Source organism: Paracoccus sp. SSK6 (genome assembly GCF_039770665.1).
Taxonomy (GTDB): Bacteria; Pseudomonadota; Alphaproteobacteria; order Rhodobacterales; family Rhodobacteraceae; genus Paracoccus.
In genome coordinates this window covers 56043-110307 of sequence record NZ_JBDPNJ010000009.1, presented here as the reverse complement: position 1 = coordinate 110307, position 54265 = coordinate 56043, and the positions used below count along the sequence as shown (strand labels likewise).

Annotated in this window: 59 protein-coding genes and 1 tRNA gene (2 of these 60 only partly in view); 42 read left to right on the top strand and 18 right to left on the bottom strand. The window is 66.9% G+C overall.

The window, feature by feature from the left end; translation table 11 throughout:
* The 3 genes in view from AAIL68_RS08735 to AAIL68_RS08725 are tightly spaced (each overlapping or abutting the next) and all read right to left on the bottom strand, a layout consistent with a single transcriptional unit that may run on beyond the window.
* On the bottom strand, window positions 1–734 hold the 5' portion of the coding sequence (locus AAIL68_RS08735) for a pseudouridine-5'-phosphate glycosidase (RefSeq protein WP_347139391.1). Its footprint begins 187 nt before the window's first position; the window shows 734 of its 921 coding nt (coding positions 1–734); its start codon is at window positions 732–734; its stop codon lies beyond the left edge, outside the window.
* The gene (locus tag AAIL68_RS08730; protein WP_347139390.1) at window positions 731–1627 is read right to left on the bottom strand and encodes a PfkB family carbohydrate kinase; all 897 of its coding nucleotides are present in this window, start codon (window positions 1625–1627) and stop codon (window positions 731–733) included. The genes AAIL68_RS08735 and AAIL68_RS08730 overlap by 4 nt, the downstream gene beginning before the upstream one ends.
* Window positions 1624–1971: a metalloregulator ArsR/SmtB family transcription factor gene (locus tag AAIL68_RS08725; protein WP_347139389.1), complete on the bottom strand. Its 348-nt coding sequence runs from the start codon at window positions 1969–1971 to the stop codon at window positions 1624–1626. Before AAIL68_RS08725 ends, AAIL68_RS08730 begins: the two co-directional genes overlap by 4 nt.
* Before the next feature lie 206 nt (window positions 1972–2177).
* Here AAIL68_RS08725 and AAIL68_RS08720 point away from each other — a divergent pair, with 206 nt between their 5' ends.
* The 5 genes from AAIL68_RS08720 to AAIL68_RS08700 all read left to right on the top strand — a co-directional run bounded on the left by AAIL68_RS08720 (window position 2178) and on the right by AAIL68_RS08700 (window position 4848).
* Window positions 2178–2522, top strand: coding sequence for an AtpZ/AtpI family protein (locus tag AAIL68_RS08720; protein ID WP_347139388.1), 345 nt, complete (start codon window positions 2178–2180; stop codon window positions 2520–2522).
* Between the two features lie 2 nt (window positions 2523–2524).
* Window positions 2525–3304, top strand: a complete 780-nt coding sequence (locus tag AAIL68_RS08715; protein ID WP_347139387.1) for a F0F1 ATP synthase subunit A — start codon at window positions 2525–2527, stop codon at window positions 3302–3304.
* 85 nt (window positions 3305–3389) lie between these two features.
* A complete protein-coding gene (locus AAIL68_RS08710; RefSeq protein WP_089343169.1) occupies window positions 3390–3626 on the top strand; it encodes a F0F1 ATP synthase subunit C in 237 nt (78 codons plus the stop codon).
* Between the two features lie 74 nt (window positions 3627–3700).
* Window positions 3701–4291, top strand: coding sequence for a F0F1 ATP synthase subunit B' (locus AAIL68_RS08705; RefSeq protein WP_347139386.1), 591 nt, complete (start codon window positions 3701–3703; stop codon window positions 4289–4291).
* Window positions 4288–4848: a F0F1 ATP synthase subunit B gene (locus tag AAIL68_RS08700; RefSeq protein ID WP_347139385.1), complete on the top strand. Its 561-nt coding sequence runs from the start codon at window positions 4288–4290 to the stop codon at window positions 4846–4848. The genes AAIL68_RS08705 and AAIL68_RS08700 overlap by 4 nt, the downstream gene beginning before the upstream one ends.
* Window positions 4849–4920: 72 nt before the next feature.
* On the opposite strand, the gene AAIL68_RS08695 is transcribed toward AAIL68_RS08700, so the two are convergent.
* Window positions 4921–5598 carry an OmpA family protein gene (locus tag AAIL68_RS08695; protein WP_347139384.1) on the bottom strand — a complete coding sequence of 226 codons (678 nt, stop codon included), beginning with the start codon at window positions 5596–5598 and terminating at the stop codon, window positions 4921–4923.
* A 195-nt stretch (window positions 5599–5793) separates the two neighbouring features.
* Between AAIL68_RS08695 and nth the strand changes: the two genes are divergently transcribed.
* The 13 genes from nth to cysE all read left to right on the top strand — a co-directional run bounded on the left by nth (window position 5794) and on the right by cysE (window position 20439).
* Window positions 5794–6456 carry an endonuclease III gene (gene nth / locus AAIL68_RS08690; protein ID WP_347139383.1) on the top strand — a complete coding sequence of 221 codons (663 nt, stop codon included), beginning with the start codon at window positions 5794–5796 and terminating at the stop codon, window positions 6454–6456.
* Window positions 6453–7466, top strand: a complete 1014-nt coding sequence (locus tag AAIL68_RS08685) for an adenosine kinase (protein WP_347139382.1) — start codon at window positions 6453–6455, stop codon at window positions 7464–7466. Before nth ends, AAIL68_RS08685 begins: the two co-directional genes overlap by 4 nt.
* Before the next feature lie 96 nt (window positions 7467–7562).
* Complete coding sequence (gene fabF, locus AAIL68_RS08680; RefSeq protein ID WP_347139381.1) at window positions 7563–8825, top strand: beta-ketoacyl-ACP synthase II; 1263 nt, start codon at window positions 7563–7565, stop codon at window positions 8823–8825.
* Window positions 8822–10006 (top strand): endolytic transglycosylase MltG, encoded by a 1185-nt coding sequence (gene mltG / locus AAIL68_RS08675; protein WP_347139380.1) that lies wholly within the window; start codon window positions 8822–8824, stop codon window positions 10004–10006. The genes fabF and mltG overlap by 4 nt, the downstream gene beginning before the upstream one ends.
* 124 nt (window positions 10007–10130) lie before the next feature.
* Window positions 10131–10583 carry a hypothetical protein gene (locus tag AAIL68_RS08670; protein WP_347139379.1) on the top strand — a complete coding sequence of 151 codons (453 nt, stop codon included), beginning with the start codon at window positions 10131–10133 and terminating at the stop codon, window positions 10581–10583.
* Between the two features lie 268 nt (window positions 10584–10851).
* Window positions 10852–11271: a permease gene (locus AAIL68_RS08665; protein WP_347139378.1), complete on the top strand. Its 420-nt coding sequence runs from the start codon at window positions 10852–10854 to the stop codon at window positions 11269–11271.
* Window positions 11222–12562: a terminase family protein gene (locus AAIL68_RS08660; RefSeq protein WP_347139377.1), complete on the top strand. Its 1341-nt coding sequence runs from the start codon at window positions 11222–11224 to the stop codon at window positions 12560–12562. The genes AAIL68_RS08665 and AAIL68_RS08660 overlap by 50 nt, the downstream gene beginning before the upstream one ends.
* Window positions 12563–12666: 104 nt before the next feature.
* Complete coding sequence (locus AAIL68_RS08655; RefSeq protein ID WP_347139376.1) at window positions 12667–13848, top strand: phage portal protein; 1182 nt, start codon at window positions 12667–12669, stop codon at window positions 13846–13848.
* Window positions 13849–13851: 3 nt separating this feature from the next.
* On the top strand, window positions 13852–14085 hold the full coding sequence (locus tag AAIL68_RS08650) for a hypothetical protein (protein ID WP_347139375.1): 234 nt from the start codon (window positions 13852–13854) through the stop codon (window positions 14083–14085).
* A 3-nt stretch (window positions 14086–14088) separates the two neighbouring features.
* The gene (locus AAIL68_RS08645) at window positions 14089–14616 is read left to right on the top strand and encodes an HK97 family phage prohead protease (protein WP_347139374.1); all 528 of its coding nucleotides are present in this window, start codon (window positions 14089–14091) and stop codon (window positions 14614–14616) included.
* A 105-nt stretch (window positions 14617–14721) separates the two neighbouring features.
* Window positions 14722–18849: a phage major capsid protein gene (locus tag AAIL68_RS08640; RefSeq protein WP_347139373.1), complete on the top strand. Its 4128-nt coding sequence runs from the start codon at window positions 14722–14724 to the stop codon at window positions 18847–18849.
* Window positions 18839–19549, top strand: a complete 711-nt coding sequence (locus tag AAIL68_RS08635) for a DUF2793 domain-containing protein (RefSeq protein ID WP_347139372.1) — start codon at window positions 18839–18841, stop codon at window positions 19547–19549. The genes AAIL68_RS08640 and AAIL68_RS08635 overlap by 11 nt, the downstream gene beginning before the upstream one ends.
* 71 nt (window positions 19550–19620) lie before the next feature.
* Window positions 19621–20439: a serine O-acetyltransferase gene (cysE, locus tag AAIL68_RS08630; RefSeq protein ID WP_347139414.1), complete on the top strand. Its 819-nt coding sequence runs from the start codon at window positions 19621–19623 to the stop codon at window positions 20437–20439.
* On the opposite strand, the gene AAIL68_RS08625 is transcribed toward cysE, so the two are convergent.
* Both AAIL68_RS08625 and AAIL68_RS08620 read right to left on the bottom strand, forming a co-directional pair.
* Window positions 20430–21494: a quinone-dependent dihydroorotate dehydrogenase gene (locus tag AAIL68_RS08625; protein ID WP_347139371.1), complete on the bottom strand. Its 1065-nt coding sequence runs from the start codon at window positions 21492–21494 to the stop codon at window positions 20430–20432. The two genes, cysE and AAIL68_RS08625, sit on opposite strands and share 10 nt — an antisense overlap.
* Window positions 21491–21826, bottom strand: coding sequence for a DUF952 domain-containing protein (locus tag AAIL68_RS08620; protein WP_347139370.1), 336 nt, complete (start codon window positions 21824–21826; stop codon window positions 21491–21493). Before AAIL68_RS08620 ends, AAIL68_RS08625 begins: the two co-directional genes overlap by 4 nt.
* A 129-nt stretch (window positions 21827–21955) precedes the next feature.
* On the opposite strand from AAIL68_RS08620, the gene AAIL68_RS08615 reads away from it, so the two are divergent.
* Complete coding sequence (locus tag AAIL68_RS08615) at window positions 21956–23557, top strand: bifunctional metallophosphatase/5'-nucleotidase (RefSeq protein ID WP_347139369.1); 1602 nt, start codon at window positions 21956–21958, stop codon at window positions 23555–23557.
* A gap of 117 nt (window positions 23558–23674) precedes the next feature.
* On the opposite strand, the gene hisH is transcribed toward AAIL68_RS08615, so the two are convergent.
* On the bottom strand, window positions 23675–24304 hold the full coding sequence (gene hisH / locus AAIL68_RS08610) for an imidazole glycerol phosphate synthase subunit HisH (protein WP_347139368.1): 630 nt from the start codon (window positions 24302–24304) through the stop codon (window positions 23675–23677).
* A complete protein-coding gene (gene hisB, locus AAIL68_RS08605) occupies window positions 24304–24891 on the bottom strand; it encodes an imidazoleglycerol-phosphate dehydratase HisB (RefSeq protein WP_347139367.1) in 588 nt (195 codons plus the stop codon). Before hisB ends, hisH begins: the two co-directional genes overlap by 1 nt.
* A gap of 117 nt (window positions 24892–25008) precedes the next feature.
* Here hisB and AAIL68_RS08600 point away from each other — a divergent pair, with 117 nt between their 5' ends.
* From AAIL68_RS08600 to AAIL68_RS08590, 3 genes are read left to right on the top strand one after another with little or no spacing between them, the layout of a single operon-like run.
* Window positions 25009–25515, top strand: coding sequence for a hypothetical protein (locus AAIL68_RS08600; protein WP_347139366.1), 507 nt, complete (start codon window positions 25009–25011; stop codon window positions 25513–25515).
* Window positions 25516–25878, top strand: coding sequence for a cell division protein ZapA (locus tag AAIL68_RS08595; protein WP_347139365.1), 363 nt, complete (start codon window positions 25516–25518; stop codon window positions 25876–25878). It begins immediately after the preceding gene.
* Between the two features lie 35 nt (window positions 25879–25913).
* On the top strand, window positions 25914–26240 hold the full coding sequence (locus AAIL68_RS08590; protein ID WP_347139364.1) for a hypothetical protein: 327 nt from the start codon (window positions 25914–25916) through the stop codon (window positions 26238–26240).
* Here AAIL68_RS08590 and AAIL68_RS08585 read toward each other — a convergent pair.
* Window positions 26218–26991, bottom strand: coding sequence for an alpha/beta fold hydrolase (locus AAIL68_RS08585; RefSeq protein ID WP_347139363.1), 774 nt, complete (start codon window positions 26989–26991; stop codon window positions 26218–26220). The two genes, AAIL68_RS08590 and AAIL68_RS08585, sit on opposite strands and share 23 nt — an antisense overlap.
* A gap of 56 nt (window positions 26992–27047) precedes the next feature.
* Here AAIL68_RS08585 and AAIL68_RS08580 point away from each other — a divergent pair, with 56 nt between their 5' ends.
* Together AAIL68_RS08580 and AAIL68_RS08575 are read left to right on the top strand one after the other, a co-directional pair.
* Window positions 27048–27446 (top strand): hypothetical protein, encoded by a 399-nt coding sequence (locus tag AAIL68_RS08580; protein ID WP_347139362.1) that lies wholly within the window; start codon window positions 27048–27050, stop codon window positions 27444–27446.
* Between the two features lie 99 nt (window positions 27447–27545).
* Window positions 27546–28730 carry an MFS transporter gene (locus AAIL68_RS08575; protein ID WP_347139361.1) on the top strand — a complete coding sequence of 395 codons (1185 nt, stop codon included), beginning with the start codon at window positions 27546–27548 and terminating at the stop codon, window positions 28728–28730.
* Here the strand turns inward: AAIL68_RS08575 and AAIL68_RS08570 are convergent.
* The gene (locus tag AAIL68_RS08570) at window positions 28651–29412 is read right to left on the bottom strand and encodes a DUF599 domain-containing protein (RefSeq protein WP_347139360.1); all 762 of its coding nucleotides are present in this window, start codon (window positions 29410–29412) and stop codon (window positions 28651–28653) included. The genes AAIL68_RS08575 and AAIL68_RS08570 overlap by 80 nt on opposite strands.
* A 169-nt stretch (window positions 29413–29581) precedes the next feature.
* Here AAIL68_RS08570 and AAIL68_RS08565 point away from each other — a divergent pair, with 169 nt between their 5' ends.
* Window positions 29582–30034, top strand: coding sequence for an Hsp20 family protein (locus tag AAIL68_RS08565; protein ID WP_347139359.1), 453 nt, complete (start codon window positions 29582–29584; stop codon window positions 30032–30034).
* Between the two features lie 72 nt (window positions 30035–30106).
* Here the strand turns inward: AAIL68_RS08565 and AAIL68_RS08560 are convergent.
* Window positions 30107–30182, bottom strand: a tRNA-Ile gene (locus tag AAIL68_RS08560).
* Between the two features lie 111 nt (window positions 30183–30293).
* On the opposite strand from AAIL68_RS08560, the gene purM reads away from it, so the two are divergent.
* Window positions 30294–31334 carry a phosphoribosylformylglycinamidine cyclo-ligase gene (purM, locus tag AAIL68_RS08555; protein WP_347139358.1) on the top strand — a complete coding sequence of 347 codons (1041 nt, stop codon included), beginning with the start codon at window positions 30294–30296 and terminating at the stop codon, window positions 31332–31334.
* The gene (gene purN / locus AAIL68_RS08550; protein ID WP_347139357.1) at window positions 31331–31921 is read left to right on the top strand and encodes a phosphoribosylglycinamide formyltransferase; all 591 of its coding nucleotides are present in this window, start codon (window positions 31331–31333) and stop codon (window positions 31919–31921) included. The genes purM and purN overlap by 4 nt, the downstream gene beginning before the upstream one ends.
* On the opposite strand, the gene AAIL68_RS08545 is transcribed toward purN, so the two are convergent.
* The gene (locus AAIL68_RS08545; protein WP_347139356.1) at window positions 31918–32529 is read right to left on the bottom strand and encodes a thiamine phosphate synthase; all 612 of its coding nucleotides are present in this window, start codon (window positions 32527–32529) and stop codon (window positions 31918–31920) included. The two genes, purN and AAIL68_RS08545, sit on opposite strands and share 4 nt — an antisense overlap.
* 70 nt (window positions 32530–32599) lie before the next feature.
* On the opposite strand from AAIL68_RS08545, the gene AAIL68_RS08540 reads away from it, so the two are divergent.
* From AAIL68_RS08540 to AAIL68_RS08530, 3 genes are read left to right on the top strand one after another with little or no spacing between them, the layout of a single operon-like run.
* On the top strand, window positions 32600–33328 hold the full coding sequence (locus AAIL68_RS08540) for an RNA methyltransferase (protein ID WP_347139355.1): 729 nt from the start codon (window positions 32600–32602) through the stop codon (window positions 33326–33328).
* A gap of 33 nt (window positions 33329–33361) precedes the next feature.
* The gene (gene ctaA, locus AAIL68_RS08535; RefSeq protein ID WP_347139354.1) at window positions 33362–34510 is read left to right on the top strand and encodes a heme A synthase; all 1149 of its coding nucleotides are present in this window, start codon (window positions 33362–33364) and stop codon (window positions 34508–34510) included.
* Entirely contained in the window at window positions 34507–35979 is a 1473-nt protein-coding gene (locus tag AAIL68_RS08530) for a carboxypeptidase M32 (RefSeq protein ID WP_347139353.1), read from the top strand. Before ctaA ends, AAIL68_RS08530 begins: the two co-directional genes overlap by 4 nt.
* A gap of 34 nt (window positions 35980–36013) precedes the next feature.
* On the opposite strand, the gene AAIL68_RS08525 is transcribed toward AAIL68_RS08530, so the two are convergent.
* Together AAIL68_RS08525 and puuE are read right to left on the bottom strand one after the other, a co-directional pair.
* The gene (locus AAIL68_RS08525; RefSeq protein WP_347139351.1) at window positions 36014–36919 is read right to left on the bottom strand and encodes a bifunctional allantoicase/(S)-ureidoglycine aminohydrolase; all 906 of its coding nucleotides are present in this window, start codon (window positions 36917–36919) and stop codon (window positions 36014–36016) included.
* Window positions 36916–38322: an allantoinase PuuE gene (gene puuE / locus AAIL68_RS08520; RefSeq protein WP_347139349.1), complete on the bottom strand. Its 1407-nt coding sequence runs from the start codon at window positions 38320–38322 to the stop codon at window positions 36916–36918. Before puuE ends, AAIL68_RS08525 begins: the two co-directional genes overlap by 4 nt.
* Before the next feature lie 217 nt (window positions 38323–38539).
* Here puuE and AAIL68_RS08515 point away from each other — a divergent pair, with 217 nt between their 5' ends.
* The gene (locus AAIL68_RS08515) at window positions 38540–39841 is read left to right on the top strand and encodes an NCS2 family permease (RefSeq protein ID WP_347139347.1); all 1302 of its coding nucleotides are present in this window, start codon (window positions 38540–38542) and stop codon (window positions 39839–39841) included.
* Window positions 39842–39896: 55 nt separating this feature from the next.
* Entirely contained in the window at window positions 39897–40145 is a 249-nt protein-coding gene (locus AAIL68_RS08510) for a type II toxin-antitoxin system ParD family antitoxin (RefSeq protein ID WP_347139345.1), read from the top strand.
* On the opposite strand, the gene AAIL68_RS08505 is transcribed toward AAIL68_RS08510, so the two are convergent.
* From AAIL68_RS08505 to AAIL68_RS08495, 3 genes are read right to left on the bottom strand one after another with little or no spacing between them, the layout of a single operon-like run.
* Window positions 40100–40432 carry a hypothetical protein gene (locus tag AAIL68_RS08505; RefSeq protein WP_347139344.1) on the bottom strand — a complete coding sequence of 111 codons (333 nt, stop codon included), beginning with the start codon at window positions 40430–40432 and terminating at the stop codon, window positions 40100–40102. The genes AAIL68_RS08510 and AAIL68_RS08505 overlap by 46 nt on opposite strands.
* Before the next feature lie 9 nt (window positions 40433–40441).
* A complete protein-coding gene (gene bhcR, locus AAIL68_RS08500; protein ID WP_347139342.1) occupies window positions 40442–41242 on the bottom strand; it encodes an HTH-type transcriptional regulator BhcR in 801 nt (266 codons plus the stop codon).
* A complete protein-coding gene (locus AAIL68_RS08495) occupies window positions 41235–41453 on the bottom strand; it encodes a hypothetical protein (protein ID WP_347139341.1) in 219 nt (72 codons plus the stop codon). Before AAIL68_RS08495 ends, bhcR begins: the two co-directional genes overlap by 8 nt.
* On the opposite strand from AAIL68_RS08495, the gene bhcA reads away from it, so the two are divergent.
* From bhcA to AAIL68_RS08455, 8 genes are all read left to right on the top strand, one after another.
* On the top strand, window positions 41428–42615 hold the full coding sequence (gene bhcA / locus AAIL68_RS08490) for an L-aspartate--glyoxylate aminotransferase BhcA (protein ID WP_347139339.1): 1188 nt from the start codon (window positions 41428–41430) through the stop codon (window positions 42613–42615). The two genes, AAIL68_RS08495 and bhcA, sit on opposite strands and share 26 nt — an antisense overlap.
* A complete protein-coding gene (gene bhcB / locus AAIL68_RS08485) occupies window positions 42615–43574 on the top strand; it encodes a beta-hydroxyaspartate dehydratase BhcB (RefSeq protein WP_347139338.1) in 960 nt (319 codons plus the stop codon). Before bhcA ends, bhcB begins: the two co-directional genes overlap by 1 nt.
* Window positions 43575–43588: 14 nt before the next feature.
* The gene (gene bhcC, locus AAIL68_RS08480) at window positions 43589–44755 is read left to right on the top strand and encodes a 3-hydroxy-D-aspartate aldolase BhcC (RefSeq protein WP_347139337.1); all 1167 of its coding nucleotides are present in this window, start codon (window positions 43589–43591) and stop codon (window positions 44753–44755) included.
* Window positions 44755–45717, top strand: a complete 963-nt coding sequence (gene bhcD / locus AAIL68_RS08475; RefSeq protein WP_347139335.1) for an iminosuccinate reductase BhcD — start codon at window positions 44755–44757, stop codon at window positions 45715–45717. The genes bhcC and bhcD overlap by 1 nt, the downstream gene beginning before the upstream one ends.
* 35 nt (window positions 45718–45752) lie before the next feature.
* Window positions 45753–47231, top strand: a complete 1479-nt coding sequence (locus AAIL68_RS08470) for a nucleobase:cation symporter-2 family protein (RefSeq protein ID WP_347139334.1) — start codon at window positions 45753–45755, stop codon at window positions 47229–47231.
* Window positions 47215–48564 carry an 8-oxoguanine deaminase gene (locus tag AAIL68_RS08465; protein ID WP_347139332.1) on the top strand — a complete coding sequence of 450 codons (1350 nt, stop codon included), beginning with the start codon at window positions 47215–47217 and terminating at the stop codon, window positions 48562–48564. The genes AAIL68_RS08470 and AAIL68_RS08465 overlap by 17 nt, the downstream gene beginning before the upstream one ends.
* 176 nt (window positions 48565–48740) lie before the next feature.
* Window positions 48741–49094: a hydroxyisourate hydrolase gene (uraH, locus tag AAIL68_RS08460; RefSeq protein WP_347139413.1), complete on the top strand. Its 354-nt coding sequence runs from the start codon at window positions 48741–48743 to the stop codon at window positions 49092–49094.
* Between the two features lie 15 nt (window positions 49095–49109).
* Window positions 49110–50360, top strand: a complete 1251-nt coding sequence (locus AAIL68_RS08455) for a urate hydroxylase PuuD (protein ID WP_347139412.1) — start codon at window positions 49110–49112, stop codon at window positions 50358–50360.
* 22 nt (window positions 50361–50382) lie between these two features.
* On the opposite strand, the gene AAIL68_RS08450 is transcribed toward AAIL68_RS08455, so the two are convergent.
* Entirely contained in the window at window positions 50383–51276 is an 894-nt protein-coding gene (locus tag AAIL68_RS08450) for a LysR family transcriptional regulator (protein ID WP_347139331.1), read from the bottom strand.
* 113 nt (window positions 51277–51389) lie between these two features.
* Between AAIL68_RS08450 and xdhA the strand changes: the two genes are divergently transcribed.
* Both xdhA and xdhB read left to right on the top strand, forming a co-directional pair.
* Window positions 51390–52841 (top strand): xanthine dehydrogenase small subunit, encoded by a 1452-nt coding sequence (gene xdhA, locus AAIL68_RS08445; RefSeq protein WP_347139329.1) that lies wholly within the window; start codon window positions 51390–51392, stop codon window positions 52839–52841.
* Between the two features lie 3 nt (window positions 52842–52844).
* Window positions 52845–54265, top strand: the 5' portion of a protein-coding gene (gene xdhB / locus AAIL68_RS08440; RefSeq protein ID WP_347139327.1) for a xanthine dehydrogenase molybdopterin binding subunit. It continues 904 nt past the right edge of the window; only the first 1421 of its 2325 coding nucleotides appear in the window; the start codon lies at window positions 52845–52847; the stop codon falls past the right edge of the window.

The window sequence follows — 54265 nt, the reverse complement described above, 5'->3', positions numbered from 1 at the left end:
GGCATGATGGCGTCGCGGGCGATCTCGGCGTCCTGCGGGATCGGGTTGGCGACCAACTGCCCGCCCTTCAGGCCAAGGCGCGCGCGCATGGCGGCGGCTGCGGCGATGTCGTCGGCGCTGTCCATGCGCAGGGGGGCCTTGATGCCGCTGGTCCGCGACCAGAAGGCGGGCAACTCGTCCTGGCCATAGGCGATGACGGGAACACCCAGGGTTTCCAGCACCTCCCAGGTCTTGGGCAGGTCCAGGATCGCCTTGGCGCCCGCCGCTACCACCGTCACCGGGGTTTGCGCCAGTTCCTGCAGGTCGGCCGAGATGTCGAAGCTCGACTCCGCCCCGCGATGCACGCCGCCGATGCCGCCGGTCGCAAAGACGCGGATGCCCGCCAGATGCGCGCAGATCATGGTGGCGGCAACGGTGGTCGCCCCCGTGCGGCCATTGGCAAGGCAGACCGCCAGATCGGCGCGGGACAGCTTCATCGCCTGATCCGAAGGGGTCTGTGCCAGGGCTTCCAGCGCGTCGTCCGTCAGACCCACATGGATCCGCCCGCCCATCACGGCGATGGTCGCGGGAACCGCGCCGTTGTCGCGGATCGCCTGTTCGACCTGGCGCGCCATCTCCAGGTTCTGCGGATAGGGCATCCCGTGGGTGATGATCGTCGATTCAAGCGCGACGACCGGCTTGCCCGCCGAAAGCGCGTCGGAAACTTCGGGGGAAAAGGTCAGGGGGGCGGTCATGGAACGTCCTTTCCAGAAACATGGGCGGCCGAGGCTTCGACGGCCTGGCGCAAGGCCGCGTCGCGCGGCTGGCGGTTCAGTTCGGCGGCCAGATGCGCCGCAAGGAAGCAGTCGCCCGCGCCGGTCACGCGGGCCACGGTGACAGGGGGCGGGGCGAAGGTCAGGGTCGGGCCGCCCGCCATCGCCTCGGCCACGGGGCGGGGGCCGTCGGTGACCAGCACGCGGGCCGCGCCGCGCGCCACCACGGCCTGCGCGGCGGTGGCGGCATCCGGGCAGGCGCGACCGGCGAGGATCTCGGCCTCCAGCCGGTTGAGATAGAAGCAGCCGCGGCGGGCGGCGATCAGGGGTTCCAGCCTTTCCGCCTTGCCGGGGCTGGCGGGAACGACGCGCAGGTCGGCGTGGGTCAGGCGCGGGTCGCGGGCGATGGCATCAAGCAGGTCCACCGTCAGGTTGCCGTCCAGGACCACGGGCGCGGTCCAGCCGGTCAGCGCGCCATCCAGCGGCGCAAGGATCGCGTCGCCCGCATCCTCCAGCCCGCGGACATCGGCGATGGCGGCGATCAGCCCCTCGCTGTCCTCGATCCCCATATAGGTGTCGGTGGGCAACCCGGTGTCGCGGGCCAGATGCGCGGTGATGACGCCCAGCCGTTCCGCCTCGGCCACAAGCGCCTCTCCTTCCGGGTCGCGGCCCACGGCCGACAGCACGGCGGGGCGCAGGCCCCAGCGGGCAAGCGCCACCGCCACGTTCAGCGCCACGCCGCCGGGGATGTGGCGGATGCGGCCCGGTACATCGGCGCCCGGCGCCATGCGGCGCGGCGCGCGGCCGATCACGTCCCACAGCATCGCGCCGATGCAAAGAATGTCGGGGCACAGGATGTCGGGGCGCTCTGTCATTCCTCGGTCCAGCTTTGCATCTCGGCTTCCAGAAAACGCTCGAAATCGTCCAGGTCCACCGGGTCGAACTGCCCGAAGCCCCCCATCCAGACCGAGGCCGCGCGCATCCCGTCCGGGTCCAGCTTGCACCAGGTGATCCGGCCCCGGCGTTCCTGTCGGATCAGCCCCGCCGCCGCAAGGACGGCAAGGTGCTTGGAAATGGCCGCAAGGCTCATGGCGAAGGGGGCCGCCACGTCGCTGACGGCCATGTCGTCCTCCAGCAGCATGGACAGCACGCGCCGCCGCGTGGGATCGGCCAGGGCGGCGAAGATCAGGTCCAGCCGGTCGGGCGAGGGGGTGTTCATCAATGCTTCATGGCGCGGAATGACCGGAATGGTCAACTTTGCGGTTGAATAATGTCGGGCCGGTGCCGGGATTGCAAGCGAAAGGCCCGAACGAAGCATTTAATAATATCGTTATATATCACTGGCTTATTAACAAAACCCACTTGCTTGACTCGGGCCGCGTTCCACCCTAGACACCCCGGCAACTGATTACGGGGGCGTGACAGATGGCCGAAGGGCCCCGGAACGACGACAGGGATGCGGATGCAGCCCGGTTGCGCGAACTGGAGGATCGGCTGTCCAGGCTTGCCGAAAAGCCGGAGGCAAACATGCCGATGGCGGGCTATGACAAGGCGCATGTCGCCTGGCGCATGGTCACCGAGATCGTCGCCGGCATCATGCTGGGCGCCGGGGTCGGATACGGGTTGGATTGGGTGTTCGGCACTTTGCCGGTCATGCTGATCCTGTTCATACTTCTCGGCTTCGTGGCCGGCATCAAGGTGATGATGCGCACGGCAGCCGAACTTGGCAGCACGCCCGGCAAGGCGCCGGGCACCGACAAGAGGGATTGATCGTGGCGACAGAAGCGCATGGCGAGGCAACCGGCCTGTCTTTCCACCCGATGGACCAGTTCATCGTGCGCCCGCTGTTCAGCGACGGCCCGGTCCACTGGTACACGCCCAGCAACGTGACGCTGTGGCTGTTTGCCATCGTCCTGGCGACGCTGGCCCTGCTGGTGCTGGGCACGCGCGGCCGCGCCATCGTCCCGAACCGCAGCCAGTCCATGGCCGAGATGGCCTATGGCATGATCCACAAGATGGTGGGCGACATCGCGGGCAAGGACGGGCTGAAATACTTTCCCTATATCATGACGCTGTTCATGTTCGTCGTCTTCGCGAACTTCCTGGGCCTTCTGCCCATGGCCTTCACCGTGACCTCGCATATCGCGGTGACGGGCGTGCTGGCGCTGGCGGTGTTCCTGACGGTGACGGCCATCGGCTTCATCAAGAACGGCGCGCATTTCCTGGACCTGTTCTGGGTCCGCTCGGCCCCGCTGGCAATCCGGCCGGTGCTGGCCGTGATCGAGGTGATCAGCTATTTCGTGCGGCCCCTCAGCCTCTCGATCCGACTTGCCGGCAACATGATCGCCGGTCACGCCGTGATCAAGGTGTTCGCGGGTTTTGCAGCCCTTGTGCTGATCAATCCCGGCCTGGGCGCGCTTGTGACCCCTGTTTCGATCCTCGCGGTCGTGGGCATGTATGCCTTTGAAATCCTTGTGGCTTTCATCCAGGCCTATGTGTTCACCATTCTGACCTGCGTTTACCTCAAGGACGCGCTGCACCCGTCGCACTAAGACGGCGCGCAGCATCCCCGGCGGTGCGCGATCCGCGCCGCCCTTCACCCTGAATTCGCCACTTCCAACCGCAAGGAGTATCATCATGGAAGGCAATATCGGAGAACTGGGCCAGTACATCGGCGTCGGCCTGACCGCCATCGGCATGGGCGGGGCTGCCATCGGTGTGGGCAACGTCGCCGGCAACTTCCTGTCGGGCGCGCTCCGCAACCCGTCGGCCGCAGCCGGCCAGACCGCCACGCTGTTCATCGGCATGGCCTTCGCGGAAGCCCTGGGGATCTTCTCGTTCCTGGTCGCGCTTCTGCTGATGTTCGCGGTCTGATCCCAAGCCATCCTTGCGGCGGGGTGGGGTTTTCAGCCCCGCCCCTTCGTGACTTTCAAGGCCAGGGGTAAGACATGATCAGCCTGTTGCAAGAAGCCGCCCATGTCGCGGCCGAACATACCGAAAGCGTGGCGAGTTCCGTCGCGCATGGCGAGACCGAGACGGCCACGGGCCTGCCGCAGCTGGATCTGACCTCCTTCGGGAACCAGATCTTCTGGCTGGTCGTCGCCATGGTCGTTCTCTACTGGATCGTCGCCAAGGTCGCGCTGCCGCGCATCGGGGCCGTCCTGTCGGACCGCCAGGGCGCCATCACCGGCGACCTGATGGCTGCCGAGGAATTCAAGCTGAAGGCGAAAGAGGCCGAGGCCGCCTATGACAAGGCGCTTGCCGACGCACGCGCCGAGGCCGGCAAGATCGTCGCGGCGAACCGCGCCGAGATCCAGAAGGAACTGGACGCCGCCATCGCCCATGCCGATGCCGAGATCGCCGCGCGCACCGCGGAATCGGAAAAGCGCATCCGCGAGATCCGCGATTCCGCCGACAACGACGCCCGCGAGGTTGCCCGCGACGTGACCGCCGAACTGGTCCGCGCCTTTGGCGGCACGGTCGATCAGGCCGCGGTCGATCGGGCGGTGGACAGCCGCATGGGGGGAGCCCTGCAATGAAAAAGCTTGCCGTTGCCATCGCAGCGGGCGTGACCGCCAGCCCGGCCTTTGCCGCGTCGGGTCCGTTCTTCTCGCTGCGCAACACGAACTTCATCGTCCTGATCGCCTTCCTGGTCTTCGTGGGCTTACTGCTGTACTTCAAGGTTCCCTCGAAGATCGGCGCGCTTCTGGACCAGCGGGCCGCCGGCATCCGCCGCGACCTGGACGAGGCCAAGCGCCTGCGCGAGGATGCGCAGGAGATCTATGCGAGCTTCGAGCGCCGTCAGCGCGACGTTGCGGGCCAGGCCGAACAGATCGTGGCCAATGCCCGGCGCGAGGCCGAGGCCCAGGCCACCAAGGCCAAGGCTGACCTCAAGACCTCGATCGAGCGTCGCCTGAAAGCGGCCGAGGACCAGATCGCCAGCGCCGAAAGCGATGCCGTCCGCGCGGTGCGCGACCGCGCCGTGCAGGCGGCGGTGGCCGCGGCCTCGACGCTGCTGGCGCAGCAGGTGTCCGCCGGGCAGCGTTCGGCGGGGATCGACGACGCCATCGAAGACGTGGCGCGCCGGTTGAACTGATACCAGACGGACAGTGATCAAGAAAAAACCCCCGGTTGCAGGACCGGGGGTTTTGCTTTTTGCAAGGGGGGATCAGCGGGTCGGCCAGATCAGGATCTCGACCCGGCGGTTCTGCGCCCGGCCGGCGGCCGTGTCGTTCGAGGCAACCGGCTGGTTGAACCCCTGGCCGGTCGCCGAAAGGCGCGCGGGCGCCACGCCGGCGGCGCTGAGGATGCTTGCGACCGACTGGGCGCGGCGCTGCGACAGGTCCATGTTATGCGCCGCCGATCCGGTGTTGTCGGTATGGCCCACCACCTGCACGCGGCTGTTGGGATACTGGTTCAGGTTGCGCGCCACGGCGTAAAGGTCGTTCTGCGCCTGCCCGGTGACGGCGGCCGAGTCGGTGGCGAACAGGATGCCCTCGGGCAGGATCACCTGCAGGTGGTCGCCGCGGTTGACGACCTGCACGTTGCTGCTGACCGACTGTTGCAGGGACTGCGCCTGGCGGTCCAGGATATTGCCCGCGATGGCGCCTGCCGCCGCGCCCAGGATCGCGCCGCGCGCGGCATCCCGGCCCTGGTTGTTCTTGTCGCTGTCGCGCGTGCCCGCAAGCACGGCGCCCACGGCGGCCCCGGCCAGGGCGCCCTGCTGGGTGCGGCTCATCCCGGTGCCCCCCATGCCGGAGTTCATGCCGGTGCCGTCGGTGGGCGCGCAGGCGCCGAGCGCCACAAGGCCCGTGGCGGCAAGGATGGTGGTGACGCGAAGCTTCATGGGATTTCCCTTTCCTGGTCTTGCGGCTTTGAATATGCGACAAATTTGCGGTTGCCGCTCAACGTGCCGAAGCTGGCCCAGTTCCGAGGGAAAGGAAAGTCACGGCTGCGTGGAAGGTGCTGGATTGGCGGAAAAATCGTCCGCAGGGGCGCCGGGGTTGCATTGCCGGGCGGGGCCGGTCAAAAGCGTGGCGTCATGGTCCAGATCCGCCGCCTGCCGCAGCCCTTGCCCTTTGCCCAGCAAGTCGCGATCTTCTCGCGCCTGGCCGAGGCCAATCCGAAACCCGTGACCGAGCTGGAGTGGAGCAATCCCTTCACGCTGGTGGTTGCGGTCGCGCTGTCGGCGCAGGCCACCGATGTCAGCGTCAACAAGGCCACCAAGGGGCTGTTCGCGGTGGCGGATACGCCGCAGAAGATGCTGGCCCTGGGGGTGGAAGGCGTAACCGAGTATGTCAAGACCATCGGGTTGTTTCGCCAGAAGGCGAAGAACGTCATCGCCCTGTCGCGCATCCTGGTGGATGACTTCGGCGGCGAGGTTCCCGACAGCCGCGCGGCGCTGATGACGCTGCCGGGCGTCGGACGCAAGACGGCGAATGTGGTGCTGAACACGGCCTTCGGGCATCCGGCGCAGGCGGTCGATACGCATATCTTCCGCGTCGGCAACCGCACCCGCATCGCGCCGGGCCGCGACGTGGACGAGGTCGAGCGCGCCATCGAGGACAACGTGCCCGCCCGGTTCCAGGACAACGCCCATCACTGGCTGATCCTGCATGGCCGATACATCTGCCAGGCCCGGCGTCCGCGCTGCGCGGTCTGCCCCATCTACGATTTGTGCCCCTACGAGGAGAAGACCGCATGACCACCCCCTATGTGATCGGCATCGGCAATGCGGTCATGGACGTGATCTCGCCCACCGATGAGGCGCGGCTGGCGGCGCTTGGGGTGCAGAAGGGCATCATGCAACTGATCGAGCGGGAACGGTCGGAATACCTGATGGCCGCGCAGGCGGATGACCACGGGCCGGGCCGCGCGCAGTCGAAACTGGTGCCGGGGGGATCGGTCGCGAACACGCTGGCGGGGATCGGGATGCTGGGGCTGCGCACGGCCTTCATCGGGCGGGTGGCGGATGATGCGCTGGGCTTGTCCTATGCCGAACAGACCGAGGCGGCGGGGACGGTCTTCGTGAACCCTCCGGTCGCGGGCGACCAGTTGCCGACCTCGCGCAGCATCATCCTGGTGACGCCGGATGGCGAGCGGTCGATGAACACCTATCTGGGGATTTCCGCCGAGCTGGGGCCGGATGACGTGAATCCTGCAGTTTTCCAAGGGGCTGGCTGGCTGTTCCTCGAAGGATACCTGTTCGACAAGCCGAAGGGGAAGGACGCGTTCCTGAAGGCCGCGAAGTCCTGCCACGAGGCGGGCGGGCAGGCGGGGATCGCGCTGTCCGATCCCTTCTGCGTGGACCGCCACCGTGCGGATTTCCGGCGGCTGGTTGCCGGGCCGATGGATTACGTAATCGGCAATGTCCATGAATGGCAGTCGCTCTATCAGGTCGAGGATCTGGAGGAAGCCTTGCTGCTGGCAAGCGCCGATTGCGGAACGGTGATCTGCACGCGGTCAGGCGATGACGCGATCCTGATCCGGGAGGGCGAGCGGGTGACGGCGCCGGTGCATCGTATCGTGCCGATGGACGCGACCGGGGCGGGCGACCAGTTCGCGGCGGGGCTGATCTATGGGCTGGCGACGGGTGCGCCGCTGGCCGTTGCGGGCCGGATGGGCTGCATCGCGGCGGCCGAGGTGATCGGGCATGTGGGGCCCCGGCCTGAGCGCGACCTGCGCGCGGATTTCCGCGCCGAGGGGTTGATCTAGGTTAGTGTCACACCCCCGTGCATCCAGCGGCGTTGCGTGCTGAAACCCCTGCGTGTATCAGGGCCGAACGAATTTGCAGCTTGAAGGACATCGCGGATGCGCAGGGTTGTTGTCACCGGGTTGGGCATGGTCACGCCGCTGGCCTGCGGCGTCGAGGCGACATGGGAACGGCTGCTGGCCGGGCAGTCGGGCGCCGGGCCGATCACCCGCTTCGATCCCAAGGACGTGGTGACGAAATACGCCTGCGAGATCCCCCTGGGCGATGGCAGCGACGGCAGCTTCAACCCCGACGACTGGATGGAGCCGAAGGACCGCCGCAAGGTCGATGACTTCATCCTGTACGGCATGGCGGCGGCCGAGCAGGCGGTGAAGGATTCCGGATGGGAGCCGCAGACCGATGAGGACCGCGAGCGGACCGGCGTGATGATCGGTTCGGGCATCGGCGGGCTGACCTCGATCGCGGAAACGGCGGTGCTCATCAAGGAACGCGGGCCGAAGCGTGTGTCGCCCTTCTTCATTCCGGGGGCGCTGATCAACCTGGTCTCGGGGCAGGTGTCGATCCGCTTCGGCTTCAAGGGGCCGAACCATGCGGTTGTCACGGCCTGTTCCACCGGGGCGCACGCCATCGGCGATGCGGCGCGGCTGATCATGCTGGGCGACGCCGACGTGATGGTCGCGGGCGGTGCGGAAAGCCCGATCAGCGAGATCGGCATTGCGGGCTTCAACGCCTGCAAGGCGCTGTCCACCAAGCGCGACAACGATCCGCAATCGGCCAGCCGCCCCTATGACGTGGACCGCGACGGCTTCGTGATGGGCGAAGGCGCGGGCTGCGTGGTATTGGAGGAATACGAACACGCCAAGGCGCGGGGCGCGAAGATTTATGCCGAGGTGCTCGGTTATGGGTTGTCAGGCGACGCCTATCACATCACCGCGCCGTCCGAGGATGGCGATGGCGGGTTCCGCGCCATGCAGAACGCGCTGCGCCATGCCAAGCTGGAGCCTTCGGCGATTGACTACATCAACGCGCATGGCACCAGCACCATGGCCGACACCATCGAACTGGGCGCGGTCGAACGCCTGCTGGGCGATCACGCGCCGAATGTGGTGATGTCATCCACCAAGTCGAGCATCGGGCACCTGCTGGGTGCTGCGGGCGCGGTCGAGGCGATCTTCTGCGTGCTGGCGATCCGCGACGGGATCTGCCCGCCGACAATCAACCTGGACAACCCGGCGGTCGAGCCGAAGCTGGATCTGGCGGCCAACGCGGCGGTCCGGCGCAAGGTGGATGTGGCGCTGTCCAACAGCTTCGGCTTTGGCGGCACCAATGCGTCGCTGGTCTTGGGCGCGGTCCGCGAATGATCTGGCGCAACATCGCGTCGAATTTCCTGACGCTGCTGATTGTGCTGCTGATCGTGGCTGCGGCGGCGGTGGCCTGGGGGCGGCACCAGTTCACAGGGCCGGGGCCGAGCGCGGTCGCGCAATGCGTGCAGGTCACGCCGGGCGCGAGCCTGAACGCAGTCAGCCAGCAGCTTGCCGAGCAGGGGGCGATCAGCAATTCCTATGTCTTTCGGGCGGGGACGGACTACCTGGACAAGGCGCGGGATCTGAAGTTCGGCAGCTATCTGGTGCCGCCCCATGCCAGCATGGAGCAGATCGTTGGCGTCATCACGGCGGGCGGGCCGTCCACCTGCGGGACCGAGGTTCTGGTGCGCGTGGGCGTGCGCGAAAACACCGTGCTGTTGCGCGACATGAACCCCGAAACCGGCGCCTTCGAGGAGATGGCGCGTTTCAATCCCGCAACCGAGACCGCCCCCGAGGCGATCACGGCTGCGGTGGACAAGCCCGGCGCGCGGCTGCGCATCGCCATGGCTGAAGGGGTCACAAGCTGGCAGGTGGTCGAGGCGTTGAAGGCCGCGCCCTTCCTGACCGGCGAGGTCGAGAAGATCCCGGCCGAAGGCAGCCTTGCCCCCGATACCTATGAGGTCGAGAAGGGCAGCAGCCGCAGCGCGTTGCTGTCCGAGATGGGTCAGCGGCAGGCGGCGATCCTGGCCGCCGAATGGGAGGCGCGGCCCTTTGGCCTGCCCTACGAGACGCCCGAGGAGGCGCTGGTCATGGCCTCGATCGTGGAGAAGGAGACGGGGGTGCCCGAGGAACGGCCGCAGGTCGCCAGCGTCTTCGTCAACCGGCTGGAGCAGGGGATGCGGCTGGAGACCGACCCGACGGTGATCTATGGCATCACCAACGGGCAGGGGGTTCTGGACCGCGGCTTGCGCCGGTCGGAACTGGCGGCGCGCACGCCCTATAACACCTATCGGATCGAAGGCTTGCCGCCGACGCCCATTGCCAATCCGGGGCGTGCGGCGATCCGGGCGGCGTTGAACCCGGACCAGACGGATTACCTGTTCTTCGTGGCGGACGGGACCGGCGGGCACGCCTTTTCCCGCACGTTGCAGGAGCACAACGCCGCCGTGGCCCGCTGGCGCGAGATCGAGCGCCAGCAGGGCGGCGATCCGACAAGCCCCGTGCAGGGCGACGGCTGACGCGGTCCAAGCCGTTCAAAGGATTTGACAAGGCCCGTCCCGTTGCGCAGCATCGTTGCAAGGGGCGGGCTTTTTCAATGGCGTGAACCCGCGCCGGGCCGTCGCCTTTGCAGGAGGATGCGCCATGAAACTGTCCGACATGTTTTCGACCCTGGCCGACAACGCCCGCCTTTACGAGCAGCGGGTGACCGAATGGCAGGACCAGATGACCGCCCGCAACGACGAGATGATGGCAAGCGCGCGCAAATGGCAGGAAACCGCCATGCAGCGCCAGGACGAGATGAACCGCCAGATTCGCGGCTATTTCGACCAGGCCGGGGAAAACGTCCGCAGCCAGTGGCAAACCATGCAGACCGTCTGGGAAGACCAGTTCCAGAAGATGCGCGAAAAGGGCGAGGAAATGCGCTCGCAAGCCATGAAGTCGGGGCATTTCCCCGAATGGGCCGAAGCCTATGCCGCGCAGATGGTAGGATTTGCCCAGAAGATGCAGGACGAAGCCGCCAATGCCATTGCCGCCGCGACCGAGGCGCGGGGGAAGGGGAAAAGCGGCAAGGGCGCCGGCGCGAAGGACGTGTGAGCGGCGAATCCTGTTGCGTTCTGCCGGTGTCCTGAAGGCGGCCAAGGAAAGGGTGTTGCGCAGGGTGTTGCACGGGTTAACTTGCTGTTTGTAGCCGATAATAATCCGTAGACCGTGCGCGCCCTGGTTTAGCAATTGACTTGGCGAACGCCCTGGGGTAGAACATTCACATGCTGGGAAAAGTGGGCAAGCGGCCGGGGGGCGACCCCTAGGGCCGCTTTTTCAGTTTTCGGCTCGTGCGGACAGGACTCGAGGCGGGACAGTTTGCATGAACGATATGGAATGGCGCGGGATCGACGATCCCGAAGGACCGTTCGTGGCCGGGGACAACCCGGCGCGGGCGGGCGTGAAGCCGGTTGCGAGTGCGGAGGCGGCGATGGACCCCAGCGAGGCCATCGCGGTCGCCGAAGGGTTGTTCTGGTCCTATGTCAAGGATTTGAAGCGCCACGAGGCCGCGTTGGAGGCCCGGCAGAGCGGGGCCGTCGATCCCGCCGAACTGAAGGAAGCCATGCAAACCGCGAAGGTCGTCCGCGAGGCGGTGGGCCTTCTGATGGCGGAAAGGAACAGGGTTGACAAGTTACGCAAGGACATCGCCGGAGTGGTCGGGGGCGGAAGCCTCGACCTTGACGCGGCACGAGATGAAATCGGGCGCCGCCTGGCTTGCCTCCGCCGAGCCGGAGGACGTTGACGCGTTCCTGGGCGGTTTGTCCGAAAACGCGCTGATGGCGCTGCCCTGGCTGTTCGAGTTCTGGGCCCTGCCGCACCAGTTGCCGCCCGAGGGCTGTTGGAAGACCTGGGTGATCATGGGCGGGCGCGGCGCGGGCAAGACCCGCGCCGGGTCCGAATGGGTGCGGCGGATGGTCGAGGGGCCGACTGCCGCCGCACCGGGGAAATGCCATCGCGTGGCGCTGGTCGGGGAGACCTTCGACCAGGTGCGCGAGGTGATGGTGTTCGGCGAAAGCGGGATCCTTGCCTGCTCGCCCCCCGACCGGCGCCCTGTCTGGGAGGCCGGGCGGCGGCGGCTGGTCTGGGCCAATGGCGCGACCGCCACGGTCTATTCCGCGCATGAGCCCGAGGCCTTGCGCGGGCCGCAGTTCGACGCGGCCTGGGCGGACGAGTTGGCCAAGTGGAAGAAGTCCGAGGATGTCTGGGACATGCTGCAATTCGCGCTTCGCCTGGGCGAGCATCCGCAGCAGGTGGTCACGACCACGCCGCGCAATGTGGGCGTGCTGAAGCGGATCCTGGGCAATGCCTCGACGGTGACGACCCATGCGCCGACGGATGCGAACCGGGCCTATCTGGCAGAAAGCTTCCTGGCCGAGGTGGCGTCGCGTTACGGCGGCACGCGGCTGGGGCGGCAGGAACTGGATGGCGTGCTGCTGGACGATGTCGAGGGCGCGCTGTGGACGACCGCCATGCTGGAGGGCTGCCGCGTGGAGCGGGCGCCGAGGCTGTCGCGGGTTGTCGTTGCCGTCGATCCGGCGGTGACGGCAGGCAAGGCCAGCGACGAATGCGGGATCGTGGTGGCGGGTGTCGTTGCCGAGGGTGAGCCGGGAAGCTGGACGGCCTATGTGCTGGAGGATGCGACCGTGAAGGGCGGGCCGCTGGACTGGGCGCGGGCCGCGATTGCCGCGATGGACCGGCATGGGGCCGAGCGGCTGGTGGCCGAGGTGAACCAGGGCGGCGATCTGGTCGAAACGGTGGTGCGGCAGGTGGATTCGCTGGTTCCGTTCCGGGCGCTCCGCGCCGGGCGCGGCAAGGGGCTGCGGGCCGAGCCGGTGGCAGCGCTTTACGAGCAGGGGCGGGTCAGGCACCTGCGCGGGCTTGGCGCGCTGGAGGACCAGATGTGCCAGATGACGGTGCGCGGGTTCGAGGGGCGCGGATCGCCCGACCGGCTGGATGCGCTGGTCTGGGCGATCCACGAGCTGGTGATCGAGCCGGGGGCAAGCTGGCGGCGGCCGCAGATGCGGCGTTTGTAAGGGAAGGCTGGGGGCTTCGCGCCCCCAGACCCCCGCGGGATATTTGGACCAAGATGAAAGGGCTGCCGTTTGGCGGCCCTTTTTCGTTGGCATGGAGGCGAGAGATGGCGTTTTGGTTGTTTTCACGGGAGGAGAAGCAGGCTCCTCCGCCTGAGAGAAAGGCCAGTGCGACCGGCCGGGTCGTGGCCCTTGCCAGCGGCGGCAGGGCGGTCTGGTCGTCGCGGGACACGGCCAGCCTGACGCGGGGCGGCTTTGTCGGCAACCCGGTGGGCTTCCGCTGCGTCAAGCTGATTGCCGAGGCCGCGGCGGCGGTGCCGCTGGTCTGCGAGGACCGCGACCGGCGCTATGACATCCATCCGGTGCTGGATCTGCTACGGCGGCCCAATCCGGGGCAGGGCCGGGCGGAACTGTTCGAGGCGCTGTTCGGGCAGATGCTGCTGTCCGGGAACGGCTATGTCGAGGCAGCGGGTCTTGGCGCGCAGGGCTTGCCCGAGGAACTGCATGTGCTGCGGTCTGACCGGATGAGCATCGTGCCGGGGGCGGATGGCTGGCCCGTCGCCTATGATTACTCGGTCGGGGGGCGCAAGCATCGGTTCGATATGACGGGCAGTCCCGATCCGATCTGCCATATCAAGTCCTTCCATCCGCAGGACGACCATTACGGGCTGTCGCCCATGCAGGCGGCGGCGGTGGCGCTGGACGTGCACAACAGCGCCTCGGGCTGGTCGAAGGCGCTGCTGGACAATGCGGCGCGGCCCAGTGGCGCCATCGTTTACAAGGGCGTGGACGGGCAGGGGGTCTTGTCGCCCGAGCAATACGACCGGCTGGTGGGCGAGATCGAGATGAACCACCAGGGCGCGCGCAATGCGGGGCGCCCGATGCTGCTGGAGGGCGGGCTGGATTGGAAGCCTATGGGGTTCTCGCCATCGGACATGGAGTTCCATGAGACGAAGCTGTCGGCGGCGCGGGAGATCGCGCTGGCCTTCGGGGTGCCGCCGATGCTGCTGGGGATCCCCGGCGACGCGACCTATGCGAACTATGCCGAGGCGCATCGAGCCTTTTATCGCCTGACGGTGCTGCCCCTGGCGACGCGGGTCGCGGCGTCGGTCGCCTGGTGGCTGTCCGAGCATCTGGGCGCCGAGGTCGAGCTGCGTCCCGATCCCGACCGCATCCCTGCGCTGGCCGAGGAGCGGGACCAGCAATGGAGGCGCGTGGGCGAGGCGCTGTTCCTGACGGATGCGGAAAAGCGGGCGCTGCTGGGGCTGCCGCTTTTGGCCGGGGCGTGACCCATGGAGGGGTCGCGCTTTGTCAAGGACGGCTTCGGCTGGCACGAGCAGCGGTTCGAGGCCCAGGAACGGATCATGGCGCTGCAATTCGGCACCATGGAAAAGCGGCTGGAGCGGATCGAGACGCTGATCGAGGGGCTGGAGCGGCGGCTGTGGATGACCGTCTATGGCGTCGTCGCGGTGATCCTGACGCAGGCGGTGCAGGGCATTTTGGAATTCGCGCCGAAAGGAGGCTGACGGATGGTTCCGGGACTTGAGGTGAAATTCGCGGGCGGCGCGCCCGTCCTGAGCGATGGGCAGGTGATCGAGGGCTATGCCAGCCTGTTCGGCCTGACCGACCAGGGCGGCGACGCGGTGGCGCCGGGGGCCTTTGCGGCGTCGCTCGCGCGGATGGCGGCCAAGGGGGACAAGGTGCGGATGCTGTGGCAGCACGATCCGCAGAAGCCCATCGGCGTCTGGGACGAGATCCGCGAGGACGAAAAGGGCTTGTGGGTCAAGGGCCGCCTGCTGCCCGAGGTGGCGCAGGCGCGCGAGGCTGCGGCCCTGATTCAGGCGGGGGCCATCGACGGGCTGTCGATCGGCTATCGCACGATCCGCGCGGAACGGGACAGGCAGGGCCACCGCGTGCTGGCCGAGGTCGAGTTGTGGGAGGTGTCTCTGGTCACCTTCCCGATGCTGCCCGAGGCCAAGGTGGGCCGCAAGGAGGCGGACGACCTGCGCGAGGTGGCGGCGCTGTTTTCGGCGGCTGCGGAGGCTTTGCGGGTTTGAGGTTAAGCGGTGCGTGCAAGCACGCACCCTACGGGTTTGGGCCGTTACGGCGGTCCGAAAAACAGGGGCGGGTCGGCCCCGATCATCGCGATGAGGAGAAAGACCATGACCGAGGTGAAAGCCGCGGAGGGTGGCGGCACGGCCGCCGACCTGAAGGGGGCCATGTTGGGGTTCGTCAGCGAACTCAAGGGCTTTCGGGACGACATTCAGAAGAAACTCAATGCACAGGACGAACGCATGACCATACTTGACCGCAAGACCGCCCTTCGTGGCCGCACCCCGCTGTCCGCCACCGCCGAGGTCGAGGTGCCCCACCAGAAGGCGTTCAACGGCTATCTGCGCAGCGGCGACGATGACGGGCTGCGCGGCCTGGTCATCGAGGAAAAGGGCCTGACGGTCGCCAGCGACGGCGGCTTCCTGGCCGCGCCGCAGGTGGCGGAAACCGTGCAGAACGTGCTGCGCGCGGGCGCGTCCCTGCGCAAGCTGGCCAATGTCGTGACCATCGAATCCGCCAGCTATGAAGTGCTGGTCGAGAAGGGCGAGACCGCTGCGGGCTGGGCCATCCCGCGCATCTGGGGGCAGATGCGCCTGCCGGGCCATGTCATCTGGGCCTCGCCCCTGGAGGAGGTCGCGCGGTCCGAGGAGGCGGGCGGCGGCAAGGGTGCGCCCAAGTCCAAGGTGACGCAGATCAGCTATCGCCTGTCGGTCGCGCTGGCGCTGTGCGAAGGGCGCATCCTGGGCGTGGGCCGCGTCTGGGCGGATGGCGAGGAAATCTCGGCCGATGACCTGAACATGCGGGTCTATAACGGCGACGAGGTTCAGCAGCCCGACCCCGCCATTGCCGCGCATGAGGGCGATGGGGCGCCGGCCTATCGCGGGTTGGCCTATGTGGTGCTGGAGGATCTGAACCTGGAGCCCTGGGGCAACCGGATGCCGCAGTTGAGCTTCGAGGTGACATCGCCCGCGCAGGACGGCAGCGGCTTGTGCCGCGACGTGCAGGCGGTGGCGCTGATTCCCGGAACGGGCGAATATTCGCTGGCGACGACGCCGGTCAATCAGGATCTGGGCCTGGGCGAGTTGCGGTCAACCAACGTGAACACGCCGATGGGCGGGACGGACTTCACGGCCTCGATGAATATCCTGGGGCGCGAGTTGCCGAAGGTGGGTTCGGTGTCGATGGTCGTGTCCTGGTTCGGCAGCGACCTGCGCATCAACCGCTGCACCGTGCAGCCCAAGGTCGAGCAGAAGGAGATCGACGGGGACGAGATGCCCTGGACGGTGGCGGGCATCGACCGCGCGAAGGCGGCCCAGGTTTCGCGCGTCAACGACCGCCCGATCTATGGCGGAACGCCTGCGGATCAGGCGGTTGTCGAGGGGCTGCGGGCCATCGCGGCATCGGGGCGGAAGGCGATCTTCTATCCCTTCATCCTGATGGAGCAACTGGCGGGCAACAGGCTGCCCGACCCCTATGGCGCCGAGGAACAGCCGGTCATGCCGTGGCGCGGGCGGATCACGACCTCGGTCGCGCCGGGGCGGGCGGGGTCGGTCGATGGCACGGTGGCGGCTGCGGCCGAAGTCGAGGCGTTCTTTGGCGCCGCCGCCGTGGGTGACTTCGTGCGGGATGGCGGCAGGGTGCGCTACAACGGGCCGGACGAATGGTCCTATCGCCGGTTCATCCTGCATTACGCGCATCTCTGCGCGGCGGCGGGCGGGATCGACGCCTTCCTGATCGGCTCCGAGATGGTCGGGATGACGCAGATCCGCGGCGCCGGGAACAGCTATCCCGCCGTGCAGCAGTTGTGCCGCCTGGCCGCCGATGTCCGCACGATCCTGGGGCCGTCGGTCAAGATCGGCTATGCTGCGGACTGGTCGGAATATTTCGGCCATCATCCGGGCGGGGGCGAGCTGTTCTTCCACCTCGACCCGCTTTGGGCGCATCCTGACATCGACTTCATCGGGATCGACAACTACATGCCGCTGTCCGACTGGCGGGATAGAGAGGAGCATCTGGACGCCCATTGGGGCCGCATCGGAAACCCGGATTACCTGGAGGCCAATGTCTGCGGGGGCGAGGGGTTCGACTGGTATTATGCCAGCGACGCCGACCGCGATGCCCAGCGGCGCACGCCGATCACGGACGGCGCCTATGACGAGGCCTGGGTCTGGAAATACAAGGATCTGAAAAGCTGGTGGCAGAACCTGCATTACGACCGCCCGCAGGGCGTGCGGTCGCGGCAGGCGACGGGTTGGGTGCCGGGATCGAAGCCGATCTGGTTCACGGAATACGGCTGCGCCGCGCTGGACAAGGCGACGAACCAGCCCAACAAGTTTCTGGATGCCATGAGTTCGGAAAGCACGCTGCCCCATTATTCCAACGGGCAGCGCGACGACGCGATCCAGGCGGGTTATATTCAGGCGGTCATGTCCTATTGGTCGAAGCCCGCCAACAATCCGGCCATGGCCGATGGCCGGCGGATGCTGGATCTGGACCGCGCGCATGTCTGGTGCTGGGACGCGCGGCCCTATCCCGCCTTTCCGGGGCGGCCGGATCTGTGGTCGGACGGCCCGGCCTGGCAGCGCGGCCATTGGCTGAACGGCCGGGCGGGGTCTGTGATGCTGGCGTCGGTCATTGCCGATATCTGCCGCGAGGCGGGCGTCAGCAGTTTCGATACCAGCGAAGTCACCGGCGTTGTCCGCGGCTTTCAGGTCGGCGGCGGAGAAACCTCGCGCGCGGGTTTGCAGCCGCTTCTGCTGGCGCATGGCATCGACGCGGTCGAGCGTGACGGTTGCCTGCGGTTCCTGCCGCGCGACGGGCGGGTCAAGCGCAGCCTGGGGCGCGAGCATCTGGCCATCGGCGAGGAGGTCAGTGACTTTGAAACCGTCCGGCAGGCCCAGGCGGAACTGTCGGGACGCTTGCGGCTGACCCATGTCGAGGCGGGCGGGGATTATGCCACCGCCACGGCCGAGGCCAGCCTGGCCGATGTGGATGGCAACACGGTCAGCGACAGCGAATTCGCGATGTCGCTGACGCGCGCCGAAGGCCGCGCCATTGCCGAGCGTTGGCTGGCGGAAGCGGTCGTCTCGCGCGATACGGCGCGCTTTGCCCTGCCGCCTTCGGTTTCCGATCTGGGGCCGGGGGACGTGATCCGCATGGATGACGGCCGGGCCGAGCCGAAGCAGTGGCGGATCGACCGGGTAGAGCGCGCGGGCGCCATCACCGTCGATGCGGTGCGGGTCGAGCCTGGCGTCTACCAGCAGGCTGTCACGAACGAGGATGACGGGATCATCAACCGTTATACCCCGACCTTGCCGGTCTGGGCGCTGTTCATGGACCTGCCGCTGCTGAAAGGGGATGAACAGCCGCACGCGCCCTATCTGGCGGCGACGGCGAAACCCTGGCCGGGGTCGGTGGTCGCCTATTCCTCGATCGAGAGCGATGGCGGGTTCGATCTGAACACGGTGCTGACCAGGCGGGCGTTCATCGGGCGCACCGAGGCGCCGCTGCTGCGCGCGCGTCCGGGCGTCATTGACCGGGGGGCGCCGCTGCGCATCCGTCTGAAGGACGCTTCGCTGCGGTCGGTCGGGATGAAAGCCTTGCTGGCGGGGTCGAACACCCTGGCGATCGGCGACGGATCCATGGAGAACTGGGAGGTGATCCAGTTTTCCAGGGCGGTCCCGGTCGGCAAGGATTTGTGGGAGATCGGCCAAAGGCTGCGCGGGCAGGCGGGCACCGACGGCATCATGCCGGACGCCTGGCCAAAGGGCAGCGTCGTCGTGCTGCTGGACGGTGCGCCGCAGCAGGTCAGCCTGCCGCCCTCGGCCCGCGGGCAGGAACGCTTCTGGCGCATCGGTCCCGCGCGGCGGGCCTTTGACGATCCCAGCTATCGCGCGCAGGTGACCGAGGCACGGGGGATCGGGCTGCGGCTCTATGCGCCCTGCCATCTGCGCGCCAGGGGACGCACGCTGTCCTGGATCCGCCGCAGCCGTGTCGATGGCGATGGATGGGACGGCGCGGACATCCCGCTGGGCGAGGTTCGCGAACGCTATCGCCTGCGCCTTTTGCAGGGCGGCGTCGTGCTGCACGAGGCCGATACCGGCGCGACGGAATACACCGTTCCCGAAGACATCTGGAGCGCCGCCCATCGTGGCGGCGCCTTTACCGTGGCTGTTGCGCAACTGTCCGACCAGTTCGGTGCGGGCCCTTACGCCAGGAGAATCATCAATGTCGAATGAAACCATGCGCCTGCAACTGCCATTGCTGCAATCCGCGCAGGCCCAGAAGCACGTCACCGTCAACGAGGCGCTGATGCGGCTGGACGGCCTGACCAACCCCGTGCTGGAAAGCGTGACGGTTGTCGCCCCTCCCGCAGCGGTGATCGACGGGCAATGCTGGGGGGTTCCGCAAGGCGCGGCAGAGGCATGGTCAGGACACGCGGGCAGCATTGCCGTAGGGGCGAACGGCGGGTGGGTCTTCGTCTGCCCGTCGCGCGGGATGCGGGCCTTTGTCGCCGATCGTGGCACCGAGGCGTTCTTCGACGGGCAGGCCTGGTTCATCGGTGCCGCCACGTTCGGCACCATGGGGGCGGGCCTGGCCTTCGGGATGACCGAAAGCGAGGTGACGGTCCGGGCGGGTGCTGTCTTCGACACCGGCATCGCCATTCCGGCAAGCGTCATGGTGATCGGCGCGGTTGCGCGGGTCACGCAGGCGCTGACCGGAACGCTTCAAACCTGGCGATTGGGGACGGCGGATTCCAACAACCGCTTTGGCCAGGGCCTGGGCAAGGACACGGGTTCCTGGGCGCGCGGGATGCTGGGCACGCCCATGACCTATTACAGCAGCGCGAACCTGCTGATGACGGGCGAAGGGGGCGCGTTCACCGGAGGCAAGGTGAAGCTGGCCGTCCACTGGCTGGAACTGCGGCTGCCCGATTGACGGCTGTCCTTTTCTCTGCCGCTGCTTCGCGTTAAGAAGGCGCAAGACTGGCGCGGAGCCCTGACATGACGATGCAAGGCAGCAAGACCCTGGGGCTTGATCGCGATGCGATCTGGTCGCAATTGCGCGATGAGGGGCGGGCAGCGGTTCGGGACGAACCGTTGCTGGGATCCTTGATTCATGCGGGGCTGCTGCACCATTCCAGCCTGGAAGCGGCGCTGGCCTATCGCTTTTCCCTGAAGCTGGCCAGCGGCGAGATGAGCGAACAGATCCTGCGCGAGATCGCGGACCAGGCTTATCGCACCTCGCCCGAACTGGGGGATGCGGCGCGCGCCGACCTGATGGCGGTCTATGACCGCGATCCGGCGACGCACCGGCTGTTGCAGCCGATCCTGTTCTTCAAGGGTTTCCAGGCGCTGCAGGCCTATCGCATGGCGCATTGGCTGTGGCAGCAGGAACGGCGCGACATGGCCTATTTCGTGCAGATGCGGTGTTCGGAATGCTTTGGCGTGGACATCCATCCGGCGGCGGTCATCGGCACCGGGGTGATGATCGACCACGCCCATTCCATCGTCATCGGCGAAACGGCGACCGTCGGCAACGATGTGTCGATGCTGCATTCCGTCACACTTGGCGGCACCGGCAAGGAGGATGGCGACCGTCATCCCAAGATCGGCGACGGGGTGATGATCGGGGCAGGGGCCAAGGTGCTGGGCAATATCCATGTCGGCCACCATTCGCGCATCGCCGCCGGTTCGGTGGTCCTGCAGGATGTGCCTTCATGCAAGACGGTGGCTGGCGTGCCCGCGCGGATCGTGGGCGACGCCGGCTGTTCCGAGCCGTCGCACAGCATGAACCAGTTGCTGGGCCTGGGCGAAGACTATCTTTGAGACCAGTCGGCGGCGCCGCTGCCGCGAAGCTCGGCCAATGTCGTGCCTTCGATCCGCAGGCGCTTGTCCAGGCCCTTCGCGATCTGCGTGACCAGCGAAAAGCCCTGATAGATCAGCGCCGAATAGATCTGCACCGCGCTTGCGCCGGCCCGGATCTTCTCCCACGCGTCATCGGCCGAGGCGATGCCGCCCACGCCGATCAGGGGGATGGCGCCGCTTGTCGCCTGATAAAGCTTCGCCAGAACAATGGTCGAGCGATGAAAGAGCGGTTTGCCCGACAGCCCGCCCACCTGCGCGGCTTGGGGAGCGGACAGGTTGTTCCGCGACAGGGTGGTGTTGGTCGCGATGATGCCATCGACGCGGCATTCAGAGGCGACGGCTGCGATATCGGCAATCTCGCCGTCGCTCAGGTCGGGGGCGATCTTCAGGAAGACCGGGCGCCGCTGCGCCAGCCGATCCCGCGCCTGAAGCACGCCGCGCAGAAGCGCCGCCAAGGCGTCCGCACCCTGCAGGTCGCGCAGGCGTTCGGTATTGGGCGAGGACACGTTGACGGTCAGGAAATCCGCCGATGCACCCGCAATGTCCACGACGGCTGCAAAGTCCGCGGCCCGGTCGCTGCTGTCCTTGTTCGCGCCGATGTTCAGCCCGACGGGAATCCCTGCTGGCCGTCTGGCCATCCGGGATGCGATGACCTGCGCGCCCTCGTTGTTGAAGCCGAAGCGGTTGATGATCGCGCGGTCTTTGGTCAGGCGGAACAGGCGGGGCTGCGGGTTGCCGGGCTGCGGGCGCGGGGTGGCGGCGCCCAGTTCGATGAAGCCGAAGCCCGCGCGCATCAGGGGAGCCACGGCCCTTGCGTTCTTGTCGTAACCGGCGGCAAGCCCCACCGGGTTCGGCAGGTCAAGCCCCGCAAGGCTGGTGCGAAGCCTGTCGGACGTGACCGGCGTCCCCGGCAATGGCACCAAGCCCGACGACAGCGCGCGGATCGACAGGTCATGCGCGCGTTCCGGGTCCAGCCTGTGCAAGGCGGCCAGACCGGCTTTTTCCACAAGGTTCATTCCAGCGGTCCTGTTTCGTGGCCGTTCTGACCGGACAGGATGTCGCGCGACCAGGCAATGTCGTCCAGCCTCAGCGGGCGGTAGAGATGCGGGAACAGATCCCCGCCGCGCGAGGGTTCCCACCGGAGATCACCGCCAAGGCGGGACGTATCGCAGGCCAGCAGCGTCAGGTTTTCCTCGGCCGAAAAGTGCCTGGACAGCGTGACCGGCAGTTGCGCGGCGGTCGAGAAATGCACGAAGCCGTCGGCCAGATCGACCGGCGCACCTTCTGTCATCCCCTGGGCCTGAAGCCGCGCCCATTCCCCGGCGCGAAGAATCTTGTAGATCATCATGGCGGCATTTGCGCCGGGGCGAACGGTTGGGTCAAGTGAGCCGCTGCCAAGATTCCGTCATTTGACCCCCCGGCAGCCCTGCGCCAATCTTCCTTTCGATCAGTCCCCTGGGCAAGAAAGGAATCACCGATGGCATTCCGCCTTTTGACCGCCGTATCCGCCGCGGCGCTTTTTGCAGGATCGGCGCAGGCCGAAACGGTGCTGCACATCCTCCACACCAATGACCTGCACAGCCGCATCGAGGCGATCAACGCATATGACAGCACCTGCGACCAGGAAGCGAAGGATGCGGGCGAATGCTTTGGCGGCGTGGCGCGCGTGGCGTCCAAGGTCAAGGAGTTGCGCGACAGGATCCGGGCCGAGGGCGGCAATGTCATCGTGCTGGATGCGGGCGACCAGTACCAGGGATCGCTGTTCTACACGACCTACAAGGGCAAGGACGTGGTCGAGTTCATGACCGCCATCGGCTATGACGCCATGGCGGTCGGCAACCACGAATTTGACAACGGCCCCGAGGGGCTGGCGATCCTGGCAGACGGGGTGCGCTTCCCGGTCGTGTCCGGCAACCTGGATCTGTCGCAGTCGAACGTGCTGAAGGACAAGGTCGATAATGTCATCACCCTGGAGGTCGGCGGCGAAAAGATCGGCATCGTCTCGGCCCTGGCGATGGACACGCCGGAAACCTCTTCGCCCGGCGCGTCGGTGATCTTCCAAGACGACATCGAGAGCCTCAAGGCCGATGTGCAGGAACTGACCGACCAGGGCGTCAACAAGATCATCGCGCTGACCCATGTGGGCTATCTGCGCGACCAGGACTTCGCGAAAGAGGTTCCGGGACTAGACGCGATCATCGGCGGACATTCGCACACGCTGCTGGGCGACATGGAGAAGGCCGAGGGGCCCTATCCCACCATGGTCGCCGGGCCGGACGGGACCGAGGTTCCGGTCGCCACCGCCTATGCCTATTCCAAATACCTGGGCCACCTGACGCTGACCTTCGACGACAAGGGCAAGCTGACCAAGGTCGAGGGCGAGCCGATCCTGCTGGACAATTCCGTCTCCGAGGACGAGGCCATCGCCGCGCGCGTCAAGGAAATGGCCGCCCCGATCGAAGAGCTTCGCCAGAAGATCGTCGCGGAAACCGCAGGCCCCATCGACGGCGACCGCACCAGTTGCCGCGCCAGGGAATGCGAGATGGGCAACCTTGTGGCCGATGCGATGCTGGACCGGGTCAAGGACCAGGGCGTGACCATCGCCATCGCCAATGGCGGGGGCCTGCGCGCATCCATCGACCAGGGGCCGGTCTCGATGGGCGAGGTCTATACCGTCCTGCCGTTCCAGAACACGCTTGCCACGTTCCAGATGAAGGGCTCGGACGTGGTTGCCGCGCTGGAAAACGGCGCCAGCCAGTACGAGGAAGGCGCGGGCCGTTTCGCGCAGGTCGCGGGGCTGAAGTACACCGTCGATCCCGCAGCCGAGGCGGGCAAGCGCATCAGCGACGTGATGGTCATGGCGGATGGCGAGTGGAAGCCCATCGATCCCAACGCGACCTATGGGGTCGCGTCGAACAACTACATGCGGTCGGGTGGCGACGGCTATGATGTCTTTGAAACCAAGGCGCAGAACGCCTATGACTTCGGTCCCGACCTGGCCGAGGTCGTCGCGGCCTATCTTGGCGCGCATGACGGCGCTTATCAGCCAGTCCTGGATGGCCGCATAACCGTCAAGTGACAGCGCGATGTCCCCGGCCCGGCCGGGGGCATCCGGTCGCAGCGGTTGATCGGGTCCGCTGGCCGGATCAGCCGCTGCTCGTGCCGCTAGGTCAGGTCATGGGGCGACGGCCCTGTCTCAGGGCTTCCAGCGAAGGAAGTTGGCGATGAGGCGCAGGCCGACCGCCTGGGATTTTTCCGGGTGGAACTGCATGCCGACGATGTTGTCGCGCCCCACCACCGCCGTCACGGGACCGCCGTAATCAACATGCGCCAGCAGATGCGCCGGGTCCGAAACCTGGAACTGCCAGCTGTGGACGAAATAGGCGTGATCGCCCGTCCCGATCCCCTCCAGCACCGGATGGGGGCGGTCTATCACCAGATCGTTCCAGCCCATGTGCGGCACCTTGAGCCCCGGCGCGGCGATGGCCGCAACCTCTCCTCCGATCCAGTCCAGACCGGCGGTTTCACGGTATTCGTGCCCCGTCGTCGCCAGCATCTGCATCCCCACGCAAATGCCCATGAAGGGCACGCCGCGTCCCAGCACCGCCTCGCGCAGCGCCTCGGCCATGCCGTCCACCTCGCCCAGGGCACGGCGGCAGGCGGGGAAGGCGCCGTCGCCCGGCAGCACGATGCGGTCGGCCTTGGCAGCCACCTGCGGGTCCGAGGTCACGACGATCTCGGCCCCGGCATCGCGGCCCATCAACTGGAACGCCTTTTCCGCCGAGTGCAGGTTGCCGCTGTCATAGTCGATCAGCGCGACCCGCATCACAGTGCCCCCTTGGTGGAGGGCAGCACACCTGCCATGCGCGGATCGGGCTCGACCGCCTCGCGCAGCGCGCGGGCCACGGCCTTGAAGGCGGCCTCGGCGATGTGGTGGCTGTTGATGCCGTGGAGGCGGTCCACATGCAGCGTGATGCCTCCATGGGTGGACAGGGCCTGGAAGAATTCCCGGACAAGCTGGGTGTCGAATGTCCCGATCTTCTCGGTCGGGAGATCGACGTTCCACACCAGGAAGGGCCGGGCCGACAGATCCAGCGCCGCGCGGACGAGCGAATCGTCCATCCCCAGCAGGAAGCTGCCGTAACGGCGGATGCCCTTCTTGTCGCCAAGCGCGCGGGTCAGGGCCTGGCCGATGGCGATGCCCGTATCCTCGACCGTGTGGTGGTCGTCCACATGCAGGTCGCCCTTGGCGCGGATCGTCAGGTCGATCAGCGAATGGCGCGACAGCTGGTCCAGCATGTGGTCGAAGAAGCCAACCCCCGTCTGGTTGTCATAAACGCCGGTGCCGTCAAGGTTCAGCGTGACCTCGATCTGCGTTTCGGCGGTGGTGCGGGTGATGGTGGCTTCGCGCATGGCAATATCCTTTCGTCGGCTGCCTTATAGGGCGCGGCAGGCGTCGCGCCAAGCGGCAGGCTTGTCACGGGGCGGGCGCAATGCCACAACCAAGGGGACGCTTTGAAAGGACCGCCGATGAGCGATATCTCTGTCAGCGAACGCCGCCTCAGTGCCGCCCTGGACCGCATCGACCAGTTCCTGGATCGGGGCGGTGTTGCAGCAGGGTCGCCGGATACGGATCTGCGGGCGGAACTGGACCAGGCCCATGCGCAGATCGCCGCGCTGACCGATCAGTTGTCGCGGCACACAAGCGGGGCAGGCGGGCAGGATCTGGCGGAACAGGCCGCGCGGCTGGCTGCGGCCAATGACGATCTGGCGGCGGCCAACCGCGCGCTGATCCAGGCGGCCTCGGGCGATGGCGACAGGATCGAGGCCGTCAGCGTCGCCCTGGAAGCCGAGATCGAGGCACTGCGCGCCGCCCGCGCCGCCGAAACCGCGCAACTGGGCGCCCTGATGGCCGAGGTCGAGCGCCTGCTTGCGGAAAACGAAGCATCCGCCGCCACGCCGGAAATCGCCGGGGAAATCGCGGGCGATGCGGGGGGTGTTCCCGAAGACACGGACAGGGCGCAGGGGGAGAGGTAAATGGCCGAAGTCGATTTCATCATCGGGCACAAGGAATACCGCGTCGCCGCCCAGGACGGAGAGGAACGCCTGCTGCAGCGCGCCGCCGCCGTTCTGGATGCCGAGGCGCAGCAGATCCTGGCCCAGGCAGGCCGCACGCCGGAACCGCGCCTGCTGCTGCTGGCCGGGCTGATGCTGGCCGACCGCGTGGCGACCTTGGAGGAACGCGCCGAAAAGGCCGAACGCCACCTGAACCGCCTGCAGGCCAATCCCCCGCGGGTCGAGGTTCCGGTGATCCCCTCCGACCTGAAGGAAGCCATGGCCGAACTGGCCGCGCGGGCCGAATCCCTGGCCGACCGGCTGGAGGAACAGGGCGGCCGTTAACCCGCCCTTAACGCCCGGTGTGGCAGACAGGGTCCATGCGTGTTCTTGTTCTTCTGCTGCTCCTTGCCGCCTGCGCGACGCCATCGCCCCGGATGATGGAAGCGGTGCGCCATGACATCCGCCTGCAGGGCATCGACTTCGCGGTCTTTCACAAGGACGACCGGGCGCAGGTGGTGCGGCTGAACTTCGTCGCCCGCCCCCAGGTCACGGTGATCCGCCCGTTGATGGAACAGGCGGCGGCGCAGGCGACGGGCTGCGCGGTCATCCCCTTCAGCGACAGCGCCAGGGTGCCGCGCGATACCGGGGTCGTGACCTTCGACCTGGATTGCTGGGGCGCGCTTATCCCTCGCCCAGATAGCTGACAAGAATCTGAGCCACGGCCTCGGGCGCGTCGGCGTGCAGCCAATGCCCAGCGCCTTTGACGCGGACGACGCGCGCCTGCGGGAAATAGCCGCGCAGCGCCGCCTGGCCTTCGGCGGTCACATAGTCGGACCGTTCCCCCGTGACCTCCAGCACCGGGCCGTCGAAGCTGGCCTTGGGCAAGTCGTCGGGCCAGCCGACCAGCCGGTCCATCTGGTCGCGCAGGGCGGGCAGGTTCAACCGCCACGCCTTTGGCTCAGCCTTCAGGTCCAGAGATTGCAGCAGGAAGGCCCGGATCCCCGGATCCTCTATCCGTTCCGCCAAGGCCGCATCGGCGGTGCTGCGCTGGTCGATGGCGGACAGGTCCAGCGACTCCATCGCGTCGATCAGCGCGTTCTGCGAATGGCCGTAGGCCACCGGCGCGATGTCCATGACCGCCAGCTTGCGCACCATCGCGGGCCGGGTCAGCGCCAGCACCATTGACGCCTTGCCGCCCATCGAATGCCCGACCAGATCGACCTGGCCTCCCAGATCCGCGATCGCATCGGCCAGATCGCCCGCCATCGCCGGATAGCCATGGTCGGGATCGTGGAAGCTGCCGCCGTGGTTGCGCATGTCCACCGTGACGACGCGGCGCCCTTCCGCCAGCCTGCGTGCCAGCGCGCCAAGGTTGCGGCCCTGCCCGAACAGGCCGTGGACCAGCAGGACCGGCAAGCCTTCGCCGCTGCCGAAGATCGCGTGATTCAGTTTCATGCCGCCGATCCTAGAGCGTCTGGCGCGGCCCCGCCAGTATCGCTAGACTGCGCGCCATGACACGCCACGCAACCAGTCCCGACGATATCCGCGACATGGCCGACGAGGTGTCGCGCCTGATCGCTGCCCGCTTTGGCGGCGCCCGCCGGGGCGAACGCCCGCCGCTGCACATCATGCTGCGCCGCCGGGGCGGGGCCCTGCCGCGGGGCTTGCGCAAGCAGGCCGCAGCCTTGGCGCAGGCGGACCAGCTGTCCGCCCAGCCGAAGATCGCCCGGCAACTGGATCTGGCCCGACTGTCACGCGCCCATCAGGCGCTGACCGCGCATCTGCAGCCGCTGGGGGAACTGTCCCGCTGGCAGGGCAGGGCGCTTGGCTTCGCGGCCTCGGTCACGCTGGGCCTGCTGGTTCTGGCGGCATTCGTGGTCTGGATCATGCTGCGGCGCGGGTATCTGTAACGGTTGCATTTCCCGCAATGCAGGTCTACTGACGCTCGCCTTGCCTTTGCTGCGTTGCAGAAAGATGGTGGGGCATTCACCCACAGGAACGCGCGCGCCATGACAGACAACCGTAACCTTCGCCATGCCATCCTGGCGCTGGCCCTTGGCGCATTCGCCATCGGCACGTCGGAATTCGCGGCCATGGGCCTGTTGCCCTATTTCGCGGGCGATCTGGGCATCACGGAACCGCAGGCGGGCCATGTCATCAGCGCCTATGCCCTGGGCGTGGTGATTGGCGCGCCGTTGACCTCGATCATGGGCGCGCGGCTGCCGCGTCGGCGGTATCTTGCGGCGTTAATGGCATTCTATGGCGTGATGAACATTGCCGCCGCGATCCTGCCGGGACTGGCCGCGCTGACCGGGATGCGGTTTCTGGCCGGTCTGCCGCATGGCGGGTTTCTGGGCGTCGCGATGCTGTACGCCGCCGATGCCCTGCCGCGCGAACACCGGGCGCGGGGCGCCGCGCAGGTCATCATCGGCCTGACCGTCGCCAATATCGTCGGCGTGCCGCTGGCGGGCTGGCTGGGCCAGAGCATCGGCTGGCGCTGGGGCTTCGCACTGCCGGGCTTCATCGCGCTGCTGTCGGCCTGGCTGATCCTGAAGGTCGCGCCCCGCGTCGGCGGCAACCCGAACGCCCGGCCCTGGGATGAACTGCAGGCCCTGCGCAACCCGCGCGTGCTATGGCTGCTGGCCGTGGGCGCCATCGGCTTTGGCGGCTTCTTCGCCGTCTATGCCTTCCTGACCGCCGCGATGATCGCCACGACCGATGGCCCCGCCTATGCGATCCCGCTTGCCTTGTGCGTCTTTGGCGTCGGCGGCACGCTGGGCACCTGGGCCGCGGGACGGCTGACGGAACGCGTGGGCCAGATCCGCGCCGCCTATGTCAGCCTGGCCGCCATGGCCGCGACGCAGGGCTTTGCGTCCTTCGCAGTCGGCAACTGGCAGATGATGGTGCTGTCGTCCTTCCTGCTGGCGGCGGGGGCGGGGCTGGTAATCCCGCTGCAGACCCGGCTGATGGATGTCGCGGGGCGCGCGCAGAACATGGCCGCCGCGATGAACCACGCGGCCTTCAACGCCGCCAACGCGCTTGGGCCCTTCCTGGCCGGGCTGGCGCTGTCGGCGGGCTGGGGCTGGGCCTCCAGCGGCTATGTCGGCATCGCGCTCACGGCTGCGGGGGCCTTGGTGCTGACGCTGGCAGTCTGGCATGATCGGGCAAGCGGGGCGGTGGCAGACTGCGCATGATCACCTGGCGCGAGGTCGAGGCGAACTCGCGCCGCCAGGTCACGTACAGCACGACGGCGGTGCCAACGATCAGCGCCCAGGGCCCCGCCAGCCACCCCAGCGAACCAAGCGCGAAATAGACGCTGCGCAGCCCCGCGTTGAAGCTGCGCGCGGCGGTGATGTTCAGATCCGCCGCCTGCATGGCACGGTCCTGCGCCATCGGATCGTCGGGGTCGTTCGGCACGGCGGCCATCATGATCGCGCAATATCCGAATAGCCGGTGCGCCCAGACGAATTTCAAGAAGGCGTTGACGACGAAGAACATCGTCACCAGCAGCTTCAATTCCCACAGGATCCCGCCCGGCCGTTCCAGGGCCAGTTCCGCCGCCAGTCCGCGCAACTGGTCGGTATTGCCGATCAGCGCCAGGATCCCCCCCGTGGCGATCATGCAGGCCGATGCGAAGAAGGCCGTGCCTTCGCGCAGGCTGGACAGGATGTTGCTGTCGAAGATGCGCGGATCGCGGGTGATGAAATTCATCATCCATTCGCGCCTGAACCGCGTCATCAGGACGGATACCGAAGGCTTGCCCGCAGGCGGCCGTTCGGTGAACCAGCCGATGCCGAACCAGACGGCGAACAGCAGGACAAGCGCCGACAGGTCGGCGGCCGAAAGCGAGGCGGGCAGGGACAAAAGCAGATCCATGCGTCCTTCTAGCCGCGCAGCGGGGGCGTTGAAAAGGTTGCGCAGGGGGTCTTGAACGGGCCTCTTAGCCTCCTAAATCAGCGTTACCGGCGGCCAGGATGGCGTCGGTGGACAGCCCGCCCGGCGACCGGGGGGCAACATACTGCATCGCTTGTGAAGGATGTGACCCATGCGCAATTTTGACCTGACCCCGCTTTATCGTGCCTCGGTCGGCTTTGACCGTCTGGCCGACGTGATGGACCGCGCCCTGTCGGCGGACGTCGCCGCCCCCACCTATCCGCCCTACAACATCGAAAAGACGGGCGACGACGCCTATCGCATCTCGATCGCCGTGGCCGGTTTTGCGCCCGAAGACCTGAATGTCGAGGTCCGCGACGGTGCCGTGATCGTTTCGGCCCGCAAGGCCGAGGAAAACGACGGCCGCACCTATCTGCATCGCGGCATCGCCACCCGCGCCTTTGAACGCAAGTTCACCCTTGCCGATCACGTGCGCGTCGAAGGCGCCAGCCATGTGGACGGGATGCTGCACATCGACCTGGTCCGCGAAATCCCCGAGGCCCTGAAGCCCCGCCGGATCGAGATCGCGAAGGCCGCGCCGAAGGTCGAAAAGCTGGACGCCTGATCGTCCGCTTGGCTTCCGCTCCGTGAAGCCCGGATGCCCGTCGGTTCACCCCGGCGGGCATTTGCGTTGGGATGGTAGGCCCGGAGGGACTCGAACCCCCAACCAAGGCGTTATGAGCGCCCTGCTCTAACCATTGAGCTACAGGCCCAACGCTGCCTTCGGGGTTAATCGCCCCGCCTGCTTCGGTCAAGCGCCGATCGCCGTTGCCCCCGTGGGACGCTTCCGCTATCGGGGGCGCATCATTCAGCCGGGGGCCGCCATGACCAGGAACGGGATCAGCTATCGCGATGCGGGCGTCGATATCGACGCGGGCAATGCGCTTGTGGAACGCATCAAGCCCGCCGCCGCCGCGACCGCGCGCCCCGGCGTGATGGACGCGCTTGGAGGCTTTGGCGCGCTGTTCGACCCACGCGCGGCGGGCTATGACGATCCGGTCTTGGTCGCTGCGACCGACGGCGTGGGCACCAAGCTGCGCATCGCCATCGATACCGGGCATCTGGACGGCATCGGCCAGGATCTGGTCGCGATGTGCGTGAACGACCTGGTTTGCCAGGGGGCGGAACCCCTGTTCTTCCTGGACTATTTCGCCACCGGCAAGCTGTCCGTCGATGAGGGCGCCCGCGTCGTCGAAAGCATCGCGCGCGGCTGCAAGGCGGCAGGCTGCGCCCTGATCGGCGGCGAGACGGCCGAGATGCCGGGCATGTATCACGACGGCGACTTCGACCTGGCGGGTTTCGCGGTCGGCGCCATGCAGCGCGGCACGGCCCTGCCGCAGGGCGTGGTCGAGGGCGACGTGCTGCTGGGCCTCGCCTCGGACGGCGTTCACTCCAATGGTTATTCGCTGGTGCGCAAGGTCGCAGAACGCGCGGGGCTTGGCTGGAAGGCCGCCTCGCCCTTTGGCGAGGGCGAACTGGGCGCGGCGCTGCTGACGCCGACGCGGCTTTACGTGAAACCCGCGCTTGCCGCGATCCGCGCGGGCGGCGTCCATGCCCTGGCCCATATCACCGGCGGCGGCATTACCGAGAACCTGCCGCGCGTCCTGCCGAAGGATCTCGGGGCCGAGATCGACTTGACGGCGTGGTCCCTGCCGCCCGTCTTCCGCTGGCTGGCCGAGGCGGGCGGGATCGAACAGGCCGAGATGCTCAAGACCTTCAACAGCGGCATCGGCATGATCCTGTCGGTCGCCGCCGAACGCGCCGATGCGCTGACGGACCTGCTGGCTGCGCAAGGCGAGACGGTCCACCGTCTGGGTCGTGTCGTGGCAGGGCAGGGCGTGCGCTACAGCGGGGCGCTTGCGTGAAGCGAGTCGCCATTCTGATTTCGGGCAGCGGATCGAACATGGTCCGCCTGGTCGAGGACATGCAGTCGGGCGACCACCCTGCGCAGCCGGTGCTGGTGGCGTCCAACGATCCGGCGGCGGCGGGTCTGGCGAAAGCCGCCGCGCTTGGCGTGCCGACCGCCGCCGTGGATCACCGCGCCTTCAAGGGCGACCGCGCCGCCTTCGAGGTCGCGTTGCTGGAGCCGCTGCTGGAGGCGCGCCCCGACATCCTCTGCCTTGCGGGCTTCATGCGCATCCTGACGCCCGGTTTCATCGACCGCTTCGAAGGCCGGATGCTCAACATCCACCCTTCTCTTTTGCCCAAATACCCAGGGCTTCACACCCACAAGCGCGCCCTGGAAGCAGGGGATACCGAGGCCGGCGCCACCGTCCACGAGGTCACGACCGATCTGGATGCAGGCCCGATCCTGGGCCAGGCGCGCGTGCCCATCGAACCGGGCGACACGCCGGAAACGCTCGCCGCCCGTGTCCTTCAGCGCGAACACCAGCTTTACCCGCTGATCCTGCGCCGCTTCGCCGCAGGGGCGCGTGAACGCTTCGACATCTAGCCCCAGAGCGCGGTCAGCGCCGCCACCGGATCGCTGGCCGTCCAGATCTCGGGCCCGATGGCGATGAAGTCGCTGACCGGCGAAAGCTGCTCCAGCAGTTCGCGGGTGATCGCGCCTTCGGCCACGACCGGAACCTCGATCATCTCGGACCACCACTGGAGCAACTCAAGCTCCACCGGCTCGCCGCGATAGAGGGCCGATGCACCCACCGGCCCGAAGCTGACGTAATCCGCCCCGGCCTCGCCCGCGTTCATGCCTTCGTGGCGCGACGATCCGCAGAAGCAGCCGACAATCGCATCTGCGCCCAGTTCCTTGCGCGCATAGCGCACGGCCTTCGCGCCATCGGTCAGGTGAACCCCGTCCAACCCGTGCCGCTGCGCCAGCGCCACATGATCGTCGATCACCACCGCCACGTCGCGCGCATGGGCGATCTCGCGCGCCAGATCGGCCAGGCGGCCCAGCTCATCCTCCTCGGCCCCCGCGCGGATGCGCAGGCAGGCGACCGGGAATGCATCCATCACCGCCGCCAGTTGCGGCCCAAGGGTCGAGGCCTGCGCCCCGGCGGGCATCATCAGGTAAAGCTGCGGGGCGTCTTGGGCGTCGGACATGGGCGGAACTCCTTTCGGCTGCCCATAGCGCAGCTTGCCGCCCGCCGCCAGACGGACTATCTGCCCCCCCATGCAAAGCACCCGCCTTCCCGTCATCATCCTGGTCCGCCCGCAGATGGGCGAAAACATCGGCGCCGCAGCCCGCGCCATGCTGAACTTCGGCCTGACCGAGATGCGGCTGGTCGATCCCCGCGACGGCTGGCCCAACCCGCGCGCCGTCGCCATGGCCTCGGGCGCGGCGGGGCAAGTGCTGGACCGCGCCCGCATCTATCCGACGCTGGCCGAGGCGATGGAGGGCATCGACTTCGCCTTCGCCACGACCGCGCGGGGGCGGGAACTGTCGAAGCCCGTGCATACCCCCGCCACCGCGATGGAGATGGCGCGCAACCACCAGGGCCGTTGCGCGATCATCTTCGGGCCGGAACGCACGGGGCTGGAAAACGACGACGTGGCCCGCGCCAATGCCATCGTGACCGTGCCGGTCAACCCGGACTTCCCGTCGCTGAACCTGGCGCAGGCCGTGCTGCTGATGGGTTACGAATACGGGCGCGACATCCTGCCCGCCGAGCCATCCCCCCACCATGCCCGCCCCGAAACCATAGCCCTGGCCGACCGCCTGGAGATCGAGAAGCTGGGCGACCACTTCGAGGAAAGGCTGGCCGAGGCGGGCTTCTTCTTTCCCGAAACCAAGGCCGCCTCCATGCGGCTGAACCTGCGCAACATGTGGTCGCGGCTGGCGCTGACGCGTGGCGACGTGCGGATCCTGCACGGGATGCTGCGGCAGTTGACCCGGCGCTGACCCACCCCTACTGTCCGCCTGAAGGAGCAAGCGATGGCCAAGCGCCCCGTTTTCGAGGAAGTCTCGGACCCCACCGCCACCAGCCGCCCCGTCGCCACGACCGGCATGATCGATGCGGCACCGCGCGGCGCGCGCCGGGCGATCCGCGCCTGGCTGGTGGTTCTGTTCGTGCTGGTGCTGGCGATGATCGCGCTTGGCGGGGCGACCCGGCTGACCGGATCGGGCCTGTCCATCACCGAATGGGCGCCGGTCACGGGCACGATCCCGCCGCTGAACGAAGCGGATTGGCAAGCGGAATTTGATGCTTACAAGCAGATCCCCCAATATGTCGAGGTCAACCCGGACATGGATCTGGCGGGCTTCAAGCAGATTTATCTGTGGGAATGGGCGCATCGCCTGCTGGGCCGGCTGATCGGCCTTGTCTGGGCGGTGGGCTTTGTCTTCTTCCTGGCGACCCGGCGCATCCCGACCGGCTGGACCCCACGCCTGCTGGGGCTTGGCGCGCTTGGCGGGCTGCAGGGCGCCATTGGCTGGTGGATGGTCAGTTCCGGCCTGGTCGAAGGGATGACCCGCGTCGCCTCGTATCGGCTGGCGACGCATCTGGGGCTTGCCTTTGTCATCATGGGCCTGATCGCCTGGTATGTCCTGCTGCTGGGGCGCAGCGAGGCCGACCTGCTGCGTGCCCGCCGCGCCGGCGAGGCAAAGCTGTTTTCCATGTCCACCGGCCTGATGCACCTGGCCTTCGTGCAGATCCTGATCGGCGCGCTTGTCGCGGGCATCGACGCGGGCCGCACCTATACCGGCTGGCCGACCATGGGCGGCGAATGGATCCCCGAGGCGATCTGGGATCCGGCGCTTGGCTGGCGCAACCTGTTCGAGAACCCGGCCCTGGTGCAGTTCGTCCACCGCATGACCGGCTATCTGCTGGCGATCTTTGCCGTGGTGGTCTGGCTGCGCGCCCGCCGTTCGCCCCATCCGGTGACGCGCGGCGCCTTCACGGTGATGATCGTGGCGGTGGCGGTGCAGGTGGGCCTGGGGATCATGAACGTTGTCCACGCCTCGCCCCTGGGGCTGGCGCTGGCGCATCAGGTCGGCGCGGTCGCGCTGTTTGCACTTATCATCCGGGCGCGGCATCATGCACGCTTTCCGCATGAAACCTCGGTCAGGGGGACCATCCGATGACGGCCATCAACGACCTGCTTGCCTTTCAGCGCCAGACCGAGGCGCTGTCCTCGGTCGCCGAACGCCTCGGCTGGGACCAGGAAACCGTCATGCCGCGCGGCGCGGTCGAGCAGCGGGCCGAGGAGATGGCCGCGATGGAGGCCGTGCTGCACGAGCGCCGCACCGACCCCCGCATCGGCGAATGGCTGGAGGTTGCTGAACCGCAGTCCGATGCCGAGGCCCGGTCGCTGGAACTGATCGCGCGCGATTTCAACCGCGCAAGCCGCGTCCCCGCGCAACTGGCGCAGGAACTGGCGCGCGTGACATCGCTGTCCCAGGGCATCTGGGCCGCAGCGCGCGCCAACGACGCGCCCGAGGATTTCCTGCCCACGCTGGACCAGGTTCTGGTTCTGAAACAGGACGAGGCCGCCGCAATCGCCGATGGCGGCGATCCCTATGACGCGCTGCTGGACGATTACGAACAGGGCATGACGGGGGCGCAGATCGCTGCGCTGTTCGACACCATGCGCCCGCGCCTGGTGGCGCTGCGAGAGGAGGTGCTGGGTTCCGACAACCAGCCGCAGCCGCTGACCGGCCATTTCCCGCAGGAAACCCAGATCCGGCTGGCCCGCATCTGCGCGACGGCCTTCGGCTATGACTGGTCGCGGGGGCGGATGGACATCGCGGTCCACCCCTTCAGCAGCGGCCGCTGGCAGGACAGCCGCATCACCACGCGGGTGGTGGAAACCGATCCCTTCAACTGCCTTTATTCGACCATCCACGAGGTCGGCCATTCCAGTTACGAACTGGGCATCGACGACGACTATGCCTTCACGCCGCTGGGCCGGGGCGTGTCGATGGGCGTCCACGAAAGCCAGAGCCGGATTTACGAAAACCAGTTGGGCCGTGGCCGCGCCTTCACGGGCTGGCTGTTCAACCGCATGTCCGACGCCTTCGACGGGCTGAACATCACCGACGCCGACGCCTTCCACGCCACCGTGAACCGCGTCACGCCGGGCTTCATCCGCACCGAGGCGGACGAGGTTCAATACAACCTGCACATCATGATGCGCTTCGATCTGGAGCGCGACCTGATCTCGGGGCGGCTCTCCACCGACGACCTGCCCGAGGCCTGGAACGCACGCTTTCTGCGCGATTTCGGTGTGGCGGTGGACCGTCCGGCGAATGGCGTCCTGCAGGACGTGCATTGGGCGGTGGGCCTGTTCGGATACTTCCCGACCTATGCCCTGGGCAATGTCTATGCAGGCTGCCTGAACGCGGCAATGCGGGACGCGGTGCCCGATCTGGACGTCGCGCTTGCCGCAGGCGATGCCGCGCCCGCCGTCGAATGGCTGCGCGAGAACGTGCAGCGCCATGGCGGCTTGATGCGCCCGCGCGCGCTGATCGAGGAGGCGACGGGTGCGGATGTCTCGCCCGAGCCGCTGCTGGCTTACCTGGAGCAGAAGTTCGGCCGGATCTACGACCTGTAACGGAAAAGGCCGGGCATCGCGCCCGGCCTTTCGCCTACCTGTTCGGCCACAAGGGCGCGTGTCGGTTCACGTCCTTGTAGAGCAGATACCGGAACGGCCCCGGCCCGCCCGCATAGCAGGCCTGCGGGCAGAAGGCGCGCAGCCACATGTAGTCGCCGGGGCCCACCTCGACCCAGTCGCGGTTCAGGCGATAGACCGCCTTGCCTTCCAGAACGAACAGGCCGTGTTCCATCACATGGGTTTCGGCAAAGGGGATGGATCCGCCGGGTTTGAACGTGACCACGGTGATGTGCATGTCGTGGCGCAGGTCGGCCGGGTCCATGAAGCGGGTCGTGCCCCAGGCCCCGTCGGTGTCGGGCATCATGGACGGCGCGATGTCCTGTTCCTGCGCGACGATCGGATCGGGGCGGCTGACCCCCTCGACCGGCTGCCACCGCTTGCGCCACCAGTGAAAGCCGGTGTTGCCCGGCGTGGTGTTCCTGACCGACCAGGCGCAGCCCGGCGGGACATAGGCGAAGCCGCCGGGGGTCAGCAGGTGTTCGGTGCCGTCGATGGTGACGGACATGGACCCGCCGGTGACGAACAGGGCGTGCTGGATTTCGGGATCGTCGTCGGGGCTGTCCGATCCGCCGCCCTCGGCCAGTTCCACGATGTACTGGCTGAAGGTCTCGGCAAAACCCGAGAGGGGCCGGGCGATCATCCACATGCGCATCCCGGTCCAGCCGGGCAGGTAGGAGGTCACGATGTCGCGCATCACGGTGCGGGGGATCACCGCATAGGCCTCGGTGAAGACCGCCGTGTCGGTGGTCAGGCCGGTCTGCGGCGGCAGGCCCGCCACCGGACCGGCATAGGGCGTGGGCTGCGGCTGGGGACGCGGCACCGGGGCCACGTCGCCCGTGGGCGCGCCGGCGGGGGGAAGGTCGGGGGACAGATCGGTCATTTCAGGGCCTCTTTCAGGCGAAGCTCGCCGATGCGCATCACCTGGCGTTCGGCCTCGGCGCGCTCGGTCGGGGTGTCGTTGTCGATGCGGGCCTGCATGGCGCGCATGATGCCGGGCTTGTCGTGGTCGCGCACGGCGATGATGAAGGGGAAGCCATGCTTGGCGACATAGGCTTCGTTGAGGCGCGTGAAGGTTTCGCGTTCCTCGTCCGTCAGGCTGTCGAGGCCCGCGCTGGCCTGTTCGGCGGTGCTGTCCGCCGTCAGCCGTTTCGCCTGCGCCAGCTTGCCCGCCAGATCGGGGTGGGCGATCAGCACGCCCAGCCGTTCTTCGTCGGAGGCGTTGCGGAAGACCTGCGCCATGCGCGAGGCAAGGCCCGCCGCGCTGTCATGGACCGCACCCATTTCCCCGTCCCAGACCCGTTCGGCGATGAAGGGCGAATGTTCGTAGATGCCGCCGAACTTCTGGACGAACTCCTCGCGCGACATCTCGGACGGACGCTGGCGGGGCTGGAAGGGATGCACCTTGGCCCAATGGCGGGCGATGTCCAGGCGCGTGGCGAACCAGACGCCCTCATGGCTGCGCGCGTGGTCCAGGAATCGCTGGATCGCCATCGCGCGCCCCGGACGCCCGGCCAGGCGGCAGTGCAACCCGATCGACATCATCTTGGGCGCGCCCGCCGCGCCTTCGGCATAAAGCACATCGAAGCTGTCGCGGAGATAGTCGAAGAACTCCACCCCCGTGCCGAATCCCTGGCCCGATGAAAAGCGCATGTCGTTGGCATCCATCGTATAAGGCACCATCAGCTGCGGCTTGCCGTTGTGGACATGCCAATAGGGCAGGTCGTCGGCAATCGTGTCGGCCAGGTATTCGAAGCCGCCTTCCTCGCAGCCAAGCGCCACCGTGTTCATGGACGTGCGACCCTGGTAGAAGCCGCGCGGGCGTTCCCCGGTGATGCGGGTGTGCAGGTCGATGGCGCGGGCGATATGCTCGGCTTCGACCTCTCGCGGGGTGTCGCGATAGTCGATCCATTTCAGGCCATGGGTCGCGATTTCCCAGCCAGCCGCCTTCATGGCCGCGACCTGTTCGGGGCTGCGCTCCAGCGCGGTCGCCACGCCATAGACGGTCACGGGGATGTCGCGCAGCATCCGGTGCAGCCGCCAGAACCCCGCCCGCGCGCCATAGTCATAGATCGATTCCATGTTCCAGTGGCGCATGCCGGGCCAGGGCTGGCAGCCGATGATCTCGGACAGGAAGGCCTCGGAGGCCGCGTCGCCATGCTCGATGCTGTTCTCGCCGCCTTCCTCGTAGTTGACAACGATCTGCACCGCGATCCGGGCGCCGCCGGGCCATTGCGGGTCGGGCGTGGTTTCTCCATATCCTCGCAAGTCGCGGCTATAGCGCATCGGGCATCCTTTCTGTGGCAGCGTGGCCACAGCAAACCGCGTAAGAGCCCGCGCGGCAAGCGGGCGGCGGCACAATTCAGTATCAACGAATCAGAAAAGATCGCCGCTGTTTCAAATAGCTGTTGAAAGACTTGCGGGCTGCGGCTGATTGTTGGCTCAATCACGGCCCCCCATAAGCTGCGTCCATCGCGGTCGGAGGAGCCGCATGGAGGGACACATGGAACGCTACTTCAAGCTGTCGCAGCATGGCAGCACGGTCAGGACCGAGGTAATCGCCGGCATCACCACCTTCCTGACCATGGCCTATATCATCTTCGTCAACCCGGCCATTCTGTCCACCACGGGGATGGACAGCAACGCCGTCTTCATCGCCACCTGCCTGGCCGCCGCCATCGGGTCGGCGGTGATGGGGCTGTGGGCGAACTGGCCCATCGGCATGGCGCCCGGCATGGGGCTGAACGCATTCTTCGCCTTCACGGTCGTGGGCGCCATGGGATTTACCTGGCAGCAGGCGCTGGGTGCGGTCTTTATCAGCGGCATCATCTTCCTGATCCTGTCGGCCACGGGCATCCGCCGCTGGCTGGTGGCCGGGATCCCCTTGTCGATGCGCAGCGGCGTGGCGGCGGGGATCGGCATGTTCCTGGGCATCATCGCGCTGAAATCGTCGGGCATCGTCGTCGGCAACGAGGCGACGCTTGTCGCGCTTGGCGACCTGACCAACGCCGGCACGCTGCTGACGATCCTGGGCTTCTTCATCATCGTGGCGCTTGACGCGCTGCGCGTGACGGGCGCGATCCTGATCGGCATCCTGATCGTCACGGTCGCCGCCATCCTGCTGGGCGTCAGCCAGTTCGGGGGCATCATGTCGATGCCGCCGTCCATCGCGCCGACGCTGCTGCAACTGGATGTCATGGGGGCGCTGCACTACGGCATCTTCCACGTCATCCTGGTCATGGTCCTGGTCGAGGTCTTCGACGCCACCGGCACGCTGATCGGCGTGGCCAAGCGCGCGGGCCTGCTGAAGGAAGGCCCGGCCCATACCAATCCCGGCCTGTCGCGCGCGCTGATGGCGGATTCGACGGCGATCACGGTGGGGTCGATGCTGGGCACCTCGTCCACGACGGCCTATGTCGAAAGCGCCTCGGGCGTGCAGGCGGGCGGGCGCACGGGGCTGACCGCCCTTGTCGTGGCCGTGCTGTTCCTGCTGGCGATGTTCTTCGCGCCGCTGGCCGGATCGGTCCCCGCCTATGCCACCGCGCCCGCGCTGCTCTATGTGGCGACCCTGATGGTGCGCGAACTGGCCGAGATCGCGTGGGAGGACGTGACCGAGGCCGCCCCCGCCGTGCTGACCGCCCTGGCGATGCCCTTCACCTATTCCATCGCCAACGGCCTGGCCTTCGGCTTCATCAGCTATGCCGTGATCAAGCTGCTGACCGGCAGGGCATCCCAGGTCCATGCCGCGACCTGGATCGTGGCCGCGCTGTTCGTCATCAAGTTCGCCTTCTTCGGCGGGCACTGATTTACAGACTTTGACAAAGATCGTAGGCTTCGCGAGAGATCGCGGAGCCTTTCCCATGCATGTTTCCCTGACCGAAAAGCTGGAAGACTATGTCCGCCAGAAGGTCGCCTCGGGCCTTTACAACAACGCCTCCGAGGTGATCCGGGAGGCGCTGCGCCTGAAGATCGCCACCAAGGAAAGCGACGAGGCCAGGTTGCAGCGCCTGCGCGAGGCAATCGACATCGGCTGGCAGCAGGCCGAACGAGGGGAGTTCGCGGATTATTCGCTGGAAAAATCGCTGGCGAAGCTGCGTGCCGAAGGATGACCGGGCGCTTCCGGCTTTCCCATCAGGCCGAGGCGGACTTTGACGACATTGGTCTTTACACGAAGGACAACTAGGGTGCCGGTCAGGCCGAAAGATACCTGACGCAGCTTGACCAGGCCTTTCATGTCTTGCCGCAAACGCCGGCCCTCGGGCGGGATTGCGGCGAATTGAGGGCCGGCCTTTTGTCGATGACCTGCAACCGCCATGTCATCTTCTTCCGGCGCGATCCTGCCGCGACCGTGGAAATCCTGCGCTTCCTGCATCAGCGCATGGATTTCCAGCGGCACTTGCAGGCTTCATCCGCCCATGGCCTGGCTCAGCTCGGCGGCCGCTGCCGCCACGACGGCGCCCAGCGTCTTGACATGCTCGTGCCCGATGCGATGCGTGGGGCCGCTGACGCTGACGCCGGCGATGGCCTCGCCCGTCAGGTCGAAGACCGGGGCGGCTATGCAGCGCATTCCCCGTGTCCGCTCCTCGTCGTCGAAGGAAAAGCCGCGGGACCGGATGCGGGCCATGTCTTCCGTCAGCGCGTCAGGCGTGGTCAGGGTCTTGTCTGTGAACCGCGTCAGGGTAGTGCCGTCCAGATAGCTGCGCAACACCTCATCCCGGCCAAAGGCCAGCAGCGCCTTGCCGATGCCGGATGCGTGCAGCGGCGAGCGGGTGCCGGGCGGGAAGAAGGCGCGGATCGTCTCGTGCGTCTCGGCCTGGCTGACGAACAGCACCGCGTCGCCGTTCAGGATGCCCAGGTTCGCGGTCTCTCCCGTATGCTTCATCAGGTTCTGCAGGATCGGGCGCGCGCGTTCCACGATGCCGGACCGGCGCATGAAGGCCGATCCCAGCCGGAAGGTCGCGGAGCCGATGTTCCAGGCCTGCGTGGCCGGATCGCTTTCCACCATGCCGCGCGCGGCCAGCGAATGCAGCAGGCGGTGGACGGTCGAGGGCGACTGTTCCATCCGCTCGGCCACCTCGGACAGCGTCAGGCCCGGATGTGCGGCCAGCAGGTCCAGCATGTCCAGCGCGCGGTCCAGCACCTGCACGGTGCCGCCCGATTCTTTCGTGCTGCGGGGGCGGCCCCGGCGACGGATGGGTTCAGACATTTTCGCCCTTTTCTAAAGAATAAGTTTCAGAAACCGCTATAATCGAACGCACGGCCTGAAAAATGACAAGTCCATGTTCAAGCTTGCTGATTCCGCTTTTATCGTCAAAATGGAAATGTTTTCCAGAAAAATTGTGACCTCGGGTCAGAACGGCTATCATGGGGCCTATCAGAGGAGGAAGAGCCATGACCAGCCAGAATCCCGTGTTCATTCCCGGCCCGACCAATATCCCCGAGGTGCTGCGCAAGGCCGTGGACATGCCCACGATCGACCACCGCAGCCCGGTCTTCGGACGGATCCTGCATCCGGCCCTGGAAGGGGTGAAGAAGGTGCTGAAGACCACTCAGGGGCAGGTCTTCGTCTTCCCCTCGACCGGGACCGGCGGGTGGGAAACCGCGATCACCAACACGCTGTCGCCCGGCGACAAGGTTCTGGCGACGCGCAACGGCATGTTCAGCCACCGCTGGATCGACATGTGCCAGCGTCACGGCCTTGACGTGCAGGTCGTCACCCAGGAATGGGGCGAAGGCATCCCGGCCGACCGCTTCGAGGAGATCCTGACCGCCGACAAGGGCCATCAGATTAAGGTCGTCCTGGCCACGCATAACGAGACCGCCACCGGCGTGCGCAGCGACATCGCCGCCGTCCGCCGCGCGCTGGACAACGCGGGCCATCCGGCGCTGCTGTTCGTGGACGGTGTGTCGTCCATCGGGTGCTATGATTTCCGCATGGACGAATGGGGCGTCGATGTGGCCGTGACCGGCAGCCAGAAGGGCTTCATGCTGCCCCCCGGCCTGGCCATCGTGGGCTTCTCGCCCAAGGCCATGGCGGCGGTGGAAAACGCCAGGCTGCCGCGCACCTTCTTCGACATCCGCGACATGGCCAAGGGCTATGCCAACAACGGCTATCCCTACACGCCCCCGGTCGGGCTGCTGAACGGGCTGAACATGGCCTGCGACATGCTGCTGGACGAGGGGCTGGAGAATGTCTTTGCCCGCCACCACCGCATCGCCGAGGGCGTGCGCCGCGCGGTCGCGGCCTGGGGGATGCAGCTTTGCGCCAAGCGGCCCGAGCTTTATTCCGACAGTGTCAGCGCGATCCGCACGCCGGAAGGCTTTGACGCCAACAAAATCGTCAGCCACGCGCTGAACGCCTATGGCGTGGCCTTCGGCACCGGGCTTGGCGATGTCGCGGGCAAGGTCTTCCGCATCGGCCACCTGGGCAGCCTGACCGACGTGATGGCCCTGTCTGGCATCGCCACGGCGGAGATGGTCATGGCCGACCTGGGCCTGCCGGTGAAGCTGGGCGCGGGCGTCGCCGCCGCGCAGGACCATTACCGGCAAAGCGTGCCTGCCATGCAAAAGGCCGCGTGATGAAGGACGCCATGTATATCCCGACCTACGAGGACATGCTGGCCGCGCATGAGCGTATCCAGCCCTATATCCGCCGCACGCCGGTCCGCACCTCGGACTATCTGAACGACCTGACCGGCGCGCAGTTGTTCTTCAAATGCGAGAACTTCCAGGAGCCGGGGGCCTTCAAGGTCCGCGGCGCCGCCAACGCGGTCTTCGGCCTGGACGAGCGCCAAGCCGCCAAGGGCGTGGCGACCCATTCCAGCGGCAACCACGCGTCCTGCCTGTCCTATGCCGCCATGCGCCGGGGCATCCCCTGCAACGTGGTCATGCCGCGTACCGCGCCCCAGGCCAAGAAGGACACCGTGCGCCGCTATGGCGGGGTCATCACGGAATGCGAGCCGTCCACGTCTTCGCGCGAGGCGACCTTTGCCGAGGTGCAGGCGCGGACCGGAGGCGATTTCGTCCACCCCTACAACGACCCGCGCGTGATCGCCGGGCAGGGCACCTGTTCCAAGGAATTCATGGAGCAGACCGACGGCCTCGACATGGTGGTCGCGCCCATCGGCGGCGGCGGCATGATCTCGGGCACCTGCCTGACGCTTGCGACGCTGGCCCCGGAAACGCGGGTGATCGCGGCGGAACCCGAACAGGCCGACGACGCCTATCGCAGCTTCAAGGCGGGCCATATCATCGCCGACGACGCGCCCAAGACCATCGCGGACGGGCTGCTGGTTCCGTTGAAGGATCTGACCTGGCATTTCGTCAGCAACCACGTGTCCGAGATCTATACCGCCTCGGACGCGGAAATCATTGACGCGATGAAGCTGATCTGGAAGCACCTGCGCGTCGTGATGGAGCCCAGCAGCGCCGTGCCGCTGGCGACCATCCTGAAGAACCGCGACGCATTCACCGGCAAGCGCGTCGGCATCATCATCACCGGCGGCAATGTCGATCTCGACAAGCTGCCTTGGATCTGAGCGAGGGTTTAACCATGAACGCACCCGTGAACTTCGACAACCTGGAAGTCGGCTTCGACGTGCCCGCGCTGCCCGGCATGGACGAGGCGGACATCCAGACGCCCTGCCTGATCCTCGATCTGGACGCGCTGGAGCGGAACATCAAGAAGATGGGCGATTACGCCAAGGCGCACGGGATGCGCCACCGGGCGCATGGCAAGATGCACAAGTCCGTGGACGTGCTGAAGCTGCAGATGGACCTGGGCGGCGCCATCGGCGTCTGCTGCCAGAAGGTGTCCGAGGCCGAGGTCTTTGCCCGCGCCGGCATCAAGGACATCCTGGTTTCCAACCAGGTGCGCGACCTGGCCAAGATCGACCGGCTGGCCCGCCTGCCCAAGATCTCGGGCGGCCGGATCATCGTCTGCGTCGATGACGTGGCGAACGTGGCCGACCTGTCGGCGGCGGCGCAAAAGCATGGCACGACCATCGAATGCTTCGTGGAGATCGACTGCGGCGCGGGCCGCTGCGGCGTGAAGACGACCCCGGAAGTGGTCGAGATCGCCAAGGCCATCGACGCCGCACCGGGGCTGAAATTCACCGGCATCCAGGCTTACCAGGGCGCGATGCAGCACATGGACAGCTTCGAGGACCGCAAGGCCAAGCTGGACGCGGCCATCGCCCAGGTGACGGATGCGGTCGAGGCGCTGAAGGCCGAAGGGCTGGAGCCGGAACTGGTTTCGGGCGGCGGCACCGGCAGCTATTACTTCGAGAGCAACTCGGGCGTTTACAACGAACTCCAGTGCGGCTCCTACGCCTTCATGGACGCGGACTATGGCCGCATCCACGACAAGGACGGCAAGCGGATCGACCAGGGCGAATGGGAGAACGCGCTGTTCATCCTGACCTCCGTCATGTCGCACGCCAAGCCGCATCTGGCGGTGGTGGACGCGGGCCTCAAGGCGCAGTCGGTCGATAGCGGGCTGCCCTTCATCTATGGCCGCGACGACGTGAAATACATCAAGTGCAGCGACGAGCATGGCGTGGTCCAGGACGACAACGGCGTTCTCAAGGTCAACGAGAAGCTGCGGCTGGTGCCGGGCCATTGCGACCCGACCTGCAACGTCCACGACTGGTATGTCGGCGTGCGGAACGGCAAGGTGGAAACCCTGTGGCCGGTTTCGGCGCGCGGGAAGGCCTATTGATGTGGGTCGTTCCTGAGAGTGAGATCGCCGGGCTGATGACCCCCGAGGCCGCGTTCGACGCGGTCGAGGCGGTCTTCGCCGCCATGGCGCGGGGGGATGCCTACAACTTCCCCGTCGTGCGCGAGGCGATCGGGCATGAAGACGCGCTTTACGGCTTCAAGGGCGGCTTCGACGGGGCGGGGCTGACCCTTGGCCTCAAGGCCGGGGGCTATTGGCCGAACAACCAGAAGCACGGGCTGATCAACCACCAGTCCACCGTGTTCCTGTTCGACCCCGATACCGGGCGCGTGTCGGCGGCGGTAGGGGGGAACCTGCTGACCGCCCTGCGCACGGCGGCCGCAAGTGCGGTGTCCAGCAAATACCTGGCCCCCCAGGGCGCCAAGGTTCTGGGCATGATCGGGGCGGGCCACCAGTCCGCCTTCCAGATGCGCGCCGCCGTCCGCTTCGGCAATTTCGAGAAGGTCATCGGCTGGAACCCGCACCCCGAGATGCTGACCCGCCTGGCCGACACCGCGACCGAACTGGGCCTGCCCTTCGAGGCGGTGGAACTGCCGCAACTGGGGGCCGAGGCGGATGTCATCATCTCGATCACCTCGGCCTTCGAGCCGCTGCTGATGGACGGCCATGTCCAAGGGCCCACGCATATCGCAGCCATGGGCACCGATACCAAGGGCAAGCAGGAACTGGACCCGGCGCTTGTCGCCCGCGCGCGGCTGTTCACGGACGAGGTCGCCCAGTCGCTCAGCATCGGTGAATTCCAGCACGCAAGCGCGCAGAAGCTGATTTCCGACGGCGATGTCACCGCGATCGGCCAAGTCATCATCGGCAATCATCCGGGGCGCGGCGATGCCGAGGTCACGATCTTTGACGGAACCGGGGTCGGGCTGCAGGATCTGGCAGTCGCGGGCGCCGTGGTCGAACTGGCCAAACAAAAAGGAAAGGCCATCGACGTAGAAATCTGACAAGAACAAGACAAACGTGGAAAGGGAGGTCCGCAATGTCTGACGCAACCTATCAGGGCAGCACCCATCCGGTGGATGAGGTGCTGCCCGCGCCCAAGCTGCTGACGCTTGGGTTCCAGCATGTGCTGGTCATGTATGCGGGCGCCATCGCGGTCCCGCTGATCGTGGGCCGCGCGCTGGCCCTGCCGCCCGAGGAGGTGGCGTTCCTGATTTCCGCCGACCTGTTCGTCTGCGGCATCGTGTCCATCATCCAGAGCCTTGGCGCGACCCAGTGGTTCGGCATCAAGCTGCCGGTGATGATGGGCGTGACATTCGCCTCGGTCGGACCGATGGTGGCGGTCGCAAGCTCCACCCCCGGCCATGACGGGGCGCGCGCCCTGTTCGGGGCCATCATCGCGGCGGGGATCATCGGCATCCTGATCGCGCCCTTCATATCCAAGATGCTGCGCTTCTTTCCACCGGTCGTGACGGGCACGCTGATCCTGACCATCGGCATCAGCCTGATGCCCATCGGCATCAACTGGATCTTCGGGCTGCAGGTCGGCCCGACCGCGCCGAAGATCGTCGATCCCGAAGCCGCCGCCTGGCTGGAGGCCGCCCGCGCGGCGGGCGAGGTGCCCGCCAGCGTGACCCTGGCGCCGACGGTGCAGAACCCGCTCTATGCGTCTGGGCAGAACCTTCTGATCGCGGTGCTGGTGCTGGGCACGATCCTGATTGTGTCGAAATTCGCGCGGGGCTTTCTGTCCAACATCGCCGTTCTGGTCGGCATCATCGTCGGCGGCATCGTCGCGGCCATCCTGGGCATGATGAACTTCGACAAGGTCGCGTCGGCGGAATGGTTCGCGGTCATCAAGCCGTTCCATTTCGGGATGCCGACATTCGATCCGATCATGATCGCCACCATGGTCCTGGTCATGCTGGTCACGCTGATCGAATCGACGGGCATGTTCCTGGCGCTTTCCGACATTTGCAAGAAGCCGCTGGAACAGAAGGCCCTGGCCGCAGGACTGCGCGCCGACGGGTTGGGCACGGCCATCGGGGGCATCTTCAACACCTTTCCTTACACTTCGTTCAGCCAGAACGTGGGTCTTGTCGGCGTGACCGGCATCCGGTCGCGCTTCGTCTGCGTGGCGGGCGGCGCGATCATGATCGTGCTGGGGCTGATCCCGAAGATGGGCGCGCTTGTCGAAAGCCTGCCCACGACCGTCCTGGGCGGTGCGGGGCTGGTGATGTTCGGCATGGTCGCGGCCACGGGTGTGCGCATTCTGGCGCGCGTCGATTTCGCGACGAACCGGCACAACCTGTTCATCGTCGCGATTTCCGTGGGCATGGGGATGATCCCGCTGGTGGCGCCGAACTTCAACCAGTGGATGCCCCATGCGATCCATCCGCTGATCCATTCCGGCATCCTGCTGGCGGCGATCAGCGCGGTGATCCTCAACTGGTTCTACAACGGCGCGGTCCAGGTGAGCGAGGAAGAACTGCGAGCGGCGGGCCATGTCGCGGACCACTAGGACGCTGATCCGGGGGGCCGAGGTTGTCGTCACGATGGACGACAGCCGCCGGGAAATCGCCGGGGGCGATGTCCTGATCGAAAACGGAAAGATCGTCGCGGCGGGTGAGAACCTGCCGCGCGATGGCGCCGAGGTCATCGAGGCTGGGGGCTGCGTCGTCACGCCCGGTCTGGTCAACACCCACCACCACCTGTTCCAGACCCTGACCCGCGCGGTGCCCGCCGCGCAGGACGCGGCGCTGTTCGGCTGGCTGCGCACGCTCTATCCCATCTGGTCGCGGATGACGCCCGACGACATCCGCCTGTCGGCCGAGGTGGGTCTAGCCGAACTGGCGCTGTCGGGCTGCACCTGTTCGTCGGATCACCTGTATCTGTTCCCGAACGGCGCGCGCCTGGACGACAGCATCGAGGCCGCGCAGAAGGTGGGCATCCGCTTCACTGCCACCCGCGGCGCCATGTCCATCGGCGAAAGCAAGGGGGGCCTGCCGCCCGACGCCCTGGTCGAGGACGAGGCAGCCATCCTGCGCGACAGCGAGCGGGTCGTGGACGCGTTCCACCAGGCGGGCGAGGGCGCGATGGTGCAGGTGGCGCTCGCCCCCTGTTCGCCCTTCTCGGTCAGCCGCGAGTTGATGCGGGATGCGGCGGTCCTGGCGCGGGAAAAGGGCGTGCGGCTGCACACCCACCTGGCCGAGAATGACGAGGATATCCGTTATTCGCTGGACAACTTCGGGATGCTGCCGGGCGATTACGCCGAAAGCCTGGGCTGGACCGGCGACGATGTGTGGCACGCGCATTGCGTGAAGCTGTCGGCGCCCGAGATCGACCTGTTCGCCCGCACCGGCACCGGGGTCGCGCATTGCCCCTGTTCCAACGCGCGGCTGGCCAGCGGCATCGCCCCTGTCCGCGCGATGCGCGACGCGGGCGTGCCGGTGGGCCTTGGCGTCGATGGTTCGGCCAGCAACGATTGCAGCCATCTGGGGCTGGAGGCGCGGCAGGCCATGCTGGTCGCGCGGTTGCGTGACGGTCCCGCCGCCATGGGCGGGCGCGAGGCGCTGGAGATCGCGACACTGGGCGGTGCCCGCGTCTTGGGGCGCAGCGACATCGGTGCGCTGAAGCCAGGGATGCAGGCCGATCTGGTGCTGTGGGATGTGTCGGATCTGCCGCTGGCGGGTCAGTGGGATCCGGTCGCGGCGCTGGTCTTCTGCGCACCGATCCGGCCCCGCGCGGTCTATGTCGGGGGCAGGGCGGTGGTCAGCGATCACCACCTGCTGACCGCCGATCCGCGTGATCTGCGGGCGCGTGCAGAAAAGGCCGTTGCGCGCCTGGCGGGCTGAGGCTGGGGGGCTGTCTGCCCCCCACGCGCCTTGCGCGTTCCCCCCGAGGATATTTTTCCAAAGGTGAACAGCGGATTTTCTACGAAATCTTAAGACTACCTTGCTTATGGTCCCCCTCGCACGCGCGCAGGGGGATCGGTTATTCAAGAAAACAGCAAAAATGAGGGAGGGCGATGATGCCTGGATACCTGACCACCCATGTGCTGGACACCGCGCGCGGCCGCCCGGCCGAGGGGATGGAGGTGGTGCTGTTCCGTCTGGAAAACGGACAGCGGACCGAACTTGCGCGGCTGCGCACCAATCATGACGGCCGCACCGACAGCCAGATCCTGCCTGCGTCGGACTTTGCGGCCGGCCAGTACGAGCTGGAGTTCCACGCGGGCGCCTGGATGGACGCGACGGGGGTCGAGCCCGAAAGCCCGCGTTTCCTGGACGTGATCCCGATCCGCTTCGGCATGTCGCAGGACGACCATTACCATGTGCCGCTGCTGGTCTCGCCCTTCGGCTATTCCACCTATCGGGGAAGCTGAGCCATGCTGCACCTGATCCCCGACCACATCGTCATCTGGGAATGGCTGGCCTTTGCGATCCGCTGGACCCATGTCATCACCGCCATCGCCTGGATCGGATCGTCCTTCTATTTCGTCGCGCTCGACCTGGGGCTGACCAAGGCGCCGGGCCTGCCGAAAGGTGCCCATGGCGAGGAATGGCAGGTCCATGGCGGCGGCTTCTACCACATTAACAAGTACCTGGTCGCGCCCGAACAGATGCCGGAACACCTGACCTGGTTCAAATGGGAAAGCTACGCGACCTGGCTCAGCGGCGCGGCGCTGCTGATGGTCACCTACTGGGCGGGCGCGAACCTGTACCTGATCGACACGGCCAAGGTGGATCTGGCGACCTGGCAGGCGATCCTGATTTCCGCCGGTTCCCTGACGCTGGGCTGGCTGATCTATGACACGCTGTGCAAGTCCAGGCTGGGCGAGACGCCGACGGTGCTGATGCTGCTTCTGTTCGTGGCGCTGGTGGTCATGGGCTGGGGCTATACGCAGGTCTTCACGGGCCGCGCGGCGCTGCTGCATCTGGGCGCCTTCACAGCGACGATCATGACAGCCAACGTGTTCTTCATCATCATGCCGAACCAGCGGATCGTGGTGGCGGATCTGAAGGCCGGACGCGCGCCCGATCCGAAATACGGCAAGATCGCCAAGCTGCGTTCGACGCATAACAACTATCTGACGCTGCCGGTCATCTTCCTGATGCTGTCGAACCACTATCCGCTGGCCTTCTCCAGCCAGTACAACTGGCTGATCGCCGCACTGATCTTCCTGATGGGCGTGACCATCCGGCACTTCTTCAACACCATGCACGCCCGCAAGGGGATGCTGTGGTGGACCTGGGCGGTGACGGTGGTGCTGTTCATCATGGTGATGTGGCTGTCCTCGGCCGGTCTGAACCAGGACAGCCTGGAACAGGCCGAGGCGCGCCCGCTGACCCCGGTCGAGACCCGCTTTGCCGAGGCCGAGGGGTTCCAGCAGGTCAGCGATGCCGTCCTGGGCCGCTGTTCCATGTGCCACGCGCGCGAACCGGGATACGAGGGCATCCATCACGCGCCGAAAGGGGTGTTTCTGGAAACGCCCGGCGACATCGCCAGGCACGCCAAGGAAATCTATGTCCAGGCCGGGCTGACCAATGCCATGCCCCCCGCGAACGTCACCTATATGGAGCCGCAGGAGCGCGAGCAGATCATCCGCTGGTTCCGCGCGGCCGGCGGCGCGAGCCTGGCCGGGATGTAGGCGCCCTGCGGGGCGCCTTTCGTCAAAACACCTTCTTCAACTCCCGCACCGCGAAATCCGCGAACATCCGCACCTTCGGATCCTGCAGCCGCCGGTGCGGGGTCAGGGCGCCGAACTGCGCGGGCAGGGGGCGGTTGTCCGGCAGGATTTCGACCAGACGCCCGGCCTTGATGTCGGGCGCGACCTCATACAGGGGCCGGTTCGCGATCCCCTCGCCCTCCAGCGCCCAAGCCGTCAGAACATCGCCGTCATCGGTGTCGAAGCGCCCGCCCACCATCATCTTGTGCGGGCCGTCCTCGGTCTGCAGCACCCAGTAATATTCCGGGCTGCGGGGATAGCGCAGCAGCAGGCAGTTGTGGCCTGCCAGATCGTCGGGCACCTTCGGTGTGCCGTGGCGCGACAGGTAATCGGGCGAGGCGACCAGAACGCGCGGGCAATCCGCGATCTTGCGCCATTTCAGCGCCGAATCGGCGGGCTCGCCCAGGAAGAAGGCCAGGTCGATGGCGTCTTCCACGATGTTGACGTTGCGGTCGGACAGGCGCAGCCGGAAATCGACGCCGGGATTTTCGGCGCAGAAGGGCGGGATCAACGGCGCGATCAGCCGCCGCCCCAGGCCCAGCGGCGCGGTCAGGCGGATCACCCCCTGCGGGCGGCCCGAAAAGCTGCTGACCAGGGCCTCGGCTTCGTCCAGCGTATCAATGACGCGGCGGGCGTTGTCATAGAAGGCGCGCCCGATTTCGGTGGGCGTCAGCTTCCGGGTGGTGCGGTTCAGCAGCCTGACGCCAAAGCGGTTTTCCAGATCCTTGATGCGATTCGAGGCGACTGCCGGGGAAAGCCGCAGATCCCGCCCGCCTGCGGTAATCGAACCCAATTCAACCACACGGACAAAGACGCGCAGGCTTTCAAGATAGGACATGGATGATAGGCCAATTTCAAGGAATCGTGTAAAGTCTTCCGGGTCGGGACCGATTTCGCAACCGTTTTTTTCCGCCTACGATTTCCATGGGTCCACAGCCACGAAGGAACGCCATGACACCCGCCCTGCGATTTCTGCTGAACGGTCAAGCGGTTGAACTGACAGCCGTCGGCGCCTCGGACACGCTTCTGGATTTCCTGCGCATCAACCGGCGTCTGACCGGCACCAAGGAAGGCTGCGCCGAGGGCGACTGCGGCGCCTGCACGGTGCTGGTGGGCCGCCTGACCGATGACGGTCTGGTCTATGAGCCGGTCAATGCCTGCATCCGTTTCCTGGCCTCCTGCCACGGCTGCCATGTGGTGACGGTGGAACATCTGCGCGGCCCCGATGGCGGGCTGCACCCGATCCAGGCGGCGATGGTGGAATACCATGGCAGCCAGTGCGGCTTCTGCACGCCGGGGATCGTCATGGCGCTTTACGGGCTGTGGATGAGCAATCCCGATGCGGGCGTGACCGAGATCGAGACCGCGCTGCAGGGCAATATCTGCCGCTGCACGGGATACGAGCCGATCATCAAGGCCGCCCTTGCCGCAGGCCGCGCGGGCGGGCAGGCCGCCGATGCGCTGGCGGTCGAGCGCGAGGCAGTGGCCGCCAAGCTGCGCGACATGCGCGGGCAGCGGGTCGAGCTGTCGAAGGGCGGCGAGCGCGCGATCATTCCCGCCGATGTGGACGACCTGGCCACTGTCCTGGAGGCCGAGCCGAAGGCCACGATCATCGCGGGCGCGACCGATGTGGGCCTGTGGGTCACGAAGTTCATGCGCGACATTTCCCCGGCGGTGTTCATCGGGCATCTGATGAAGTCGAAGCGCGTCGAGGGCGGCGAAATCCGTCTGGGCGCGGGCGTGACCTATTCCGAAGCCGCGCCGCTGATCCGCGACCATATCCCTGCCGCATACGAATACTGGCTGCGCATCGGCGGCTGGCAGGTGCGCAACATGGGCACCATCGGCGCGAACATCGCCAACGGATCCCCCATCGGCGACACGCCGCCGCTGCTGATCGCGCTTGGCGCGCGGATCGTGCTGCGCAAGGGGGCGGCGCGCCGCGAACTGCCGCTGGAGGCGTTCTTCATCGAATACGGGAAACAGGACCGCGCGCCGGGCGAGTTCGTGGAAGAAGTCATCATCCCGATCCGGCCGCAGGCGAAAATCGCCGCCTACAAGATCAGCAAGCGCCGTGACAGCGACATCACCGCCGTCGCCGCGGGTTTCTGCCTGACCGTTGACAATGGCACCATCACCGATGCGCGCATCGCCTTCGGCGGCATGGCGGGCATCCCGAAGCGCGCCGCAGGGGCCGAGGCCGCGCTGAAGGGCCAGCCCTTCGCCCGCGACACCTTCGAAGCTGCGGCCCGCGCCGTGGTGGATGACTTCCAGCCCCTGTCCGACTGGCGCGCCAGCGCCGATTACCGCCGCACCGTGGCCGCCAACCTGTTCCGCCGCTTCTGGCTGGAGCAGACGGAGACCGGCCTGCCCGTTCGCCTGCATGAAGCCGTGGGAGCCTGAACCATGAAAGACGACATCACCACCATCCGCGGACAGGCGCATCAGGACACCATCCACGACAGCGCCATCAAGCATGTCACCGGCCGCGCCGACTATACCGACGACTTGGCCGAGCCGCATGGCCTGCTGCACGCCTATCTGGGCCTGTCGCAATGCGCCCATGGCAAGATCACCGGCATGGATTTTTCGGAAACGCTGGCCCATCCCGGCGTGGTCGGCGTGCTGACCGCCAAGGACATTCCCGGCGTCAACGACGTGTCCCCGAACGGCAAGGACGACGACCCGATCTTTGCCGAGGAAGAGGTGCTGTTCTGGGGCCAGCCGGTCTTTGCCGTGATCGCGGAAACCCGCGACCAGGCGCGGCGGGCGGCGCACAAGGCACGCATCACCTATGACGTGCTGCCCCATGCGCTGGACCCGATCGCGGCGCGCGATGCGGGCATGGGCTATGTCACCGAACCCCTGACGCTGAAGCGCGGGGATGCCGACGCAAGCATGGCCGCCGCGCCGCATGTCATCAAGGGCCGCTTCAATATCGGCGGGCAGGACCACTTCTACCTGGAAGGCCAGATCGCCATGGCCGTGCCGGGCGAGGACGAGGACGTGACGATCAACGTCTCGACCCAGCACCCGTCCGAGGTCCAGCACATGGTGGCCCATGTCCTTGGCTGCCAGAACAACGCAGTCGTGGTGAACGTGCGCCGGATGGGCGGGGGCTTCGGCGGCAAGGAAACGCAGATGAACCTGTTTTCCTGCGTCGCTGCGATCGCCGCGAAACGCTGGAACCGCGCGGTGAAGATCCGCCCCGACCGCGACGACGACATGACCGCCACCGGCAAGCGCCACGATTTCGTCGTGGATTACGAGGTTGGCTTTGACGACACCGGCAAGATCCGCGCCGTGCGGGGCGATTGGTATGCCCGCTGCGGCTTCTCGGCCGACCTGTCCGGCCCGGTGACGGACCGCGCGCTGTTCCATTGCGACAACGCCTATTACTATCCTGACGTGCGCGTCAGCAGCCATCCGATGAAGACCAACACCGTCAGCAACACCGCCTTCCGCGGCTTCGGCGGCCCGCAGGGGGTGATCGTCGCTGAACGGATGATCGAGGAGATCGCCTATGCCCTGGGCCGCGACCCGCTGGAGATCCGCAAGGCCAACCTCTACCAGAACGGCCAGTTGACGCCTTACCATCAGGAGGTCAACGACCAGATCCTGCCGCGCATCTTCGAGGATCTGGAGGCCAGCAGCGACTACCACGCCCGCCGCCAAGCGGTGCTGGACTGGAACGCGAAAGGCGGCGTGATCCGCAAGGGCATCGCGCTGACGCCGGTGAAGTTCGGCATCAGCTTCACCGCCACATGGTTCAACCAGGCGGGCGCGCTGATCCATGTCTATAACGACGGCTCGATCGCGCTGAACCA

Bases quoted from the DNA above. Each gene is read 5' to 3' on its own strand.
- AAIL68_RS08730 (WP_347139390.1), bottom strand. From the start codon at position 1,627: ATGACAGAGCGCCCCGACATCCTGTGCCCCGACATTCTTTGCATCGGC.
- AAIL68_RS08725 (WP_347139389.1), bottom strand. From the start codon at position 1,971: ATGAACACCCCCTCGCCCGACCGGCTGGACCTGATCTTCGCCGCCCTG.
- AAIL68_RS08720 (WP_347139388.1), top strand. From the start codon at position 2,178: ATGGCCGAAGGGCCCCGGAACGACGACAGGGATGCGGATGCAGCCCGG.
- AAIL68_RS08710 (WP_089343169.1), top strand. From the start codon at position 3,390: ATGGAAGGCAATATCGGAGAACTGGGCCAGTACATCGGCGTCGGCCTG.
- AAIL68_RS08705 (WP_347139386.1), top strand. From the start codon at position 3,701: ATGATCAGCCTGTTGCAAGAAGCCGCCCATGTCGCGGCCGAACATACC.
- AAIL68_RS08700 (WP_347139385.1), top strand. From the start codon at position 4,288: ATGAAAAAGCTTGCCGTTGCCATCGCAGCGGGCGTGACCGCCAGCCCG.
- AAIL68_RS08695 (WP_347139384.1), bottom strand. From the start codon at position 5,598: ATGAAGCTTCGCGTCACCACCATCCTTGCCGCCACGGGCCTTGTGGCG.
- nth (WP_347139383.1), top strand. From the start codon at position 5,794: ATGGTCCAGATCCGCCGCCTGCCGCAGCCCTTGCCCTTTGCCCAGCAA.
- AAIL68_RS08685 (WP_347139382.1), top strand. From the start codon at position 6,453: ATGACCACCCCCTATGTGATCGGCATCGGCAATGCGGTCATGGACGTG.
- fabF (WP_347139381.1), top strand. From the start codon at position 7,563: ATGCGCAGGGTTGTTGTCACCGGGTTGGGCATGGTCACGCCGCTGGCC.
- mltG (WP_347139380.1), top strand. From the start codon at position 8,822: ATGATCTGGCGCAACATCGCGTCGAATTTCCTGACGCTGCTGATTGTG.
- AAIL68_RS08670 (WP_347139379.1), top strand. From the start codon at position 10,131: ATGAAACTGTCCGACATGTTTTCGACCCTGGCCGACAACGCCCGCCTT.
- AAIL68_RS08665 (WP_347139378.1), top strand. From the start codon at position 10,852: ATGAACGATATGGAATGGCGCGGGATCGACGATCCCGAAGGACCGTTC.
- AAIL68_RS08660 (WP_347139377.1), top strand. From the start codon at position 11,222: ATGAAATCGGGCGCCGCCTGGCTTGCCTCCGCCGAGCCGGAGGACGTT.
- AAIL68_RS08655 (WP_347139376.1), top strand. From the start codon at position 12,667: ATGGCGTTTTGGTTGTTTTCACGGGAGGAGAAGCAGGCTCCTCCGCCT.
- AAIL68_RS08650 (WP_347139375.1), top strand. From the start codon at position 13,852: ATGGAGGGGTCGCGCTTTGTCAAGGACGGCTTCGGCTGGCACGAGCAG.
- AAIL68_RS08645 (WP_347139374.1), top strand. From the start codon at position 14,089: ATGGTTCCGGGACTTGAGGTGAAATTCGCGGGCGGCGCGCCCGTCCTG.
- AAIL68_RS08640 (WP_347139373.1), top strand. From the start codon at position 14,722: ATGACCGAGGTGAAAGCCGCGGAGGGTGGCGGCACGGCCGCCGACCTG.
- AAIL68_RS08635 (WP_347139372.1), top strand. From the start codon at position 18,839: ATGTCGAATGAAACCATGCGCCTGCAACTGCCATTGCTGCAATCCGCG.
- cysE (WP_347139414.1), top strand. From the start codon at position 19,621: ATGCAAGGCAGCAAGACCCTGGGGCTTGATCGCGATGCGATCTGGTCG.
- AAIL68_RS08625 (WP_347139371.1), bottom strand. From the start codon at position 21,494: ATGAACCTTGTGGAAAAAGCCGGTCTGGCCGCCTTGCACAGGCTGGAC.
- AAIL68_RS08620 (WP_347139370.1), bottom strand. From the start codon at position 21,826: ATGATGATCTACAAGATTCTTCGCGCCGGGGAATGGGCGCGGCTTCAG.
- AAIL68_RS08615 (WP_347139369.1), top strand. From the start codon at position 21,956: ATGGCATTCCGCCTTTTGACCGCCGTATCCGCCGCGGCGCTTTTTGCA.
- hisH (WP_347139368.1), bottom strand. From the start codon at position 24,304: ATGCGGGTCGCGCTGATCGACTATGACAGCGGCAACCTGCACTCGGCG.
- hisB (WP_347139367.1), bottom strand. From the start codon at position 24,891: ATGCGCGAAGCCACCATCACCCGCACCACCGCCGAAACGCAGATCGAG.
- AAIL68_RS08600 (WP_347139366.1), top strand. From the start codon at position 25,009: ATGAGCGATATCTCTGTCAGCGAACGCCGCCTCAGTGCCGCCCTGGAC.
- AAIL68_RS08595 (WP_347139365.1), top strand. From the start codon at position 25,516: ATGGCCGAAGTCGATTTCATCATCGGGCACAAGGAATACCGCGTCGCC.
- AAIL68_RS08590 (WP_347139364.1), top strand. From the start codon at position 25,914: ATGCGTGTTCTTGTTCTTCTGCTGCTCCTTGCCGCCTGCGCGACGCCA.
- AAIL68_RS08585 (WP_347139363.1), bottom strand. From the start codon at position 26,991: ATGAAACTGAATCACGCGATCTTCGGCAGCGGCGAAGGCTTGCCGGTC.
- AAIL68_RS08580 (WP_347139362.1), top strand. From the start codon at position 27,048: ATGACACGCCACGCAACCAGTCCCGACGATATCCGCGACATGGCCGAC.
- AAIL68_RS08575 (WP_347139361.1), top strand. From the start codon at position 27,546: ATGACAGACAACCGTAACCTTCGCCATGCCATCCTGGCGCTGGCCCTT.
- AAIL68_RS08570 (WP_347139360.1), bottom strand. From the start codon at position 29,412: ATGGATCTGCTTTTGTCCCTGCCCGCCTCGCTTTCGGCCGCCGACCTG.
- AAIL68_RS08565 (WP_347139359.1), top strand. From the start codon at position 29,582: ATGCGCAATTTTGACCTGACCCCGCTTTATCGTGCCTCGGTCGGCTTT.
- purM (WP_347139358.1), top strand. From the start codon at position 30,294: ATGACCAGGAACGGGATCAGCTATCGCGATGCGGGCGTCGATATCGAC.
- AAIL68_RS08545 (WP_347139356.1), bottom strand. From the start codon at position 32,529: ATGTCCGACGCCCAAGACGCCCCGCAGCTTTACCTGATGATGCCCGCC.
- AAIL68_RS08540 (WP_347139355.1), top strand. From the start codon at position 32,600: ATGCAAAGCACCCGCCTTCCCGTCATCATCCTGGTCCGCCCGCAGATG.
- ctaA (WP_347139354.1), top strand. From the start codon at position 33,362: ATGGCCAAGCGCCCCGTTTTCGAGGAAGTCTCGGACCCCACCGCCACC.
- AAIL68_RS08530 (WP_347139353.1), top strand. From the start codon at position 34,507: ATGACGGCCATCAACGACCTGCTTGCCTTTCAGCGCCAGACCGAGGCG.
- AAIL68_RS08525 (WP_347139351.1), bottom strand. From the start codon at position 36,919: ATGACCGATCTGTCCCCCGACCTTCCCCCCGCCGGCGCGCCCACGGGC.
- puuE (WP_347139349.1), bottom strand. From the start codon at position 38,322: ATGCGCTATAGCCGCGACTTGCGAGGATATGGAGAAACCACGCCCGAC.
- AAIL68_RS08515 (WP_347139347.1), top strand. From the start codon at position 38,540: ATGGAACGCTACTTCAAGCTGTCGCAGCATGGCAGCACGGTCAGGACC.
- AAIL68_RS08510 (WP_347139345.1), top strand. From the start codon at position 39,897: ATGCATGTTTCCCTGACCGAAAAGCTGGAAGACTATGTCCGCCAGAAG.
- bhcR (WP_347139342.1), bottom strand. From the start codon at position 41,242: ATGTCTGAACCCATCCGTCGCCGGGGCCGCCCCCGCAGCACGAAAGAA.
- bhcA (WP_347139339.1), top strand. From the start codon at position 41,428: ATGACCAGCCAGAATCCCGTGTTCATTCCCGGCCCGACCAATATCCCC.
- AAIL68_RS08495 (WP_347139341.1), bottom strand. From the start codon at position 41,453: ATGAACACGGGATTCTGGCTGGTCATGGCTCTTCCTCCTCTGATAGGC.
- bhcB (WP_347139338.1), top strand. From the start codon at position 42,615: ATGAAGGACGCCATGTATATCCCGACCTACGAGGACATGCTGGCCGCG.
- bhcC (WP_347139337.1), top strand. From the start codon at position 43,589: ATGAACGCACCCGTGAACTTCGACAACCTGGAAGTCGGCTTCGACGTG.
- bhcD (WP_347139335.1), top strand. From the start codon at position 44,755: ATGTGGGTCGTTCCTGAGAGTGAGATCGCCGGGCTGATGACCCCCGAG.
- AAIL68_RS08470 (WP_347139334.1), top strand. From the start codon at position 45,753: ATGTCTGACGCAACCTATCAGGGCAGCACCCATCCGGTGGATGAGGTG.
- AAIL68_RS08465 (WP_347139332.1), top strand. From the start codon at position 47,215: ATGTCGCGGACCACTAGGACGCTGATCCGGGGGGCCGAGGTTGTCGTC.
- uraH (WP_347139413.1), top strand. From the start codon at position 48,741: ATGCCTGGATACCTGACCACCCATGTGCTGGACACCGCGCGCGGCCGC.
- AAIL68_RS08450 (WP_347139331.1), bottom strand. From the start codon at position 51,276: ATGTCCTATCTTGAAAGCCTGCGCGTCTTTGTCCGTGTGGTTGAATTG.
- xdhA (WP_347139329.1), top strand. From the start codon at position 51,390: ATGACACCCGCCCTGCGATTTCTGCTGAACGGTCAAGCGGTTGAACTG.